General features: G+C 69.4%; 48 protein-coding genes and 4 pseudogenes (1 of these 52 running past the window's edge). 27 read left to right on the top strand and 25 right to left on the bottom strand.

All coding sequences use genetic code 11. The features are described from left to right. Positions 1-1,346: 1,346 nt before the first annotated feature. A complete protein-coding gene (locus AC07DI_RS35825) occupies positions 1,347-2,069 on the bottom strand; it encodes a VOC family protein (protein ID WP_478908980.1) in 723 nt (240 codons plus the stop codon). Between the two features lie 155 nt (positions 2,070-2,224). After that, positions 2,225-2,650, bottom strand: a complete 426-nt coding sequence (locus AC07DI_RS35830) for a hypothetical protein (RefSeq protein ID WP_384263628.1) — start codon at positions 2,648-2,650, stop codon at positions 2,225-2,227. Between the two features lie 189 nt (positions 2,651-2,839). Here AC07DI_RS35830 and AC07DI_RS35835 point away from each other — a divergent pair, with 189 nt between their 5' ends. Further along, a complete protein-coding gene (locus tag AC07DI_RS35835) occupies positions 2,840-3,883 on the top strand; it encodes a helix-turn-helix transcriptional regulator (RefSeq protein WP_478908982.1) in 1,044 nt (347 codons plus the stop codon). Between the two features lie 483 nt (positions 3,884-4,366). Then, positions 4,367-4,708, top strand: a complete 342-nt coding sequence (locus tag AC07DI_RS35840; protein ID WP_478908984.1) for an STAS domain-containing protein — start codon at positions 4,367-4,369, stop codon at positions 4,706-4,708. A gap of 87 nt (positions 4,709-4,795) precedes the next feature. Here AC07DI_RS35840 and AC07DI_RS35845 read toward each other — a convergent pair whose 3' ends face one another. Together AC07DI_RS35845 and AC07DI_RS35850 are read right to left on the bottom strand one after the other, a co-directional pair. Next, positions 4,796-5,215, bottom strand: coding sequence for a pyridoxamine 5'-phosphate oxidase family protein (locus tag AC07DI_RS35845; protein WP_478908986.1), 420 nt, complete (start codon positions 5,213-5,215; stop codon positions 4,796-4,798). 114 nt (positions 5,216-5,329) lie between these two features. Continuing rightward, positions 5,330-5,704, bottom strand: a complete 375-nt coding sequence (locus AC07DI_RS35850) for a WhiB family transcriptional regulator (protein WP_478909054.1) — start codon at positions 5,702-5,704, stop codon at positions 5,330-5,332. A 274-nt stretch (positions 5,705-5,978) separates the two neighbouring features. On the opposite strand from AC07DI_RS35850, the gene AC07DI_RS35855 reads away from it, so the two are divergent. From AC07DI_RS35855 to AC07DI_RS35895, 9 genes and pseudogenes are all read left to right on the top strand, one after another. Then, positions 5,979-7,049: a hypothetical protein gene (locus AC07DI_RS35855; protein WP_478908988.1), complete on the top strand. Its 1,071-nt coding sequence runs from the start codon at positions 5,979-5,981 to the stop codon at positions 7,047-7,049. A gap of 565 nt (positions 7,050-7,614) precedes the next feature. Further along, positions 7,615-8,427 carry an SAM-dependent methyltransferase gene (locus tag AC07DI_RS35860; protein WP_478908990.1) on the top strand — a complete coding sequence of 271 codons (813 nt, stop codon included), beginning with the start codon at positions 7,615-7,617 and terminating at the stop codon, positions 8,425-8,427. A gap of 804 nt (positions 8,428-9,231) precedes the next feature. Next, a complete protein-coding gene (locus AC07DI_RS35865; RefSeq protein WP_478908992.1) occupies positions 9,232-10,560 on the top strand; it encodes an ATP-binding protein in 1,329 nt (442 codons plus the stop codon). A gap of 2 nt (positions 10,561-10,562) precedes the next feature. After that, positions 10,563-10,979, top strand: coding sequence for a roadblock/LC7 domain-containing protein (locus AC07DI_RS35870; RefSeq protein ID WP_384263646.1), 417 nt, complete (start codon positions 10,563-10,565; stop codon positions 10,977-10,979). Continuing rightward, on the top strand, positions 10,976-11,332 hold the full coding sequence (locus AC07DI_RS35875; protein ID WP_384263649.1) for a DUF742 domain-containing protein: 357 nt from the start codon (positions 10,976-10,978) through the stop codon (positions 11,330-11,332). Before AC07DI_RS35870 ends, AC07DI_RS35875 begins: the two co-directional genes overlap by 4 nt. Next, the gene (locus tag AC07DI_RS35880) at positions 11,310-11,921 is read left to right on the top strand and encodes a GTP-binding protein (RefSeq protein WP_384263651.1); all 612 of its coding nucleotides are present in this window, start codon (positions 11,310-11,312) and stop codon (positions 11,919-11,921) included. The genes AC07DI_RS35875 and AC07DI_RS35880 overlap by 23 nt, the downstream gene beginning before the upstream one ends. Beyond that, on the top strand, positions 11,918-13,126 hold the full coding sequence (locus AC07DI_RS35885) for a cytochrome P450 (RefSeq protein WP_478908995.1): 1,209 nt from the start codon (positions 11,918-11,920) through the stop codon (positions 13,124-13,126). The genes AC07DI_RS35880 and AC07DI_RS35885 overlap by 4 nt, the downstream gene beginning before the upstream one ends. A 13-nt stretch (positions 13,127-13,139) precedes the next feature. Continuing rightward, positions 13,140-14,372 (top strand): cytochrome P450 family protein, encoded by a 1,233-nt coding sequence (locus AC07DI_RS35890; RefSeq protein ID WP_478908996.1) that lies wholly within the window; start codon positions 13,140-13,142, stop codon positions 14,370-14,372. A gap of 176 nt (positions 14,373-14,548) precedes the next feature. Beyond that, positions 14,549-15,007: pseudogene (locus AC07DI_RS35895) on the top strand (LysR substrate-binding domain-containing protein); the annotation flags it as partial. Positions 15,008-15,578: 571 nt separating this feature from the next. On the opposite strand, the gene AC07DI_RS35900 reads toward AC07DI_RS35895, so the two are convergent. Beyond that, entirely contained in the window at positions 15,579-16,721 is a 1,143-nt protein-coding gene (locus AC07DI_RS35900; RefSeq protein WP_478908998.1) for an FAD-dependent monooxygenase, read from the bottom strand. A gap of 170 nt (positions 16,722-16,891) precedes the next feature. On the opposite strand from AC07DI_RS35900, the gene AC07DI_RS35905 reads away from it, so the two are divergent. From AC07DI_RS35905 to AC07DI_RS35915, 3 genes and pseudogenes are all read left to right on the top strand, one after another. Beyond that, complete coding sequence (locus tag AC07DI_RS35905) at positions 16,892-17,227, top strand: ArsR/SmtB family transcription factor (protein ID WP_478909000.1); 336 nt, start codon at positions 16,892-16,894, stop codon at positions 17,225-17,227. A 316-nt stretch (positions 17,228-17,543) separates the two neighbouring features. Continuing rightward, positions 17,544-17,957 (top strand): annotated as a pseudogene (locus tag AC07DI_RS35910) (transposase family protein); the annotation flags it as partial. Positions 17,958-18,098: 141 nt separating this feature from the next. Next, the gene (locus AC07DI_RS35915) at positions 18,099-19,076 is read left to right on the top strand and encodes an AraC-like ligand-binding domain-containing protein (RefSeq protein ID WP_478909002.1); all 978 of its coding nucleotides are present in this window, start codon (positions 18,099-18,101) and stop codon (positions 19,074-19,076) included. Positions 19,077-19,098: 22 nt separating this feature from the next. On the opposite strand, the gene AC07DI_RS35920 is transcribed toward AC07DI_RS35915, so the two are convergent. Next, positions 19,099-20,109, bottom strand: coding sequence for an alpha/beta hydrolase (locus tag AC07DI_RS35920; RefSeq protein WP_478909004.1), 1,011 nt, complete (start codon positions 20,107-20,109; stop codon positions 19,099-19,101). 293 nt (positions 20,110-20,402) lie between these two features. Here AC07DI_RS35920 and AC07DI_RS35925 point away from each other — a divergent pair, with 293 nt between their 5' ends. Beyond that, positions 20,403-21,386 (top strand): helix-turn-helix domain-containing protein, encoded by a 984-nt coding sequence (locus AC07DI_RS35925; RefSeq protein ID WP_478909006.1) that lies wholly within the window; start codon positions 20,403-20,405, stop codon positions 21,384-21,386. Between the two features lie 38 nt (positions 21,387-21,424). Here AC07DI_RS35925 and AC07DI_RS35930 read toward each other — a convergent pair whose 3' ends face one another. Next, entirely contained in the window at positions 21,425-22,318 is an 894-nt protein-coding gene (locus tag AC07DI_RS35930; protein WP_478909055.1) for a helix-turn-helix domain-containing protein, read from the bottom strand. A 134-nt stretch (positions 22,319-22,452) separates the two neighbouring features. Between AC07DI_RS35930 and AC07DI_RS35935 the strand changes: the two genes are divergently transcribed. Continuing rightward, on the top strand, positions 22,453-25,179 hold the full coding sequence (locus AC07DI_RS35935) for an ATP-binding protein (RefSeq protein WP_478909008.1): 2,727 nt from the start codon (positions 22,453-22,455) through the stop codon (positions 25,177-25,179). An 845-nt stretch (positions 25,180-26,024) separates the two neighbouring features. Here AC07DI_RS35935 and AC07DI_RS35940 read toward each other — a convergent pair. Continuing rightward, on the bottom strand, positions 26,025-27,503 hold the full coding sequence (locus tag AC07DI_RS35940; RefSeq protein ID WP_478909010.1) for an MFS transporter: 1,479 nt from the start codon (positions 27,501-27,503) through the stop codon (positions 26,025-26,027). Between the two features lie 324 nt (positions 27,504-27,827). Here AC07DI_RS35940 and AC07DI_RS35945 point away from each other — a divergent pair, with 324 nt between their 5' ends. Next, a complete protein-coding gene (locus AC07DI_RS35945) occupies positions 27,828-28,265 on the top strand; it encodes an MFS transporter (protein ID WP_478909011.1) in 438 nt (145 codons plus the stop codon). A gap of 11 nt (positions 28,266-28,276) precedes the next feature. Then, on the top strand, positions 28,277-28,501 hold the full coding sequence (locus tag AC07DI_RS35950; protein WP_478909013.1) for a hypothetical protein: 225 nt from the start codon (positions 28,277-28,279) through the stop codon (positions 28,499-28,501). 1,190 nt (positions 28,502-29,691) lie between these two features. Here AC07DI_RS35950 and AC07DI_RS35955 read toward each other — a convergent pair. From AC07DI_RS35955 to AC07DI_RS35985, 7 genes and pseudogenes are all read right to left on the bottom strand, one after another. Beyond that, positions 29,692-30,279: pseudogene (locus AC07DI_RS35955) on the bottom strand (transposase); the annotation flags it as partial. 319 nt (positions 30,280-30,598) lie between these two features. Further along, the gene (locus AC07DI_RS35960; protein ID WP_478909015.1) at positions 30,599-30,826 is read right to left on the bottom strand and encodes a hypothetical protein; all 228 of its coding nucleotides are present in this window, start codon (positions 30,824-30,826) and stop codon (positions 30,599-30,601) included. 803 nt (positions 30,827-31,629) lie between these two features. After that, positions 31,630-31,893, bottom strand: coding sequence for a hypothetical protein (locus tag AC07DI_RS35965; protein ID WP_478909017.1), 264 nt, complete (start codon positions 31,891-31,893; stop codon positions 31,630-31,632). A gap of 325 nt (positions 31,894-32,218) precedes the next feature. Further along, complete coding sequence (locus AC07DI_RS35970) at positions 32,219-35,104, bottom strand: AAA family ATPase (protein ID WP_478909019.1); 2,886 nt, start codon at positions 35,102-35,104, stop codon at positions 32,219-32,221. Positions 35,105-35,134: 30 nt separating this feature from the next. Beyond that, the gene (locus AC07DI_RS35975) at positions 35,135-35,476 is read right to left on the bottom strand and encodes a GNAT family N-acetyltransferase (protein ID WP_478909020.1); all 342 of its coding nucleotides are present in this window, start codon (positions 35,474-35,476) and stop codon (positions 35,135-35,137) included. Between the two features lie 38 nt (positions 35,477-35,514). Then, a pseudogene (locus tag AC07DI_RS35980) lies at positions 35,515-35,688 on the bottom strand (pirin family protein); the annotation flags it as partial. 452 nt (positions 35,689-36,140) lie between these two features. Next, entirely contained in the window at positions 36,141-36,536 is a 396-nt protein-coding gene (locus tag AC07DI_RS35985; RefSeq protein WP_478909022.1) for a RidA family protein, read from the bottom strand. A 139-nt stretch (positions 36,537-36,675) separates the two neighbouring features. Here AC07DI_RS35985 and AC07DI_RS35990 point away from each other — a divergent pair, with 139 nt between their 5' ends. Together AC07DI_RS35990 and AC07DI_RS35995 are read left to right on the top strand one after the other, a co-directional pair. Beyond that, entirely contained in the window at positions 36,676-37,650 is a 975-nt protein-coding gene (locus AC07DI_RS35990; RefSeq protein ID WP_478909023.1) for a helix-turn-helix transcriptional regulator, read from the top strand. Positions 37,651-37,836: 186 nt separating this feature from the next. Next, the gene (locus AC07DI_RS35995; protein ID WP_478909025.1) at positions 37,837-38,124 is read left to right on the top strand and encodes a hypothetical protein; all 288 of its coding nucleotides are present in this window, start codon (positions 37,837-37,839) and stop codon (positions 38,122-38,124) included. 115 nt (positions 38,125-38,239) lie between these two features. On the opposite strand, the gene AC07DI_RS36000 is transcribed toward AC07DI_RS35995, so the two are convergent. Further along, positions 38,240-38,878 carry a hypothetical protein gene (locus AC07DI_RS36000; RefSeq protein WP_478909027.1) on the bottom strand — a complete coding sequence of 213 codons (639 nt, stop codon included), beginning with the start codon at positions 38,876-38,878 and terminating at the stop codon, positions 38,240-38,242. Positions 38,879-39,225: 347 nt separating this feature from the next. Between AC07DI_RS36000 and AC07DI_RS36005 the strand changes: the two genes are divergently transcribed. Next, positions 39,226-39,840, top strand: a complete 615-nt coding sequence (locus tag AC07DI_RS36005; RefSeq protein WP_478909029.1) for an Lsr2 family DNA-binding protein — start codon at positions 39,226-39,228, stop codon at positions 39,838-39,840. Between the two features lie 22 nt (positions 39,841-39,862). Here the strand turns inward: AC07DI_RS36005 and AC07DI_RS36010 are convergent, their stop codons facing one another. Further along, positions 39,863-40,072, bottom strand: coding sequence for a hypothetical protein (locus tag AC07DI_RS36010; RefSeq protein ID WP_478909031.1), 210 nt, complete (start codon positions 40,070-40,072; stop codon positions 39,863-39,865). Between the two features lie 188 nt (positions 40,073-40,260). Between AC07DI_RS36010 and AC07DI_RS36015 the strand changes: the two genes are divergently transcribed. The 3 genes from AC07DI_RS36015 to AC07DI_RS36025 all read left to right on the top strand — a co-directional run bounded on the left by AC07DI_RS36015 (position 40,261) and on the right by AC07DI_RS36025 (position 42,155). Then, on the top strand, positions 40,261-40,764 hold the full coding sequence (locus AC07DI_RS36015; protein WP_478909033.1) for a GNAT family N-acetyltransferase: 504 nt from the start codon (positions 40,261-40,263) through the stop codon (positions 40,762-40,764). Between the two features lie 387 nt (positions 40,765-41,151). Continuing rightward, the gene (locus AC07DI_RS36020) at positions 41,152-41,793 is read left to right on the top strand and encodes a nucleotidyltransferase domain-containing protein (RefSeq protein WP_478909035.1); all 642 of its coding nucleotides are present in this window, start codon (positions 41,152-41,154) and stop codon (positions 41,791-41,793) included. 191 nt (positions 41,794-41,984) lie between these two features. After that, positions 41,985-42,155, top strand: a complete 171-nt coding sequence (locus tag AC07DI_RS36025; protein ID WP_478909037.1) for a hypothetical protein — start codon at positions 41,985-41,987, stop codon at positions 42,153-42,155. 127 nt (positions 42,156-42,282) lie between these two features. Here the strand turns inward: AC07DI_RS36025 and AC07DI_RS36030 are convergent, their stop codons facing one another. Continuing rightward, positions 42,283-42,696 (bottom strand): hypothetical protein, encoded by a 414-nt coding sequence (locus AC07DI_RS36030; RefSeq protein WP_478909038.1) that lies wholly within the window; start codon positions 42,694-42,696, stop codon positions 42,283-42,285. Positions 42,697-42,967: 271 nt separating this feature from the next. Here AC07DI_RS36030 and AC07DI_RS36035 point away from each other — a divergent pair, with 271 nt between their 5' ends. After that, positions 42,968-44,947: an APC family permease gene (locus AC07DI_RS36035; RefSeq protein WP_478909057.1), complete on the top strand. Its 1,980-nt coding sequence runs from the start codon at positions 42,968-42,970 to the stop codon at positions 44,945-44,947. A gap of 18 nt (positions 44,948-44,965) precedes the next feature. Here AC07DI_RS36035 and AC07DI_RS36040 read toward each other — a convergent pair whose 3' ends face one another. The 3 genes from AC07DI_RS36040 to AC07DI_RS36050 all read right to left on the bottom strand — a co-directional run bounded on the left by AC07DI_RS36040 (position 44,966) and on the right by AC07DI_RS36050 (position 48,509). After that, the gene (locus AC07DI_RS36040; RefSeq protein ID WP_478909039.1) at positions 44,966-46,810 is read right to left on the bottom strand and encodes an APC family permease; all 1,845 of its coding nucleotides are present in this window, start codon (positions 46,808-46,810) and stop codon (positions 44,966-44,968) included. 314 nt (positions 46,811-47,124) lie between these two features. After that, positions 47,125-47,592, bottom strand: a complete 468-nt coding sequence (locus AC07DI_RS36045; RefSeq protein WP_478909041.1) for a MarR family transcriptional regulator — start codon at positions 47,590-47,592, stop codon at positions 47,125-47,127. Between the two features lie 374 nt (positions 47,593-47,966). Further along, complete coding sequence (locus tag AC07DI_RS36050; RefSeq protein ID WP_478909043.1) at positions 47,967-48,509, bottom strand: hypothetical protein; 543 nt, start codon at positions 48,507-48,509, stop codon at positions 47,967-47,969. Between the two features lie 158 nt (positions 48,510-48,667). Here AC07DI_RS36050 and AC07DI_RS36055 point away from each other — a divergent pair, with 158 nt between their 5' ends. After that, complete coding sequence (locus AC07DI_RS36055) at positions 48,668-49,132, top strand: FAD-dependent oxidoreductase (protein WP_478909044.1); 465 nt, start codon at positions 48,668-48,670, stop codon at positions 49,130-49,132. A gap of 206 nt (positions 49,133-49,338) precedes the next feature. Here the strand turns inward: AC07DI_RS36055 and AC07DI_RS36060 are convergent, their stop codons facing one another. From AC07DI_RS36060 to AC07DI_RS36075, 4 genes are all read right to left on the bottom strand, one after another. Beyond that, complete coding sequence (locus AC07DI_RS36060; protein ID WP_478909059.1) at positions 49,339-50,808, bottom strand: oxygenase MpaB family protein; 1,470 nt, start codon at positions 50,806-50,808, stop codon at positions 49,339-49,341. After that, entirely contained in the window at positions 50,808-51,515 is a 708-nt protein-coding gene (uppS, locus tag AC07DI_RS36065; protein WP_478909045.1) for a polyprenyl diphosphate synthase, read from the bottom strand. Before uppS ends, AC07DI_RS36060 begins: the two co-directional genes overlap by 1 nt. 313 nt (positions 51,516-51,828) lie before the next feature. After that, the gene (locus AC07DI_RS36070) at positions 51,829-53,739 is read right to left on the bottom strand and encodes a flavin monoamine oxidase family protein (protein WP_478909047.1); all 1,911 of its coding nucleotides are present in this window, start codon (positions 53,737-53,739) and stop codon (positions 51,829-51,831) included. A gap of 158 nt (positions 53,740-53,897) precedes the next feature. Then, the gene (locus AC07DI_RS36075; protein WP_478909048.1) at positions 53,898-55,766 is read right to left on the bottom strand and encodes a CASTOR/POLLUX-related putative ion channel; all 1,869 of its coding nucleotides are present in this window, start codon (positions 55,764-55,766) and stop codon (positions 53,898-53,900) included. Between the two features lie 404 nt (positions 55,767-56,170). Between AC07DI_RS36075 and AC07DI_RS36080 the strand changes: the two genes are divergently transcribed. Beyond that, positions 56,171-57,236, top strand: partial view of a hypothetical protein gene (locus AC07DI_RS36080; RefSeq protein ID WP_478909049.1) — the 5' portion only. The gene runs 356 nt beyond the window's last position; the window shows 1,066 of its 1,422 coding nt (coding positions 1-1,066); it begins with the start codon at positions 56,171-56,173; its stop codon lies beyond the right edge, outside the window.

Genomic DNA, 57,236 nt, shown 5'->3' on the forward strand with positions numbered 1-57,236 from the left:
CCCCAACCCCGACCGACCAGCCACAGAAGACACCGCCACACCCCCACCCCACATGACACCCACACCACCACCCGGCAAACACTCCCCCACCACCAACACCACAGGCAGCACACACGACACAGGCACCACGGGCCGCGCGGGCGATACAGGCACTGCGGGCGGCGCGGGCGATACAGACAGCACCCACACCACGCACGCGCGGACAGCACAGACGACATGAGCAGCGCAACCAGCACAGGCAGAACAACGGGCAGAACGGATACTCCAGGCAGTACCAGCACTACAGGCAGAAGGGACACCGACGGGCAGCACAGCCAGCACGGGTACCGCGGGCAGCACGGGCGCTGAAGGCAGAACAGCCAGCGCAACCAGCACAGCCAGCACGAGCAGTACGGGTACTGCAGCCAGCACGAGCAGTACAGACAGCACACAGCGGAACCGGCCACACGAACGGCCACACGGCACGCGCCCCACACCAGCACAGACAGCGCAAACAACACCGACAATCACGAACGGCACAAGCAAAACAGGCCGCACAAGCAACACAGGCCGCACAGGCCGCACAGGCCGCACAAACAACACGGACAGCGAACCCCGCGCGGACGCTACACGCACACGGGCGGCGCCCGGACCGGCAGCACACACCGACCCCAACCAGGCCACACCACACCCAAACCCGCCACCACACCCACCCCCCGCTCCCCCTACCGGAAGAGGCAAACCAGCCCCCTTACCGCCACCCGATTCAAAACGATCCCCCACCCCCTGTCAATAGAAAACCGCGTAGCTGGTTTCCACCACCACCCCACCACCCCTCCAGCGCACCACTAAGAAGCAGACCGAGGCGCCGTGCGGATGAGCGGGAGCCACGCGGGCAACCCTATGGGCCCATACGGGCAGATGAGGAGGCCATACGGGCAGAGAAGGGAGATGGAAGACAGCACATAACCCCTAAAACGGGAGCTACGGCGCGAAACAAATACCGACTGAGCCAGCAAGACAGCCAAGCGCGTAGCCAAGACAAAACCGCTGACGCGGTTTACTGACATTGTGGATAGCAAGCCAGAGTGGCCGAGCCCCGCCGCTGCTAGGTGCCGTCCCTCTGCGAGAGTTCACCGGAGCAAGTCGCTTGACCGTTGTGCAGGGCGGTCGTTGTGGCGGGCGGGGGCGTGTGCCTGAAGTAGAGCTGGCGGTGGTACAGCGGCTCTTCGCCGCCCTACACTCCCGAGCCGATGCCAAGCTCACCCAACTACGACATCAATCGCCTCAAAAGGCATCATGCCGTGGCCGCGAGATGTGACCAGCTTGCGGTCCGCTACGGCGAGGCAACCCTCCTCGGCCCGGCTTCAACGAGTGACTGTCACCGGCACGTTGGGGGAGCCGTCCCGGCCCTGCCAAGTAGTGACGCAGACTTCGTTGCCCTCCAGGTCGGCCAGAACCCAGAAGGCAGGGGCACGGCTCGCGGACACGAGCCGGCCCTCCGCTGCCAGCGCGGCTTCGACCCGGCGGCGTGCCTCGTCATGCGGAACACTGATGTCGATGTGGATGCGATTCCGCTGCGGACGCGCGCGGTCCATCTGCTGGAACCAGATGGCCGGGCCCTGCCTGACCGGGTCGACGAGCGGATCCTCCGGACCCTCGGCTCCAGCCTCATCGGCGTAGCCCAGCACCGCCTTCCAGAACGGTCGAATCCCGGCGATGTCCAGGGCATCGATTGCGATCTCCAGAATCTGGACGGACCGTGGTGCCCGCGTTCCGATTCCCGGCTCCGGCAGAAGCCCGGACTTTTCAGCGGTGGCAGAGACCCGGCGCGCGAGTTCGATGTCCCGAGCAGTAACCGCCGCGTGGTCCAAGGACTGAAGAGTGAAGACGGCCAGATCAGGGCGGACATCGACCTGGAGATGACGATCGGCATCGTCGCCACACACTCCGACAGCGTCCGCTGCCAAACTGATCGCTTGAGCCAACGACCCGACCGGAACCGACGTTCGCAAGGCGCCCAACAGGTAGCGCCACCCGCAATCCCGAACCGCGTCCGACGCTTCCTGCCGACTCAGAATCTGCTCCATGACCGCATCCTCGCAGCCCCACCGTCAACCCCGCCTGCCAGTCCTTCCGCTACACACCCGGGCTCACCCCTCGCAGTCGCCCCCCCCCTGACACTAAGGAACGGCCCTTGCTGATGGCCGGTCGCCACTAGCGACCGGCCATCAGCGGTTCGGCGCTAGAAGGTGCGCGGGGTGAACCAGGTCGCCTGGCTGCCCGGGTGGGTGAGATCGAACGTTGTGCCGGACAACCGGCGGTCAAACCCCAGGGAGCCGGTGTAGCGGCCCCTCAGCCCGTTCGACCAGCCGATGGTGAACGAGATGTTGGGCCCATCCACCGAACCGTTCTCGATGGTGCCGACGACGTTGGAGTAGGAGGCGGTTCCGAAGAGCCGTCCGTTGTCGTCCTGCGTCACATTGAGCGTCGTCGTCGTGGAGTTGCTCTGCACGAGCTGCCACGTGCCGCCGGCGTAGAACCCCGGCGCGGCGGTGAGGGACGCTTGATGCTCCGGGGCCACGGTGGTGGCACCGGCGGCCGGCGCCAGGGCCAGACCGCCGATGCCCAGGAGGAGGGCGAGGCCGGTTGCGGCGAGCTTGGTGCGCATGGGAGTTCCCTTCGATGGTGTTCGGTCACAGTCCCCGCACTGAGCGGCACTGAGCGGACCCAGTGGTTCCCACCGTTGGCGTTCATCCCGGTAGCCCGGTACCCGATGAGGACATCCCCGATAGTGAACCGGTGGTGAAGCTCTGGATATCCCAGGATTTGGGGGGTTGAAATCCGCTACCTTCGAGGCATGGCCGCGAGGTCGGATCTGATCTGCCGTACCGTCCTGGAACGCGCGGCCGAGGCCGTGAGCGTGACTGATCTGGGCAGAGAGGTCTCATACCAGCTGGCCCGGATCATTCCGCACGACGGGTACCTGCTGGTGGGCCTCGACCCCGCCAGCGGAGCCGGCTGCTTCCACACGGGCCGACGCGGCTACCGCCTCGGCACCGCACATCGACTGCGGACCGACACGACTCTCGACGCCCATCCATATCCGTTCGCCGGCCTGGCCGCCGGACCGTCCCCTGTCGACGTCCTCAACGCAGACCATCCGGACTTCCGGCACAGCGCGCGAGTGCATGACGTCATGGTCGGGGCGGGCATCATCAGCGAGATGCGCGTAGCACTGGTGGCTTCGGGTGTGCCACTGGGGATGCTGATTCTGCTGCGGGAGCAGGGCAACCGGCCGTTCTCGGCCGCCGAGTCGGTGCACGCCGCCCGTCTTGCGACGCCACTGGCAGTCGCGCTGCAGCAATTCGTGAGCAGCAAGGGTCTGCGGCCGGCCAGCCGGAAACTTCTTCCACCTGGCGTCATGGTGATCTGCGCCGACGACAGGATCAAGTCGATGACCCCGTCCGGGCAGGACTGGTTGCTCGAGTTGGGGCTCTCTCGCACGGCTCCGAAAACCGACGACGACCCTGCTTTCGTGGGGACCCAGCTGAACATGACGCATCTCGCCCGGCCGGCTGCCGGGCCGGCCGTCTCCCGCATCCCCACGCCTCAAGGGTGGATCGTGCTGCACGCCCAAGGTCTCGGTGGAGCGAGCAAGGGGGATGTGGCCATCACCATCCAGTGCGCTTCGGCCCCTCTGCTCCTGCCTGCGGTCTCTGCCTGGTACGGGATCACGCCAAGGGAGAAGGCGGTCATCGAGCAGGCACTCGAAGGCCTGCCGGTCAAGCACATCGCCCGTCGCCTCGGCCTGTCCCCCCACACCGCCAACGATCACTTCAAGGCCATTTACCGCAAGACGGGCGTCAGTAGCCGTGAAGAGCTCATCGCCGGTCTGTCTTGAGCAGCAGGCTTCTGGGCAGCAGGTTTCAGGGACCGTCCTGAGTACGCCGCGGTACGACGGTGTCTGACCGTCGTCCGATCACCCGCGCAGACGGAGCACCACACGCGTCGAAGCACCACTCGCGCTGGAGTCCCCCCCCTCGCGTCCGCAAACTCGTTCTCAGTAGCCCTCACGGGCCTCCATGCGACAAGATGAGCGAGGAAGCTTTCCGGTAACGCCACGCTGGTGTTGGCGACGACAAGGCGACGGGCGTAGACGGGGGTCGAGCCATGCTCAGTGGCGGCAAAGCGTGGGCGTCCTTGACGAACTACGCGCGGGTGCTGCCGACCATCGCAGGCGGCCCCACTGTGCAGCTGCAACAGGTGGCCGCGCCCCTCCGGCAGCCAGCTGACGCGGCCCTGCTGTGCGCGACCTTCGGGAGATCTTCGCTGACCACCGCGCGGACACCGCGCCGCCTGCGGGCTGAGACGGAAAGCTACGGACATGGATCAAGAGACCGAGGCCCGGCTAGTGATCCGCCATGTCCCGGCGGCCCGGTCCGTGGTGCTCATATGCCTGTCCGGAGAGCTGGACCTCGACACCACCGCCGTACTGCGCGAAGCGATCGTGCAGGTCGCCTCGCGCCCCCGCGGTGGCCGCCGGCTGATGCTGGACCTTTCCGCCCTCACCCACTGCGACAACGCAGGCCTGTTCACCCTGCTCGGCATCTGCCAAGCGCTCGACGCGGTCGGCATCACGGTCGCCATCGCCTGGACCGGAACCGTCGCCGACACGGCCATCGAACGAGCCGGACTACGGGGACGGTTGCCCCTGCGCGCATTCTGACCAGCACTGAGATGCAGCCTTCCGCGACTGCGTGAGCTTGGCCTGGCTTGGCTTGGTGATTTTCGGTGACGGCATGGTTTAGGGCGGTCACCGAGCCTTGACGGAGTAACTGAGATCCGTCGCGGTGAGCGAGAAAGGCCGCAAACGCAACCACATCGTGCCTCGTTCACCCGGATCATCGTGCAGGTAGCGCACGAAACGCGCGTCCCACAGAGCCTCGTCCGCTCCCAAGTAGCGGGCGAGCTTGCGCCGCCCTCTCGGTACGTCGAAGGCCACAAGCTCGGCCCGGCCGCGAGCGATCACCTGCCATACACGCCCGGTCGCGGGATCGCACTCGTCCACCACGAGGGCGACGTTCGGGTCTTCCTTCACGCGGTCGAACAGCCGGGTCCAACGGCCTGTCAGGGTCCAGAAGACTCCCTCTTCCCAGAGGAACCAGACGGGGCGCACCGTTGGTCCGCTCGTCGCGATGCGCGCGGTGAGGGGCTGCTGCAGGAAGGCGTCCACATCGAACCCAGGAGATTTCACGTCTCCAATTCTCCGGCGCCGCTGACCGCTTGACCACCCACCTGCGACCTACGACCAAAGCCGCAGGGACGCCGCAGAGACCATGACGTCGTGTCATCCTGTGGCGCCCAGAGACGTTTCTTCGTCGGCGTCCGCGATCCGCTCGTGTTCCGCTCGGGCGGCTTCCAGCAGGCGGCGCCAGGACGTGACCAGGGGGCGCCGCCGCAGGAGGGCCCGCCGTTCCCGTTCGGTCATGCCGCCCCAGATTCCGTGCTCGATGCGGTCGTCCAGGGCGTAGGCGAGGCACTCGGTGCGCACCGGGCAGCCGGTGCAGATGGCTTTGGCCCTGTTCTGGGCCGCGCCTTCGGCGAACAGGTCGTCCGGATCAGCGGTTCGGCAGACCGCTCGCGCACTCCAGGTCTTCTGATCATCCCCGACCACTCCGCAGCCGTCCTCTCCCGTTCCGGCCCGCCGCTCTCCCCTGGGCAGGCGCAGGTCGGAAACGGTACGGCAAGCGCGCGGGGCATGGGGCGTCGTCATACCGGGGCAATCCCTACGGGTGAAGGGGACTTGACGAACGCATACGGTGCCTGCTGGGCCGGAGCCGCGGCAGTGGGGTGGACCGTTGCCGCCGACGGTGTCCAGGCCTCGGAAACCGGACACCGTTCGAGTGCGTCCTGAGGCTCGATAGGCTGGTCACAGTGCTGCACCGGCATCCGCACGGGCACAGGGCGGACACGGGGCGCGGACATGGGGAACGGACATGGGGGACGGCGTGAGCCAAGTGCTCTATACGGAACGGTCGTGGAATCCGCTGGCGCGGACCGTTGAACTGACGGAGGAAGACCTGCGTCGTGGCGGCAAGATCACGCCGCTGAGTGAGCTGAACCTGCCCGCCATGGCCGAGGCGTTTCAGCGCGGGCACTGGCTCGGCGGCGGCGGTTCCGAGCGTCCGCTGGACCGGCTGGCCGTCGGCAGCGGCATCGTTCCGGTCACGCGCGTCACCGGCACCACCCTCCCCGTGAAGGTGCGCCGGGCGGCCGAATTCGCGCGGCAATTCGGAGAATTGGCGATGCGACGCTGCGGCGGGCCCGCGGAGCTGAACGCCCTGGCCGAACAGGCACGGGCGGAGGGCGTACCGCTGTGGATGGCCCGGCGGTACGCCCATGGGCCCGCCGGGCAGGTGAGCGTGGCGGTGGACCGCCGACTGGTGCGCGTGGATGTGTGGGGACCGGGTGCTCCGCCCGTACGGATACGGGCGCCGCACGGCTTCCTGAGCAGCACCGCTGACCAGGCGCACGGGCTGCGGATGACCGTCGGGGACGTACCGGCCGTTCTCGCTCTCAAGAAGAAGCTGCGCAAATCCAAGAGCTATGTACAGGCGCGGTCGCCGCAGGGCGTCTGGGAGCTGCGGCGGGCGGACCACGCGAGTTCCTGGCTGCTGCGTGACGAGCGGCGGGTCGCCCTGATACAGCGACCGCCGCGCCGCCCGGAACTCGATCCCGGCACGGTGCTGCTGCCCCTGGCGCCCGTGCGCTACGAGAGCCCGGACCCCCTGGACGCCGTCATGGTCCACGCCTTCGCTGCCGCCTTCGGCCTTGGCGACACCACGGGAACGGCCCGCTTCCGGTTCCAGCGCCCGAACGCCGACGCCGGCGAACCGGTCGCGACCGACGACACCTGGGACCGCCCTTGGTTCAGCAATTTGGGCAGCGGCAGCGACGACAACGAACCGGGCGGCTCGGACGGCTGGGGCTCCGACAGCGGAGACGGGGGCGACGGCGGAGACGGAGGAGACGGAGGAGACGGAGGTGGGGACGGTGGCGGGGACTGAAGGGCGCGGCACGGGCAGCTGTCGCGCCACACTGCTGCGGGTGGCGGGCGCCGGCGTCGCCGCATCGCACCAGCGCGGGAGGGCACGGATGGGGCGCTCGGACCAGTACTACACGCTGTTGCAGCGGGGGACTGACGCACCGGGCACGCAGGACTGGGCCGGACCGGGCCTTGTCATCGACGAGGGAAGGAGCCGGGTGCGCAGGCAAGAGGGAAGTCGTCCGGATTCGGCCGACCTGACGGTTGTCGGCTGTGGGTGGATTCTGATCGTCGCGGTGGTGACCCTCCCAGGGCTCCTCGCGAACGACCGTCCGCTCACGACGTATATGGGCGTTCTCGGCATGGTGATCGGGTCTCTCTGGGCCAGGGGCAGGCTGCGACGCGATGCTCTGTGTCGCCGGTAGGCGAACCACCCGTACCAACGCCGTTACGCCCGGCCCTCGCTCGGAACCTGCGAATGCGCGGACACCGTGATCCACGGCCGCCACAATGACCACCTGGGGCGTCGTCGCCACGCCGGCTACACGTCCGGGACGCGGCATGCGCACATGCGGAGAGGGAATGACATGAGTAAGGGCCACCACTCGTCGGACGTATCGGGCAGGCTGAATACCGGGGTCGCGCACAACGCGCGGGTGTGGAACTACTGGGTCGGCGGCAAGGACAACTACGAGGTCGACCAGCACGTCGGTGAACAGGTCGCCACGATGTTCCCGGTGATCCGAGACGTGGCCCGCGCGGACCGCGGTTTCCTCGGCCGTGCGGTCCGGTTCCTGAGCGCCGACTGCGGAGTGCGGCAATTCCTGGACATCGGGACCGGGTTGCCGACCCTGGACAACACTCACGAGATCGCCCAGCGGGTCGCGCCCGAGTCCCGGATCGTCTATGTCGACAACGACCCCATCGTGCTCGTCCACGCCCGCAGCCTGCTGGTCGGCACGGCGCAGGGGGCCACCGATTACATCGACGCCGATGTTCACGACCCGGACAGCGTCATCAAGGGTGCTTCAGCAACCCTTGATTTCGAGCGGCCTGTCGCGGTCATGATGCTGGGCATCCTCAACTTCATCCTCGACACGGAACAAGCGCTGGACATCGTGCGCCGGATCATGGCCGCGGTGCCCTCCGGCAGCTATCTCGCCGTGACGCACCCGACCACGGACACCGACCTCGGTGGTGAAGGCAACGTCGAGGCGATGAAGTTCTGGAACGAAAACGCCACGCCGCCGATCACCGCCCGAAGCCGCGCAGAGATCAGCGCGTTCTTCGAAGGACTGAACCTTCTCGCTCCCGGCCTTGTCTCGTGTTCGCAATGGCGCGCTGACGCGAACTCGGTGGCCGTACTCCCCCAGTTCGGCGCGGTGGCCGTGAAGCCGTGACTCCGGTTGGACGAGCGGACGGCCACCGCGAGCGGGCGGGCCACCTGGGCACCACGCTCCAGGCGTACACGGCGTACACGGCGCCGCGGCCGGCCGGGCACCGCCCGAAGCATTCCGCTTGAAGTTCCAAGGAGCGGCTCCCCCTCGGAGCCGGGGCGCGGACCGGTCACGTGCAGGGTGCCGGCACAGTCCTTCACATGATCCACTCGTCACCTGTAGCCACCTGGCCAAACGGTCGGTAGTTACGACAGGATATGTTTGCGAGCGACAGGCAACTGGCTTTTTCTGTTAGCCAGTTGGCCGAAAATGTGCGCTGCCGAAAGTCTGTTGTGATCGAGGGGAAACCAGGAAGTGCTGATGAGTACGGTGAGACAGGCCGGGTCCTCGACGTGGGCTCGACGCGCCCACTGGCTCGGCCCGGCCGTCGCGTCTCCCCTCCGGTCGGCCTTCCGTTTCACGTGTCAACCGGCGTCGTCTCCCGCGTAGTCGGAGGCTTCTCCGGCTCGGCGATCCCTTTCGGGTCGACCGTTTCCGCTCCGTCCCGGTGCGCCGGGTCCCGACAGCTCTAGGACACTCGTGAACGGCCCGTACTCCGAGTCGCCGCCGGGCTGTGGGCTCGCTCCGGTCGTGCACCGTGGCCGATTGTGTGCGGTGGGTTCCGTTTCGGGCAGGGTGGCCTTGCGGCCGCGGCCGGTCCTCTCGTTCCTACCGCCGTCGCTCCGTATCGACCCGTCGGCGGCGCCTGGATCCCTTGCCTCTTTTGACGCTGACGCCCCTTTGACCCCGACATCTGTAGAGGACGTGATGACAGACCTGATGCAGGCCACCACCGTGGTGCCCTCGGTTCTGGCCCTGGCCGCCGGTGGTGCGGCCTGGCGGTTCTGGGACCAGTGCCGGGGCGAGCGCCGTACGAGCGACCACCTCCGTGGACAGGTCGAGGAGGTCGCCGGGCGGCAGCGTGCCACCGAGGAGGTGCTGGCGCAGCTCGCCGACCATGTGATTCCGCGGCTGGGGGCCGAGGCGGAGCGTCTGGGCACCGGCCACGGTGTCGACATCGAGCTTCCCGAGGCGCTGGTCAACACGGCTCTTGCCCAGCGGCTGACGGGTCTTGCCGACTCTGCGGCCCATACGGTGCGCAAGGTGCAGTACGACGCGCAGACCAGCACGAGCGGTCAGATCGACGAGGTCCGCAAGAGCGCGCAGGACGAGGTGGCCCGCGCGCGGGAGAGCGCCGAGGCCGCCAGCCGGGCAGCGGTGCGGGCCGTCTCCTCCGCGATGGTGGGCATGGCGTCGAAGCTGAGTCAGCGCGTCAGCCACGGTGTGCGGCGGCACGAGGGCGATGAGGCGTACGAGACGTTGGTGGGCATCGACCACCCCACGCAACAGATGCTGCTCGTCGCCCAGAACTATGTCGTCCTGTCCGGCGGCAAGTTGTCGCGGCGCTGGCCGGCCACCCCGCTGACCGATGTGGTGCGGGCGGCGATGGGCAGCATCGAGGAGTACGAGCGGGTCGAGCACCAGGAGCTCGGCGTCACCGTGACCAGCCGGGCGGTCGGGCCCATCGTGCACGCGCTGGCAGTGCTGCTGGACAACGCGGTCCGCTACTCCCCCTCCTCCGCGCGGGTGCACGTGGCCTTCCAGGAGGGGCACCACGGCGTCTCTGTCATCGTGGACGACGCCGGCCTGCGCATGAACGAGGAGCAGCTGACGTGGGCCAGGCGGATTCTGACCGGGGTTCAGCGCGACGACATCAATCAGCTGGGTGCCCATCCGCAGACCGGCCTGCGGGCCGCGGCGGCTCTCGCCGGTGACTACGGGTTCCGTATCGACCTGGAGGCACCGAACCCGTTCGGGGGGACGCGTGTGTACATGTTCATCCCCAAGAGCCTGTTGACCGCTGCCGCCCCTCCCCCGCCCGCCGTCCCGCAGCCGCAGGCCGAACCGGTCGCCGCCAGGCGCACCACCGCCAGTGGACTGACCGTGCGGTCGCGGACGACTGCTCCCGCGAGCGGGCGGGCAGCATCCTCCGGCGGCCAGGCGGCGCCGGGCCGCCCCTCCATCGCCGCTGCCTGGGCGAAGGGGACGCGCAGCGCACGCACCGAAGATTCGACCACCACGCACGAAGGAGCCTGACCGTGACCACCGGCAACGAACTTGGCTGGCTGCTGGACCGAGCACTGGGGTCCCTCGACGGCGTCAGGCACGCGGTGCTGATGAGCTCCGACGGTCTGTTGCACTCCCGGACGTCCGGGATCGGCCAGGACGACGCGGAGAAGTTCGCCGCGATCACCGCGGCCGTCCGCGCCGCCGCGCTCGCGTACGACGAGGAGACCGGCGGCGGTGGGACCCGACAGGCGCTGATCGAGCTGACCAACCACGTGGGCCTGATCACCCAGGCCGGGGGCAACACCATGCTGTCGGTGCAGACGACCGGTCCGGACGCCGACATCGGCCTGATCACCCATCACATGCTGGAGCTGGCGCAGCGTGTCGGCCACGAGATGAAGGTCGCCGCGCGGCAGCCTTCCGGCGAAGGCCTGCCGACGACGTGAGCGGGCCGCGGCGGGACCCGGATCTGGTCAGGCCCTACGTCCGTACCGACGGACGGGTCCGCGCCGACCCGGATGTGCGCCTGGAGACCGTGTTGCTCGCCGCGAGCGGCTCAAGTGAGGGCCTGGGCGCGGACGCCCGGCGAGTCATGGGCCTGTTCACCCACGCCGGCGGCGGGGGTTTGGCGGTCGCGGACATCGCGGCCGCCCTGGAGTTCCCTCCTTCCACGGTCCGCATCCTCGTCTCCTCCCTCATCGACGAGGGCCTGTTGACCCGGCCGGTCGCCGCCGGTGACGACCAACCCCAAACCGATCTGCTCCAGGAGGTACTGCGTGGTCTCCGCGCCCTCGTCTGACGGCCTCATCTACGTGCCTCCCGGCGTGACCCGGTCCGCGAAGATCGTGATCTCGGGGAGTTTCGGCGTCGGCAAGACGACGTTCGTGGGCAGCGCCTCCCAGATCCCGCCGCTGCGGATGGAGGAGCGGATCACTCAGGCCAGCGCCGGGGTGGACGACCTGGCGCGCACCCCGCGCAAGACGACCACGACCGTCGGCCTGGACTTCGGGCGCCTGCACCTGAGCGACGCCCTCGTGCTGTACCTGTTCGGCACCCCGGGTCAGGGCCGGTTCCGCCCGATGTGGGCGGGGTTGACCGAGGGTGCGCTCGGCGCCCTGGTCCTGGTCGACACCCGCAACCTGGAAGCGTCCTTCGAGATCCTCGCGCTGCACGAGGAGCAGGGCACGCCGTACGCCGTGGCGGTCAATCTGTTCGACGAGGCGCCGCGCTACGACCTGGCCGAGATCCGCCAGGCCCTCGACCTGGACGCGCGCACGCCGCTGACGACGTGCGACGCGCGGGACGGCAGTTCCAGCGTGCTGGCCCTGATCACTCTCTGCGAGTACCTGTCCGAATTGCACGCACCCGTTTTGGAGCCCCGCCCGTGACCAGCCTGACCTCGACCGACGCGGCCCTGGAGCGCCGGATCGCCTTGCACGGCGCCGAGTTCGCAGCCGACCCGCATGCGGCGTACGCCCGGATGCGGGACGAATTCGGCCCGTTCGTCCCGGTCGACCTCATCCCGGGAGTGCCGGCGACTCTCGTCATCGGCTACGCGCAGGCCCGGCGCATCCTGAATGACCCCTTGCGGTTCCCGGCCGATCCGCGCGTGTGGGAACAGTCCGTTCCCGAGACCTGCCCGGTCCGCCCGATGATGGAGCACCGTCCCAACGCGCTGCGCTCCTCCGGTCCCGCGCACACCCGCTACCGGTCGGCGAACAGCTCCGCCATCCACGCCGTCGACCAGCACGAGCTGCGTACCGTGGTCGAGCAGGTGGCCGACGCCACCATCGCCGAGTTCCGGGACTGCGAGGGCGCCGATCTGCTGAGCCAGTACGCCTGGCCCATCGCCTTCCGCGTCCTCAGCGCCCTGCTCGGCTGCCCGGACGAGATGGGGCGCCGGATCGCCGACGGCATGGCGAAGATCTTCGAGGGGGTGGACGCCGCGAGCGGCAACCAGATTCTCTCCGAAGCCGTCGCCGACCTGGTGGCCCTGCGTCGGCGCCGACCCGGTGACGACATCACCTCCCGGCTCGTGGCACACGAAGCGGGCCTGGACGACGTGGAGATGGCCCACCAGCTCGTCACGCTCTACGGCGCCGGCATCGAACCCCTGACCAACCTCATCGCCAACACGGTCCTGCGGATCCTCATCGACGACCAGTTCTCCGGGGACCTGCACGCCGGTGGCTCCTCGGTCCGTGAGGCCCTCGACACGGTCCTGTACACCGACCCGCCGTTGGCGAACTACTGCATCAGTTACCCGCCGCACCCGGTCGACGTCGACGGCTTCCTGCTGCCGGCGCACCAGCCGGTCGTCATCTCGATGGCCGCCTGCAACAACGATCCCGCCCTCGGGGACCAGCGCATCGCCAGCAACCGCGCCCATTTGTCCTGGAGCACGGGCCCGCACGCCTGCCCCGCGCGCCCGCACGCCTATCTCATCGCCGAGACGGCCATCACGCATCTGCTCGACGCGCTGCCGGAGATCGACCTCGCCGTCCCGCCCGAGAAGCTGACCTGGCGTCCCGGCCCCTTCCACCGGGCACTGAGCGCCCTGCCCGTCCTGTTCCCCGCCGCCGCATCCGTCTGAAGGGACTCGCACCATGGCCACGCCCACGAAGCCGATCATCCTCGACCCCACCGGCGCCCACCCCCACGACGAGCACCGCCTGCTGCGGGAGCACGGCCAGGCGGTCCGCGTCGACATCCTCGGCGTGCACGCCTGGTCCGTCACCGATCCCACTCTCCTCAAGGAGCTGCTGACCAGCCCGAGCGTCTCCAAGGACGCCCGCGCGCACTGGCCGGAGTTCCAGGAGACGGTGCAGCGGTGGCCGCTCGCCCTGTGGATCGCGGTGGAGAACATGTTCACCGCCTACGGGGCGGACCACCGGCGCCTTCGACGCCTCGTCGCGCCCGCCTTCAGCCACCGCCGTGTCACCGCGCTGCGGGAGAACATAGACAACGTCGTCACCGGCATTCTCGACGACCTCGACGCTCTTGCGCCCGGCGAGATCGTCGACCTGCGCGAGCGCCTCGCCTACCCGCTGCCGATAGCGGTCATCTGCGGGCTCATGGGCGTGCCGGAGAGCCAGCAGGACGCCTTCCGGCACGTCGTCGACGGCGTCTTCGACACCACCCTGACCGCCGAGGAGTCCGAGGCCAACACCAAGGCGCTGTACGAGGCCCTACGCCTGCTCATCGCCGCCAAACGCGCCGAGCCCGGCGACGACATGACGTCTCTCCTGATCACCTCGCGCGACGAGGACGAGGAGGGCGGGCTCTCGGAGGACGAGCTGCGCGACACCCTGCTGCTGATGATCAGTGCCGGGTACGAGACGACCGTCAACGTCATCGACCAGGCAATCACGCAGCTGCTCGCCCACCCCGATCAGCTCGCGCTCCTGCGGGCGGGCAAGGTCGACTGGGGCGACGCCGTCGAGGAGACCCTGCGCCTCGAACCGGCGGTCAAGCACCTGCCGTTGCGGTACGCGGTGAGCGACATCGAACTGCCCGACGGCCAGCGGATCGCCCGGGGCGAGGCGATCCTCGCGTCCTACGCCGCGGCCAACCGCCACCCCGACTGGCACGGTGAGAGCGCCGACGACTTCGACATCACCCGCACGGTCAAGGAGCACCTGGCGTTCGGCCACGGCGTCCACTTCTGCCTCGGAGCCCCGCTCGCCCGGCTCGAAGTCATCACGGCCCTGCGCCTGCTCTTCGACCGGTTCCCGCAGCTCGAACTCGCCGTACCCGCCGCCGACCTGAAGCCGCTCGGCTCCCTAATCAGCAACGGCCACCAGACCCTGCCCGTCCGGCTCCGGCCCGCCACCGTCTGACCGGAGCGCGGAACACCGGCCGTCACCGTGCGGTGACGGCCGGCTGGCCACCGCACGGAACTGTGGTCAGTGGGCGAGGGAGACGGCGAAGGGCCTGCAGCCGTGTCGGCGCAGGATGTGGGGTACGACCAGGACCATGGCCTCGGTGGCGCGGGCCGTGGTGATGTCGCCGAGGTCCAACGCTCCCTGACATCCGCCACCGCCCCGTCGGCACGGACCGGCTGGTCGTCGCCGTCCGACCCGGCCATCCGCTCACCGAACGCCCGCTGAGCCGAGAGCTACGCAGCCGCCGAGCTTCTCACCGTTTCGCGGCGCGGCCGTCTGCGCGACCCGGTCGACGACGCCCTGGCCACACGCGGCCTCGAACGACGCGTCGCCGCCGCCGGGCCCACCGCCGCCTTCGCACTGCAACTCGCCCGCGAGACCTACCTGGTCGTCCCCCTCTCCGACCGGTCACGCGCGCGACCCGGGAACAACTCGGCCTGGCCACGCTGCCGCCCCCGCTGCCGCTGCCCGGCGTTCCCCTGTACCTGCGGCACCAGCGCTACGACGACGACCGCGCCCACACCTGGCTGCGAGACCTGACCACCGAAACCGTCCAGACGCTGTTCACGCCACCGACCGCCGCCCCGTAAGTCGCGAGCACAGCAAAGTGCGCACCACCGCCGGACGATGCACCGCACCGGATTTCGTGAGCACTGTTTCCGTCGAAAACCCACGCATCCGCGAGTCCTGAGCAATGAGCCCTTTCCAACCTCAGGTTGAGGCGTGACGGAGGGCGGGGACGGTCTTCACGATGGCAGTGACTCGGTTCGTGCTACAGCGGAGTTTCCGCGGGAGGCGCCAGCCCTCCAGGGCGGCCATGGCTTGGCCGCCGAGGCAACGGATTCCGGCCTGGCTGCTGTTGTGCCGACGTCGCCGCAGCTTGAGATGCCGACCGCGGACCAGCGCCCGGGTGTGGTGCCGTCGGCCCCTCGATACACCTTGTCCGTCCAGCACTTCACCTCTGCGTCACGGGGGGTGTAGTCACCGGCAGCACCCGTGTCGTGGCGAGCGCCCGGAGCGGTGGGTGAGGCCGCCAGCAGCCGACCTGCCGCATCGGCGATGGCCTGCCACGCCGGGCTCGTCGGGCATGGCGGTGCCGACACGGCTGAGAGCTACCGCGGAGCTGCGCAGCGACCGGTGAGCGGTTGGTGCCCGCCCGGTCTACCGGTTCGCGGCTTCGCGAGAGGCGATCCGGTTCGTGCGACCGACCGCGCGGCCCACCGCGTTGCGCACCTCAAGGCCCGGCCGGGTGCGGGGCACCATGAGCCTGGAGAGCAGGCCGACGCGTCGCTGCCGCGGGCCTACCTCACGGCGGAGCCGCGACTCGTAGGCGGTGAAGGCGCGGGCGTGATCACCGGGATGGGCGGCGAGCTCTTCTGCGAGGGCGTACGCGCCCGCCATCGCCATGCTGGACCCGTCGCCCAGCAGGGCTGTCGCCGCCGCCGCGTCCCCGAGCAGTACAATCCGTCCGCGGGACCACGAGGGCATCCGGAGGGTGGTCAGGGGGTCGAAGAACGGAGCCGGGTGGTCGAGGAACGCCGCCACGAGTTCCGGTGCCCGCCACCGCACGTCGGCGTAGGCTTCGGCCACGGTCTGCTTGTGAAGGGCGATGTTCTTGCGGTCGTGGGGCGCCGGCTGTGCGGCCCGGAAGGTGAAGATCGCAAGCGGGGTGGCCCGCGAGGGGTGGAGGACCAGCATCCGGTTCGGCACGGTCAGCATCGTCATCTCGGTCGGGTCCTCGACGGCGTCAGGTTCCAGCGGGACGGTCGCGCCGTACAGGCCCAGGTCGCTCGCGAACTGCCGCTCGGGGCCGAACACCAGGCGCCGTACGGTGGAGTGCATCCCGTCGGCACCGACTACCAAGTCGAAGCGCCGTGGCGCGGACCGCCGGAAGGTGACGTCCACCCCGCCTTCATCCTGGTCGAGAGCGGTGACCGTGTCGTCGAACAAGAACTCGGCTTCGGTCTGCGCCGACCGGTGGAGCACCTCGGACAGGTCGGCTCGGGTCACCTCGACCGTCGGCGCCTTGTCCGAGGTGAGCGGGAGTTGCAGGATTCGCCTGCCGTCGGGGTCGAGCAGGGTCAGCGACCGATTGCGAGTGGCGAGTTCGCGGAGCTGCGGGAGGATGCCCATGCGCTCGGCGACCGGGATCGCGGGCCCCTTCACGACGATCGCGCTGCCACCGGAGCGCAGCTGCCTGGCGTGTTCGACGACCGTCGGCCGGTAGCCGTTCCGGGAGAGCCAGTAGGCGAGTGCGGGCCCTGCGATTCCGGCACCGACTATCAGCACCTCGGGCTTCTTCATGACGATGACCTCTCGGAGTGTCGATGACCAGATCCCCGGCGAGTGCCGGCCCTGGGCTCAGGGGGCGGCGGCACGGGGCAGCACAACCGGACCAAGGTACGAAAATTTTCGTACCTCAGTTGAGCACGCCCTTCAGGTACGATGCAAGTCGTACTTGAAGGAGGTGTGGCGTGGCCGGGAGGAACCTGGACGGCCCGGAGGCCGATGCGCTCGATCTGGGTACGGTGTTTCGTGCCCTCGCCGACGAGCACCGTCGTTCGGTGATGACGGAGTTGGCCACCGACCGCAGTGACAGCGAGCGGGGTTGCAACTCGTTCGATCTTCCGATCTCGAAGCAGACCCAGACCCACCACTTCCGGGTCCTGCGCGAGGCAGGTCTCATTGACGAGATCGACTACGGCAACCGAAAGGGCGTCCGACTACGACGTGCGGACATCGAGAAGAGATTCCCCGGGCTGCTCACGCTCCTGGGCGCAGAGTCCCCGGGCGGTACTGCTCCTCGCTGAACGCAGCTGAGCACACCGGTAGGAGTCCGAGTCGGCCCTGAGCCGCAAGCTCGACCGGGTCCAGCTCGCGCCCGGCTCGCAGGTAGCCGAGCACGACGCGGACACGAATGGATCGGTGTCGCTTCGACCACCGTCCCGCGCTCGTGATCGGCGCCGAGCACTTCCGCGCGCTCCCTCACGCCAACACCCATCGAGATGTCCTCAACCTGCGTCTCGGAGCAGAGCCACTGGAGGTAAGGGCGGGGTCCGGGCGTAAAGAAGCTACTGGTAGACGGGTGCGTGTCGAGTACAAGCCATCCTGCCAGGAGCTTTCCGCATGCTTGTCTACCCAGCCGGGGTGGATCTGTCCACCTCCGCTCTGCGCTTCCTCGCCCGTGAGTTGACCGCACGTCGTCTTGCGCCAGGGACACGATGGCGCCGGCTGGCCGCCGGACGGCAGGCACTGCTCGTGCTGGCCCACCTGCGATGCGGCCATACCTACGCTCAGCTCGCCGCCGGGTTCGGCGTGGGCACCACCACCGCCTACCGGTACATCGCTGAGGCCGTCGACATGCTGGCCGCTCTGGCTCCAACCCTCGCCGAGGCGGTGAGGACAGCCTCCGGCAAGGCGTTCGTGATCCTGGACGGCACGCTGCTGCCAATCGACCGGATCGCCGCCGACCGACCCTTCTACTCCGGGAAACACAAGAAGCACGGCATGAACGTGCAGGTGATCGCCGACCCGGCAGGAGCTCCCTGTTGCGGGCCCTCGAAGGACGGCCGTCCAACGTGGTCCTGCCGGTGGCGGGCCATGCGCCGCGGCGTCCGGCGGAGCACCCCTTCCCCATGAGGCAGAATGTCTGCTTCATGGGGTAATCGTGTTGGGGGTTCTGTGCTGCTCGTCGATCTGTCCACGGTGGCGCCACGCGAGCGGGCGGACGCGTTCCATCACGCGTTGACCGACTCGCTGGTGCCCAATGAAGTGGTTCACGAGGAGCCGGAGTCGGGCATCCACGCGCGCATGGAGCTGTGGCAGGTGGGCGGGCTCGGGCTCTTCTCCACCCGCAACTCGGGCTTCGAGGTGCGCCGCAACGACCGGCACGTGCGCCACCACCGCAGCCGGCCCGTGATCTCGGTGTCGCTCCAGTCCGAAGGCGTCCACCGGGCCGAGATCGCGGGCCGGCAGCAGGTCCTCGGACCGGACGACATCTGCGTGTTCCACGAGCTGTCGCCCCGGGTCTACGGCTGGTCGGGCGACGGCGCCTCCCAGTCCATGATGTTCGACGTGAACCGCCTGGACATACCGGTGGACGCCGTGGTGAAGGCCTCGCTGCAACTGCGCGCCAGCCCCATGTACGACCTGGTCCTGTCCCATCTGCGCGGGGTCTGGCGCGATCCCGGGCGGCTCGAGGGCGACCCCGGCGCAGGAGCCCTCGCCACGGCCACCACCGAGCTCGTCCGCGCGCTGCTCCTCTCCGCCGCGCACGCCGAGGAGTCCCCCGCCGTCCGCTCGGCGATGGATGAGACGCTGCTCACGCGGATTCTGGCGTACGCCCGCCGCCATCTCGCCGACCGTGACCTGACGCCGGAACACATCGCGCGCGAGCACGCCGTCTCGGTGCGCAAGCTCTACGCCCTGCTCAGCGACGCGGGCATCAGCCTGGAGCAGTGGCTCATCACCGAGCGCCTCGCCAAGGCGCGCGAGATGCTGGCCGCGCCCCGCTACGACCGGCTGACCGTCGCGGCGGTGGCCGCCCGGTGCGGGTTCACCAGCCCAAGTCACTTCAGCCGCCGGTTCCAGGCGGCGTACGGCACCTCCCCCAGCGAGTGGCGCCGACACCGCGACGTCGCGGGTCCCGGCGGCGGTTGAGGAGCGCGGGCGGGGAGCATACTCAGGCCGTGTGCAGGGCGGCGTGCAGTGTGTCCGTCACCTGGATGCGGGCCGCCCGGGACACCTCGGTCCCGCGGAGCAGGTCGAAGAGCACGAAGGCGTGGATCGTGCCTTGGTAGCGTATCGAGACGACGGGCACGTCCGCTTCCCTCAGCCGGGCCGCGTACGCCTCGCCCTCGTCGCGGAGCACATCGGCCTCGGCCGTCAGGACCAGCGCCGGCGGCAGATCGCGCAGTCGGCTCACGGGTGCGCGCAGCGGCGAGACGGCACCGTGCGCCCGGCTCTCGCGGTCCGGCGCGTACTGCTGCCAGTAGCCGCACATGGCGTCGCGGCCGAGGAAGTACCCGTCCGCGAACCGCCGGTAGGACGGGGTGTCCATCGCCGCGTCCGTCACCGGGCAGACCAGCACCTGGTGCCGGAAGTCCGGGCCGCCGCGCTCACGCGCCACGAGCGTGAGCGCCGCCGCCAGTTGGGCGCCCGCGCTGGCGCCGACGACCGCCATCCTGGCCCCGTCCAGGCGGCACTCCGCGCCGTGCCGGGCGACCCAGCGGGCCACCGTGTGGGCGCGCTCCACGGCGTGCGGGTGGCGGGCGTCCTGCGGGGTGTCGTACTCGGGGACGACCACGGCGGCGTCCGCGCCGAGCACGAGGTCCGCCAGCAGCAGCCGGTGCGCGTACGCGTCGGTCAGCATCCAGCCGAGGCCGTGCAGATACAGCACGACCGGCAGCGGCTCGTCGGCACCGGCCGGGCGCAGGATCCGTACCCTGATGCGGTTTCCGTCGGACCCCGGCAGCGCGAGCCACTCCTCCTCGACGTCCGGATCGTCCGCGCCGCCGCCGTCCCACAGGGCGGCCATGCGGGACCTGGCCGAGGCGGGGTCGCCGGACGCGGACCCGTCGTCGGATCCGGTCCCGGAACGGGGCGAGGAGGGACAGGCGTACGTTTCGGCGAAGGCCCTCGTACGCCGTTCGAGCACAGGTGTCTCCCCGGCGACCGGAACATCTGCTTCCACGGGAACTCCTGCGCAGGGGGCGGATCGCGGGGCCGTTCGCGGCTCCGCCGGCTCGGAGTACTCACCCTAGGACGCCATCGGCCGGAAACGGGACCAGCAGTCCCACTGATCCATGCCGCTGCGTGCACACTTCGGGCGGTGCGCCCGACGTGGAGGCGGAAGACAGTCATATGACCTAACGCCTCCCGCGGTTGTCGGCCCAGTCTCACTGTCATGGGCCGTGGACCAGGGGTGACCGTCCCCCTCTGCCACGCACAGGGCACCGGCCCGGGGACGGTTGAAGGGAGCCCTCCGTGAGCGCTCGATCCCAAACGGCCGTGTCGCCGGGCACCGAGACCTCGACCGACGTGGAGTCCGCCTTCGCGCGCTGGCTCACTCGCCTCGTGGCACCCGAGGACGCCGACAGCCGCGCCAAGGGGTCCGTGACGCTGCGGCAGTTCGGATACGTCCGCATGCTCACCTGCGAGTCAGGGCCGCTGCGGCTGGTCCGCGGCCCCCGCCCGACCGCGCCGGGGACGGACGAAGCGGTGGCGCTGCTCCTTCCCCGCGAGGGGACGGTGCGGCTGGTCCAGGAGGGGCGCGGTGTGTCCGTGGTGCCGGGTGAGTCGGCCCTCATCGACCTGCGCCGTGCCTTCTCCGTCGAGCACGGGGGCACGGCCCGGACCCTCTTCTTGCGGCTGCCCCTGCACGCGCTGCACGTTCCCTCGGCCCCCCTGCGATCCCTCACGGCCCGCGTGATCCCCCCGCCCGCGGGCTCCGCGGCCGTACTCCCCGCCCTGCTCGGGCACTTGGAGACCTCGGCCCCGCGGGTGTCCGCCCCGGTGGGTGAACGACTCGGCGGTCTCGTCACGGATCTGGTCGCCGGGCTCGTCGAGGACCTCGCCGAGGACACGGAAGGGCCGCCCGAGGACGACAGGCACCCCTTGGTCGTCACCATCCGTCAGTACATCGACCGGCACCTCGGCGACCCGGAACTGTCCGCGGAACACATCGCCGCGGCGCACGTCATCTCGGTCCGCTATCTGCACCGCCTCTTCGAGACCGAGGGCGTCACCGTCGGCAGGCTGATCCAGCGTCAGCGCGTCGAGCGGTGCGCCGGGGAGCTCGCGCGGCGCGGCCGGAGCAGTCCGTCCATCGCCGTGGTCGCCGCCCGTTGGGGTTTTCGCAGCCCGGCGCACTTCAGCCGCGCCTTCAAGTCCGTCTACGGCAGTCCGCCGCAGCAGTGGCGGCGGACAGCGATGCCCGGGCCGGCCGATGCTCCGGGGGCGCATGTCTGACGGCGCCGACGCCCCGGGGGGACATGGCTGACGGGCCGTCAGCGACGGCCGGTCCCGGGTTCCCCGGCGGGTCCCGTCCGGCCGTCGCGCCAGTCGCTCGGCGACATGCCGTATGCCGTACGGAAACTGCGGCTGAAGTGGGTGGCGCTGGCGAAACCCCAGCGTCTGGCGACCGCCGCCACCGTGATGTCGCCGCGTGCCGGACGGGCCAGCTCGCGCCGGGCCTCCTCCAGGCGGCGGTGCTGGATCCAGCGGCCGATCGTGCTGCCCCGCCCCTCGAAGAGCTTGTGCAGGTAGCGGATCGAGATGTGCTGGGCCTCGGCGACGGTGGCCGGTGTCAGGTTCCGGTCCCGCAGGTTCGCGTCGACGTACGCGCGCACCCTGCGGACCAGGGCCTCGCGGTCCTGGCCGTCCTCCGGGGAGCCGGGGCCGGCGTCCTCGACGGCGAGCAGCGCCACGAGGTCGGCGATCGCCCCGGCCGAGCGGAGCACGGTCCGCGACGGGGGTCCGGGCTCGGTCGCGGCGATCTCGCTCAGGAGCGGGCCCAGCAGCGGCGCGACGGTTCCGTCGGCGAACGGCGCCCGCCCGGCCAGGTCACGCGCCTCCCGGTCGGTCAGGGCCAGGGCGCGGCGCGGGACCCGCACCAGGTGCAGTTCAAAATCCTCCGTCTCCTCCAGGGTGAAGGGCCGCACTCCGTCGCGGAGGAAGACGTCTCCGGGCAGGCAGACCTCGGTGCTGCCCGGCCCGGCGAGCGTGGCCCGCCCCTCGGTGTGGAGGCCCAGCAGGACGTACGGGTCGGCGACGGCGTCGGCATCGGGCACGTGCCGTACCGGGCGCGCCGTTCCCCGGAACGTGCGGATGTGGAGAAAGCCGAGCGTGCGGGGTGCGGAGCTGTCCCCCGTGGTGGCGGTGGGGGTGGGCGTGGTCGTCATCACGCGGCCAGCCTGATGCGGTCGGGCCCGGCTGACGAGAGCGTACGGCCTTCCCTGCGGGCAGGGGCACGAGCCGTGCACGCACAGGCATCGCGGCGGTGCCACGGTGGTCGCAGGGCGACCGGAGGAGAGTCATGGGCAGCGGGCAGGGTGACAGGACACTCGTCGGCCGTCGGCGCGAACAGGCGCTGCTGGAGAGGTCCCTCGAGAACGCGCGCATCGGTGCCCGCGGGTCGGCGACGGTGCTGCGCGGTGACGCGGGCATCGGGAAGACGGCGCTGCTGGAGTGGACGGCCACGCGCGCGGCGCGGGAGGGGTTCACCGTCCTGCGCGTGGTGGGCAGCGAGTCGGAGTCCGGCATCGCCTTCGGTGCGCTGCACCATGTGCTGTTGCCGCTGCGGGAGAACTCGCACGCGCTGCCCCCGCACCAGCGGCTCGCCCTGGAACGGGCCCTGGGGCTGCGCGACGGACTGCCGCCCAAGGGGTTCATGGTGGGCGCGGCCGCGCTGGCGCTGCTCGCCGAACAGGCGCGCCGCGGCCCGGTGCTGATCGTCGTCGACGACCTCCAGTGGGTGGACCCTTCCAGCGCCGCCGTCTTCGTCTTCCTCCACCAGCGGATCGTCGCTCTGCCCGTCGTCATGATGTGCGCGAGCCGGTCCGACGGTTCCGCGCTTGAGGGCTGGCCCGCCCACCCCGTGGACGTCGAGGCGCTGTCGGGCGACGACGCGCGGACGTTGCTGCGGCGCCGGCACCCGGGGCTCGCCGCCGGCGCCGTCCGGCGGATCCTTACGGAGGCCGCGGGAAACCCCCTCGCTCTGGCCGAGTTGCCCGGCCGGCTTGCGGACGAGCATCGCAGGGGCGTCGTACCGCTGCCGGACCGATCGCCGTTGGGCAGCCGTCTGGAGGAGGTGTTCGTGCGGCGGCTGCGGTCGCTGCCCCAGAGCGCGGTACGTGTCCTGCTGCTCGCCGCGCTGGATGACGCGGCGGCCGTCGGTGGCGATGTCGTGCGCCGGGGAGATCAGGGTGGCGCCGAACATCTGCTGGGCCCGATCGAGTCGAGCGGGCTCGCCCGCTGGGACGCCGCGGGGCGGCTGGTCTTCCGGCACCCCCTGGTGCGGAGCGCTGTGCTCGCCGCCACCTCGGACGCCGAACGTCGGTCCGCGCACCGCTTGTTGGCGCAGCGGCTGCGCGAGGAAGACCCACGTCGGCTCCTGCACGAGGCCTCCGCCGCCGAAGGCCCGGACGAACGGCTGGCCGCCCGCCTCCAGGAAGCGGGCACCCGCATCGCGGCGCGCGGCGGTGACGCGGAGGGGGCCATGCTGCTGGAGCGCGCAGCCGCTCTGGGGACCGGTCCCGGCGACCGCGCCCGCCGTCTGACATGGGCCGCCGTGATGTCGGCGCGGGGCGGGCGGCTCGCGTACGCGGCGGAACTCCTGAGGGAGATCCGGCGCTGCCCGGTGCCGGAGGACATCGCTCCGCTCTTCGCCTACGCGGTCGTGTACGTCGACCAGAGCCACCACGTGGACTTCGCCTCGTCCTACGAGCTGCTGCCCGGGGCACTGGAGGCGCTGACGGCGCCCGGCGCGCCGGCCTTCGGCGATCTCGTCGAGCAGATGGCGTTCAAGCTGCTGCTCGCGTCGGCCTACACGGGTGACCCGCGCGGCTGGGACGTACTCAAGCGGCATCACGAGCACCTCTCCCCCGCCGTACGCCTGTGCCACCGCGCGTGGGCGGACCCGCCGCGCACGGCGCACGGCGCGGAGAGGGAACTGCGGTCGCTGGTGGCGCGCGTCGCGGCCCGGCGGGAGACCGCGGCCGCCTGGCTGCTGCTCTGGGCGGCGTCGGCGGTGGACGCCGCCGACGAGGAGCTGCGGCGGCTCTTCGACGACGAGCACACGTACGCCACCCAGGGGGCCGTCGCGAAGGCGCGGTGCCATCAGGCGTTCCTGCGGGGCCGTTGGGACGCCGCCGAGGAGTGCCTGCGCGAGGCCGACACGGCGGAGGAGCTCGGGTATCACTGCAACGCCCTGCTCTTCCGGCACTATTACGCGCACTTCCTGGCGGGCCGGGGCGACGAGCGGGGGCTGCGCGAAGTGCGGGCGCGGATCGGGCCGGTGGCGGCGTCGGCACGGATGCGGTTCGTCACGGACCACCTGGACCGTCTCGACGCCCTGGCCGCCCTGGCGCACGGGCGGCACGAGGAGGCGTACCTCCTGCTGCGTCGCATGATGGCTCCGGGCCGCTTGCCGCGCGGCCTCGCATGGTTCCACCTCCCGTTCTTCGACTTCGTCGTGGCGAGCCTGCGCTGCGGCCGCCGGGCCGAGGCGCTTGCCCACGTCGCGGCGGGGCGGGCCGCGCGGATGGACTCCGTCTCCGCGCACCACGCCTTCCTGCTGGCGGCCGCGACCGCCCTCACGGCGGACGACGCGGACTCGGACGCGGCGTACGCGGCGGCCTGCGCGGTGCCGGGGGCTGGTGAATGGGTCTTCGACATGGCGCGTCTGCGGCTGCTGCACGGGGCGGGGCTGCGCTGTCGGGGCCGCCGTGCCGAGGCGGTCGAAACGCTGCACGCCGCCGTCCGCGCCTTCCAGGCGCTGGGCGCGGATCCGTGGGCGGAGCAGTGCCGGGCAGAGCTGCGGGCCGCGGGCCGCCCGTCGGACGGCCCATCGGCCTCGGCCGACGAGCTGACCGCGCAGGAGTTGCGCGTCGCCCGCCTCGTATCCACCGGCCTCACGAACAAGGAGGTCGGCGCCGCGCTCCAGCTGTCACCCCGCACGGTCGGCGCCCATCTCTACCGGATCTTCCCGAAGTTGGGGGTCACGTCGCGGGCGGCGCTCGGGCGGGCGCTGCCGAAGCCTTGAGAGCCTGTCTTTGAACCCCCGTCGTCCGCGCGAAGCGCGGGCGCAGCGGCGGATTGGGGCCTCCCCTGCTCGAGCGGAGCCGAGAGCTTGGGGAAGCGTGCGATCGGAGTGCGGAGTCCCAGGTCATGTGGCGGAGCCACCTGTCCTGGGACTCCGTGCGCCGAGCGTGCGTGCCGGGCGCCGGGGCGCAGGCGGGGGTTCAAAGACAGGCTCTGAGAGCCGAAGGCCTCCATACGTCTTGCTCGAAGCCTTCGAGCAACGCCGGGCCTCCGTGGCCTCCGTGGCCTCCGCCGGGCGAGTAGCGGAGCCGCCGTGCTCATCCGTCCCGGGAACGTGCACCGGTACCCGCGCGACTGGACCGAGATCAGCGCGCGAATCCAATTTGAGCGGGCAGGCGGCCGCTGCGAGCGCACAGGCCACTACGGCTTGGCGCACCCGGAGGGCCGCTGCTCGGGCCTCCACGAGCAGATCCATCCCGACACCGGTCCACCACGGTCGCCTGACCACCGCTCTTCTCAACCACCAGCCGGAGGGCGTGCGAGTGCTGGTACAGCGGGGTGTTCCAATGTGCGGATTGCCCGCTACCCGCGCCCGCGCCGAGGGCCCGCTTCCGCGCCGAGGGCTGCGACATCAAGGACGGGGACGTGGCCCGCCCTGCCCCCTTCAAGGACCAAGGACCGACGTCTACCTCCGGGGCCGCGGCCTGTGCAGCAGCGTGCCAGCGGCGCGGTCCTGGCTTGCGGTCCCTTCATCAACCCCTGTGCCGCCGAAGACTGCGAGAACGAGGAAACAAGGGGCTGGGGCCAGGCCCCGACCGACATCGTGGCCGGGGCCTGGCGGGTGACTCAATCGGCCTGGTCGTTTGCTTGCTTGGGCAGGCAGAACAGCAGGGCCCACATCAGGGAGAGGAGGCTGCCGACCCACCAGAGCACGCCGATGAACGCGTCACGGTTGAGCCCTGCGTCAAGCGAGCCGCCGGTGGTCGCGAAGAACACCAGGGCGGTCAGCGCGGTACCGAGGGCGATGCCCAGGTGCATGACGGTATTGAACAGGCCCGAGGCCGACCCGGCGTCCTCGTGCGGAACCCTGGCCAGCGCCATGTCGGCGAGCGGGCCGCCGACCATGCCGAGGCCGAAGCCGATCAAAACCACCGGAGCGGTCATCGTCAGCAGGGTCAGGTCCGCCTGGCCCGCGTCAATCTGGAGCCCGTAGGCAGACATCGAGGCCAGGGTGATGAGGGCTCCGGCCTGGGGCAACCGGCGGGCGAAGCGCCCGCCGCTCTTCGCCACAACCGTCGCACCGCCCAGCTCTCCGAGGGAGAGCAGCACAAAGGCCAGGGCCGCATGGAATGGGCTCATGCCCAGGCCGCGCTGGAGGTAGAGCGTCCAGGTCATGAAGAACAGCCCGCACAGAAGACCATGCATCAGCTGCGCCGCCATGCCGCCGGAGAACTGTCGACTCCGGAAGAGAGACAGGGCCACGAGCGGGGCGTTGCCCTGCTTGCGCTGCTGGTGGCGCAGGAAGACACCGAGCACGAGAAGCCCGGCGGCAAGCAGAGCGAAGCACCACAGCGGCCAGTGATGGAGATGCCCCTCGGTGAGCGGAAAGACGATCAGGACGATGGCCGGCGCGGACAGCAGCATGCCGGTCAGGTCGAGCCGGTCGGCCTTCTTCACGGTCGACTCGGGGATGAACCTGCGGCCCAGGCGGACCACGGCGAGGCCGACGGGGACGTTGACCAGGAAGACCGGCCGCCAGGACAGCCCGAACAGGTCCGCCTCGGTCAGCAGACCGCCCATCACCGGACCCAGGACGTTGGCGAGCGACATGATGGCCCCGTACAGACCGAACACCTTGCTGCGGTTCTGCCCCTCGAAGGTGACATGGAGGGTGGCCAGGATCTGCGGGATCATGATGGCCACTCCCACGCCCTGGAGGGTACGGGCTCCGATCAGCATGCCTGGCCCGGCAGCAAGGCCGCACAGCAGCGAGGCCGTGGTGAACACGACGGTGCCGATGAGGAGGATCTTGCGCCGGCCGTAAAGGTCGCCGAGACGTCCGCCGGTGATCAGCCCGACGGCGATGGGCAGTGAGTAGCCGGTGGTCAGCCACTGCACCGCGTCCGGTCCGGCGCCAGTGGACTCCTGTATTGCGGGCAGGGCGGTCAGGACGACCGACTGGTCGATCATGTCCATCAGTTCGGCGCCCAGGAGCACCAAGAGGGCGATCCAGGCAGCCAGGCCCATCTTCGACAGTCCAGGCGTGGACTGGGTCGGGGGCTGGGTGGTGTGCTTCGGCTCGTTGCCGAGCGCGGAGGAAGACACGACGGGAAACTCCTGATCCAAAGGAATCGGGAAGCCCTGCCGACAGCCGCACCGGGGCCGGAAAACACGAAACCCGGGGCAGACGGCAGAGCTGCACCCGGGAAAGAGAACTACGGGGAGGGTGACGCAACTCAGGCCAGCGCGACGTCCGCCCCCGGACACGTGCGACAGAACAGCACGTGGGGAACGCGGACGGCTACATGGCCTGGTTAATAGGTCGTCACCTCAAGATCGATACGTAAGGAACAGGAACTTCGGTCGCCGAGACCTCCGACGAAAAGGCCTGACCATCATATGACATCTCGGGGCCCTTCGCACATCAGAATGCGTAGGACCGCACCCCCGCCACCCAGGAGCCGACAGACCACTGCCGGAGGCCCAACCCGTCAGGCTTCCGAACAGGCTCTCGGGACGATTCTGGCGGCTGCGGCTGGAGAGGCGCCGGCCTTTGGGGCGGTGGGCAGCCGCTTTCGGCGGTGGCCAGTGTTCACGATCGCCATTCTGATCGGGGGCCTGCCGCGCTTTGTGGTCACCGCCTTCACCAACACCTTCGCGCCGCTGGCCGTGACCATGGCGGTTGAGGGTCTCGCCTTCGGTGTGCCCAACCCCACCATGGCCACAGTGACGTATGAGACGGTGCCGGAAGAACTGCGCAGCCGCGTGTTGAGCGCGTCGACGGCCGCGGTCCATCTGTCACTCCGCTGGGCGCACTGGCTGCGGGCTTCCCCGTGGATTCGATCGGCCCGCCCTGCACGCTGCTGAAGGTTGGCGGTGTGTATCTGCTCGCCACGCTGTGCCCGTTGATCTTCCCGGTCTGGAAGCAGATGGACAGTACCGTCTCTCCGCACGACAGCGCGCAGGGCTCCGCCGCCGCGAGTCTCGGGACCGAAGCAGGCGTAGAGGTGCGGGCCGATTGCGCCTGCGCTGCCTTCCGCCTGCGGACCACCGCCCGGAGCTGCCAGGCCGTCGCGACGTTTGCCAATGACCTGTCGCAGTGAAAGTTGAGTGATTCTCAGCGAAGGTCAAGTGAGCTCTTCTTGTCCTGCGACGTGAAAGTAATGGCCGGTGGTGACCGGGTTTCGTGACGAGGCGCAGCTTCTGATCGTTCCGTCGCCCCGTTCATAGCAGCGAGATCGCCTGGCACTCAGGATGAGAAGATCAGCGCCTGGAGAAAGTTGACTTGTTTTGTTCGATTAATCGGAGTTGGCGCGTGGCAAGATCGCCGCGACCGCAACACGGTTTCCCGAGGGAGAACGCCCATGCGCCTGCACCGACGTATTGCCGCCACTGCCGCGTCACTTGCCCTGGCCTCAAGCGGCTTGGTCGCTCTTGCTGTTCCTGCCGCGTCGGCCGCCCCGGCCGGCGCCCTGAGCTGTAACGGTGGGCCCGTCACGGGAAGTGCCGGACATGCCGGCTGGCGTTTCCAGTGCAACAGCGGGACAGGGACCAACTGGCGGGCCAGAATCGTGTGCCTCGGCGCTCCGCAGCCCTACACGCACTACGGCAACACCGTGAGCGGGAGCAGATCGGGCACCTCGACCGTGTGGTGCGCGGTTCCCGGCCACTGGGTGGACGTGGACAACAACTACCCGGCCATGGTCCCTGCGTAGATCTCGGGCCCTGCGGAGGGTTGTCAGGACTCCGCAGGGCGTCCCCGGTGCGGAGGGTTGTCGAAAGGGCCCGGCGTGAGGCGGCTGGACGGCTGTGCCTCGGGGAGAACCTCGGGCCGGGCGCCGCCCAGTGATGGCCCTTGCCCGCATCGATCCCCACCCATATCCGGATCCGCCGCTCTGACATCCCACGTTCCCCACGCCGAAACCAGCACGCTTCTCATCCCGGAGAACACCCCGCCGTCAGCTCCGTGAACAGCGACCACGGCTTCCAGGTCGCTTCGATCCACTGGCCCTGGCCGTGGTGGTTGCGTATCCGAATCCGGGAGATGTCGTGGGCGTCGTGGCGAACTTCCCGCAGGCCCTTCTTCTCACCTCGATGAAGGCGGCGTACTTCTCGTTCGGCGTGAAGGAGCGGTACAGGTGCAACAGGTCACACAGACCGTGCTGTTCGCAGTTTTGCCGGACGACGAGCCATTCGTCCCGCAGTTCCTACAAATCTTCGGTAACAACGCTCGACCTTCGCTGCGAGAGATCACCGGACACTGACCTGCCGCAATGATTCCTAATGCGGTCTGTCAAGCCGCGAGGACGGCCGGCGGCGTGAGTTCGTAGCACCGTCCGTCGCGCAGAAGGGCCCAGAGGACGTTCACACGGCGTCGGGTGAGAGCGAGGACGGCCTGGGTGTGACGCTTGCCCTCGGCTCGTTTGCGATCGTAGAACCGACGGGACTCCTCGCACGTTCGGATGCTGAACAAGGTGCTCGTGTAGAAGACGCGTTGGAGCCTGCGGTTGTATCGCTGGGGGCGCCGTAGATTGCCGCTGATCTTCCCGGAATCTCGCGGTGCTGGGGCGACGCCGCCGAAGCCGGCGAGCCGGTCGGGAGTGCCGAAGACGCTCATGTCACCGCCGGTGGCGGCCAGGAACTCGGCGCCGAGGATGATGTCCAGGCCGGGCATGCTGGTGTTCACTTCGAAGTCGTGGTGCTCGCGAAACGGGGCCTCGATGAGCTTGTCGATCTCAGCGACCTGCTGGTTGAGGCTCATCACCTCCGCCGCCAGTGTGTGCACCATCTGGGCGGTCAGTCTCTCGCCCGGCAGGCTGGTGTGCTGTCGCTCGGCCGCCTCGAAGGCGGCCTCGGCCAGCTGGTCGGCACGGAGGAGCCGGGAGCGGCAGTCGTCCGAAGGCCAAGAGGAACGCAGTTTCAGCGAGCCCGATGGCTCTCCCGCACCCTCCAGGCGACGCCACATCTGCAGCTGCCGCCGCGACCTCTTCTGACGGCCGGTCAAGACCTTATGGAGATCCAGCTCCGCGGGCTTCCGCCGAAAGTCCTTGGTTTTCCAGGACCTTCGGCCTGCATCCGCTCACCAGGAGAGCCGCGTGCGCCCCCGGGGAAGCCACATGATCATGAAAATCCGTCCAGGTGTCGGGGTGGGGCCGCCAGGCTACCGACCCCGCAGAGTTCGAGGGCTCAGAAACAGGCACTCAGCAGTACGTCCGGGCCTTCTTGATGGCGGGTTCGGCCCTTTGGGCGTCGGAGGTCACGTTGAGCAGCTGCTGGGCCTCCCTCAGGGCGTCGGCCAGCGGCTGGAACTTGGCGTCCGCCAGGGCGGCCGCCCTGGCCAGTTCCTCGGCGCCGACGAGGCGGGCCACCGCGACGTCGAATGCCTGCCCGCCGCCGGTATCGGGCATCCGTTCCGGCAGCCGGCTCACGGCCGCACAGGCCAACTCGGCGTCGGCGCCCTGGACCTTGCCGGACGTCGCCCCCGACTAGCAGGCCGTCAGAGCCAGCAGCAGGCCGACCGCGGGCACAGCGATTGTCGGACGCCTCATCAGTTCCCCCGCTCGAAGACTTCCGGCCATCCTCGGGGGCTTCGCCCAGGGGGCATAAGTCCGATCCCGGCCAGCTTGCACGGCTACCGACCCCGCACCCGAAGGTTCAGAGACAGGCACTAAGTCAGGACGGCAGCCGTGTCCCCTGACAGTCACCGTTGCCGAAGGCCAGTGTCAGTGCGTCATGGCATGCTCACGGCCATGAACAGGGAGCAGCTCTGGGCACTGGTCCAGGAAGCCCGCGACCAGGCGCTCGACATCAGGGACATCTCCGGCGTCATTGGCCGTGCCTCCCGAGCTGAATGCTGCAGGCTCCCTGCCATGGATTCGCCGTATCCGTACCGACAGCAGCCGGCAGTAACCGATACTCAAGTCCTCTCAGCAAGGCCCTCATGAGCTGGGACGTGATCCTCCTGCGCCTGCCCGACGACGTCACCTGGTTGCAGGAGATCCCTGCCACCCGGACCCCAGCTCCGCTCGGTCGCCGACACGACGTACTCGCGGCTGTCACGCCGGCCGTTCCCCATGTTGATCTCTCTGACCCCGAGTGGGGACCGTACCTCTTGGAGAGGTGCTGGAGGCGGTCCGCCTCCAGCCCGGCGCCGACGTCGCCGCGGTGACCACGGCGCAGCTCCGCGAGGTCGGTCGGCTCGAAGCCCCGACGCGTTGGCGGATCGACAAGCTCAGGCTGATAGGCGGAAACCACCGATCTGGTACTCAAGACCCTCACGGAACTCCAGGTGCGGGACGGCACTCCGCATTGCCGAGTGCAGCACGGGCGGAACCTCATACACCGCGGTCGCAAGAAGGTCGTCGTCGCGACCGGGGAACAGGTCCCTGATACTCAGGATCTCGACTCGGGTAAGGCCAGTGACATGAACGGCCGGCTCGTCGCCGTCCCAACCGATGAGCTCCCACCTAAGGACTTCGGTATCGATATGGTGCACGCGCCTACGGTAAGCGCGAACTGCCCATCAGGTTGAATCTCAAGCTGAGTGGCTGACGCTGTCGGGGATCACGGGGCGGAGCCTGGGCAAAGCTCTGTACCGCGGTCTCGCCGACGCACCCGAGGCGTACGGTGCGGGCGTCCACCAATCGCGGCTGCCACTCGCCTTCGGGGCATCGTTCTACGGGCCATCAAGAACGTTCCGCTGTTCCAGTCTGGCGACGAAAGCGGGGGGGCGGCACGAGGCGCGTCGGCAGACGCGCAATTGGCATGGGCGACCGCGGACAGGGCTGCTCGCCGGTGCCGACTGGCAGAGGTTCCCCGAGCTACTCAGAGGCTTCCAAAGCCCGCGCGATACCGGCTCGGGTGGTGATCCCGAGCTTGGGAAAGATCCGGTAGAGGTGCGCGCCGATCGTCCGCGGGGAAAGCGAGAGGCGCGCGCCGATCTGGCGGTTGGTGAGCCCTTGGGCCGCGAGCCGGGCAATCCGTGTCTCCTGTGCCGTGAGCAGGGGGTGGCCCCCGGCTGCCCGGTCGGCCGCCTCGATGTCCGCGTCGGCCGCGGCGAGTTCGCGGGAGGCCCGCGCGGCCCAGGGCGCGGCGTCCAGACGGGTGAACGCGGTGAGCGCGGCACGGCTGTGCGCGCTCGCCTCCTCGGGTCGGTGCTGCCGGCGCAGCCACACGGCGTGCGCCAGGCGGGCCCTGGCGAGTGGGAAGGGCCAGGTCTCCGCATTCCGCTGGGCGTACACGGCCGCGTACCGTTCGTCCGCCTCGTCGTCGGCGGCGGCGATGGCCTCGGCGACGGTCACCAGAAAGGTGTGGTGGGCCGAGATACGGGCGAGGCCGGCCGAGTGGACCACCCGCAGATGGCGCCGGGCCTCCTCGGTCCGCCCGCTGTCGACGGCGGCCTGCACCCGGTCGACGAGCGAGAGATGCTGCCACGGGCCGCGGTCCGTGAGCGCACCGGGCGGAGTGAGGGCGCAGGCGTGGCGCCACGCCTCCTCGGCGTGCCCGTGGCCGAGCGCGCACAGCGTCCGCATCCCGTGCAGCGCATCGGTGACCAGGCGCAGACGGCGTTCTCCCGCGCGGGCGCCGAGGACCGGTTCGAGCGCGGCGAGCCCTGCCTGGTCCCCGCGGGCGGCGAGGATGTGTCCTGTGGTCTGCAGGAACAGCGTCTCGGCCAGCGCGTAGCCGTGTGCCGCGGAGGTCCGCGCGCCGGCGCGGGAGGCGGCCAGGGCGGTGTCCCAGTTGCCGTGCAGCAAGTCGTCGTGGGCCCGGAGGCTGTCGGTGAAGGTCTGGGTGGCGTACGCGTGGCGGCGTGCGAACGCGCTCCAGAGCGCGCAGTGCTCGCCGAGGGAGTCGACGGCCGCGGCCGTCCAGAGCAGCAGCCATGCCTCGGTGGTCTCGCGGTCCGCGGGCAGGGCCGCGACGGTCTCACGCAGCCGCCGCGGCACCTCGTGGACGGCTGGGCGGGGGCCTGACCAGGCCTGTCGGCAGAGCTCCGCCCCGGTGGGCGCGGCGGGATGCGTCACGTGCCGGTCGATGGCGTCCCACGCCCGCTCGTCCCCGGTGAGGGCGGCCGCGAGGAGAAGGAGGAAGAGTATCGGTCCGATGAGGGCGGCGTGCTGGTCCGCGGCGTCCGGCGGGGCCGGTGCGTCCAGGACGGCGGGCAGCAGCTCGATGGCTGGACGCGGGTCGGCGTCGAGCTGAAGCCGGGTGCAGGCGACGGCGAAGGCGTACGGGGCGGCGGGTTCGGGCTTGCCCGGCCGTGCCGCGGCCTTGGCCTCGGCGATGTGTTGCGCCGCCAGGTGTGGGCGACCGGCGCGTACGGCCAGGGCCGCCGCCGCGACGAGACGGGTGGTCCTGGTCGTGCGATCGGGGCTGAGTCCGGCCGCGCGCGCCATCAGTACCGTCGCCTCGGCGTCTCCGCCCTGGGCGGACATGCTGTCGGCCTCGGCGTGCAGCCGTGCGGCCAGTTCGGCGTCGGCGCCGAGAGCGGCGGCCGCGAGGTGCAGGGTCCGCCGCGAATCCCTCTCGGGCAGGGCGTCGGCGAGCAGCCGGTGGGCGGCGCGGAGCTCGGCCGGGGACGCGAGGTGCGCCAGCCCGGCGCGCACCAGGGGGTGATGGAACTCCAGGAGTTCTCGCTCCGGGTCGATGTGCGCGAGCCCGGAGCGTTCGATGTGCTCCTCGATCCGGTGCCAGGGCGGGCCCGCGGCGTCCGCCAGGGTCCGCAGCACGCTGCGGTGCCGGGTGGAGGCGTCGCCGAGGGCCGCGACGAGAAGGAGGTTGCGGGCGGCGTCGGGCAGGGCGCGCAGTCTGTCCTCGTACAGCCGCCCGAGGCGTTCCCCGACGGGCAGTGTGTCGAACGGCTCGGGCATCTGTGGTGGGGCGGGGCTCGCGAGGGATTCGGCACGGTCGGCGGCCAGTCGCCTCACCTGCTCGGGGAGTTCGTGCAGAGCGAGCGGGTTCCCCGCGGCCGCCCGCAGAACTCTGCGGCGCACCCCCTCGGGCAGTGACGGGTGCAGGGTGCGCAGCAGCAGTTCGGCCTGCGGCGCGTCCAGCGGCGGCAGGTCGATCACCTGCCCCGCCGGGCAGGCAGTGGCGTCGTGCTCCTCACGGTCGGCGGGCCGGTCGCGGCCGGTCGCGGTCACGGTGTGCCGGGTCGCCGCGATGGCAACCACCGGCAGCGGGACCAAGTGCCGTTGTACGTACTCGAACACGGCGACGCTGGACGGGTCGGCCCACTGCAGATCGTCCAGGAGTACGACCAGTGGCTGGCGTGCGGCGGCGTGGGCAAGCAGGGTGAGGGCGGCTCCCGCGACCGTGAACCCTTGGGGCGGGACGCTCTCGCGCACGCCCAATGCGCTTTCCAGGGCGTGCCGCTGGTGTTCGGAGAGACCGTCGGAGTCGTCGAGGAGGGGCCAGAGGACCTGGTGCAGGGCGGCGAACGGCAGCTCCGACTCGGCCTCGGCGCCGGTCATCCGCAGCACCCGCAGACCGGTCCGGCGGGCCGTCACCTCGGCCGCTCCCAGCAGGGCCGTCCGTCCCGTGCCGGGGTCGCCGCGCAGGATGACGGACGCCCCGGTGGCGGCGATGCCGGCCAGGGCCGCGTCGATGACCGCGCGTTGCGTGTCGCGTCCCGTCAGCTCCGGTACGCCGAGGCCTGCTCCGGCCCCGGTCCCATTCCCGGTCCCGGTCGTGCTTCCCTCGCTCATGGCCCCACCCCTGCCGTCAGCGCTCAGTGCTCAGCGCTTCAGCACACCGTCCAGCCACTCCAGGACCTCGGGGGTCACTGGCTCGGTGAGGTCGGCGAACTCCTCGTGCTTCTTGAGGAACTTCGCCACGTAGGGGCAGACGGGTACGGCGCGCAGGCCCGCGCTCCGCACGTCCTCCAGTGCCTCCTGTACGAGGATCGAGGCCAGGCCCTGCCCGGCGTGGGCGTCGTCGATCTCGGTGTGGAAGAACACGCGCCGGTCGTCGCGGTCGCGGTAGGCGGTGAAGCCAGCGCTCTCGCCGTCGACGAGGATCTCGTAGCGGTGCCTGGCGTCCACACGCCGGACGGTCGGGGGCGTTTCGGGCTGCGTCATCGTCATACTGCCTTTCAGAAAAGCGTCGGAGAACAGCGTCAGGTACGCGCCGGGTTCTTACGCGGGGCGATGGTGGTGTTGGGAAAGGCGGGCGCGGGGAGGCGGGCGCCGGGGCAGCCCTCGACCTCGCCGAAGCGGTCGGACGTCGCTTCCCGCGTCTGTCCGGCCTCGACGATGTCCTCGTGACTGCGGCCGATGAAATTCCACCACACAGACAGTACTTGGCTCCTTTGCGCAGGTCAGAGGCGCCCCCGCTCTCGGACGATCAGCAGACCGTCTAGCAGACAGGCCCTTGCGTCGAGGTTCGAGACCGACACTGCGGCGGAGTGGGGGGAGAGCCAGCGACACCTGGAGGACTCCTCGCTGCGGCACCTGGGCTCCCTGCTGGAGCACCACATCTCCTTCGCACTGGGAAGCCGGCGGATGGACGCTTTCGACCACAAGGTGATGGACGGCTTCCTCCGGGCCTCAGAACTGCTACCGCCCCACGCAGCACGGTGGGAGCGCGTCCTGCGCGAGCGCCTCATCAAGATCCGCCGTGCCATCCACGGAGAGGAGAGGTAGCACGGGGACCGCAAAGGCCCTCGGAATCCACCACATTCACCAGATCCACCGCTGCCCGCGTCCGTGGTCCGGCGCGGGCAGCGGAGGATGTGGACTCACCTCATTCGACGGCGGTGCCCTCAAGCTCGACCATCTGGCCGGGGATCGCCAGGCGGGTCACGCCGAGCATGGTGGTGGTCGGCGCGACCTTGGCCGCGCCGAGGCGGCCCGCCAGCGCGCCGTAGTGCTGGAAGAGCAAGTCGACGTCGGTCGTGTAGACATTGAGCCGGACGAGGTTCGAGAGGGTCATGCCGGCCTCGGCGAGCACCGCCTCGATGTTGTCGATGCTCAGCGCCAGCTGCGCCCCCATGTCACCGTCGTGTTCGGGCTTGCCTTCTTTGCTCATCGCGGTCTGCCCCGAGATGTACAGGGTCCGCGAGTGCCCGGAAACGACCTCACCCTGGTTGAAGCCCATCTCGACCGACCATGTCACCGGGTTGACCGCGTTACGTTCCATTAGCGACTCGCTCCGTCCATTCGGTTCACTGAAGTGCGTACGCCCAACAGCGCGGCATCCGCCGGGCTTCGACGTCGCACAAAGGAGCCTTCCAGCAATACATGACACCCTTGGTCATGTATTTGGTTAGGGTTTTCGTATGCGCGCCGACCGGTTGGTTTCTCTGGTGCTCCTGCTGCGTCAGCGCGGTCAGATGACCGCGGAGACACTGGCCGGTGAGCTGGGGGTATCCATCCGCACGGTGCTGCGCGACATAGAGGCACTGTCCGCGGCAGGCGTCCCGGTCTATGCCGAGCGCGGTCGGCACGGCGGGTTCGCACTCTTACCCGACTTCCAGACAGCGCTCACCGGGCTGAACCACGACGAGGCGCTCGCCCTGCTCGTGGCCGGGTCGCGGCGCGGAGCGCAGCTGTTCGGCCTCGGTTCGGCCCTCGCCTCGGCCATGCTCAAGGTGGTCGACGCGTTGCCCGAGGGGCTTCGGGACACCGCAGCCGATGCGGCGCAGCGACTACTCATCGACCCGGAGAAAGACCTCCTCTCACGCCCCGCAGCGGCCGAGGAAGTGCCTGACGCCATCGTGGCCGAGGTCCGGTGTGCGGTGCTCTCCGGACACAAGTTGCGCATTCAGTATGCGGCGGTGGGACAGGCCCCGAAGTGGCGCACGGTGGACCCGATCGGCCTGGTCACCGTACGCGAACAGGGGTATCTGCTGGCCAAGAGAGATGGCGAGGATCGCACCTATCGCCTGTCCCGAGTACTGACCGCCGAGGAACTTGACGAACCCGCGCAGCGGCCGTACTCCGTTGACCTGGACCGGGCCTGGCAGGAACGCAACGCGCGGTTCCGGACTGGCAGCGACAAGGTCGCCGTGCTGGTACGGGTGGACCCGAAGCGACGGGAGCACTTGGTCGGCACCGCCTTGGCCGTCTGCGCGGAGGAAGCCGACGCGGACGGCTGGCTGCGGCTGGACGTGATCTTCCAAGATGCGCGACATGCCGAGTGGGCCCTGTGGCAGTACGCCACCGACGCGGAGGTCCTGGCCCCGCAATGGCTGCGCACCTCCCTGTGCAACCGCGCCGCCGCGGTCGCTGCCCGCTATGGGCCGCCCGATTGAGCGACCCGTGTCCCGCTCCGGATCGTGAAGCTTCCTCTTCCAGGCGCACGACCTTGACGGAAGGGTCGCCGTCGACGAACTCGCAAGGGAAAGGGGAGCTCCGGGTACGCTCTGCCGCGCCGCCCGTGAAGGCGCCAGGGCGGCGCGGCCGGGGACGATCGGCTGTTCCTGACCGATACTCACGGCGTGCGGCTCATCCTGAACAGGCTGAAGGGCGGCGACAACACCGTCGACGCACTCGTTCGTCGGGCGCTGATGTCGCGAGCGCCCCGAGCCGGAGTGGTCGTATCGGGCCGCGCCGCTGAACGCCTCGGCCTGCAAACGGAACTGACCCGCCCCCATGGCCGTATCCGGGTCGGCCGCAAAATCCGCCCGGGGCTCCTCGGCTTCCTGCCGCTGTTGGCCGTCTTCGCGGTGACACCGGCAGCCTTCGGGCTGCTGGCCCTTGCCCTGACACTCGCTGACGTTCTCTAGGCGCGCACCTACCCTGGATCCGCTACGAACACAGGGGAATGCCTGGAACAGTGCTCGACTCGGCCTGATGCCCCCGACGGGTTGGCCCGGGGGGCCGGGACTCAGGTCTGCAGGCTCAGCTGCTGGGCGCCTCTGAGTGCTGTACGGCGGCCGACTCGGCCGGGGAAGCTGTGGTGTAGAAGACCGCCGAACCCTGCTTGGTGCGCTCGGCCCGGCCCTTGGCGACCAGGTTCTCTGCCGTGGTGCGCACGACGGCGGCCTTGATGTTCCGACCGGGATTGGCCTGGGCCAGGGCGGCGGTGATCTCGGCGGCGGAGCGAGGCTCGCTCTGCTGGCCAAGGTGGTTGCTGATCAATTCGACCAGCGTCGGCCCCGATGCCGGCTGAGCGGACTTCTTCCGAGCCTTGGGTACGTTCTTGGCGTTCTTAGCCGCCTGGTCCTTGTTACCGGTGGCTGCGGCACTCGTCGCCTGGACGACACCAGACTTCCGCGCGCCGCCCCTGGGGGCCGGCACCTTCTTCTTGCGGACCGGGTCGTTCTCACCGGCGCCCGCAGACGCCTCGGAAGTACCGAGGGCCTTCTGTACGTTGAGCAGGACCGTGTGGTCGCTTTCAAGTGCCTGCAACTGCTCCTGCAGTGCAGCCAACTCAGTCTTAAGGCGTTGCTGCTCCTTCTGGTTGGCGTCCAGGTGCGCGGCGACGCGGGCGGCATATTCGGCCTGGACTCCGGTGACTACCGGCTGGGCGTTCGACATGTTCGGTGACCTTCCATCAGGTAAATTGCAACAGCTTGGCGTTGGGGCTAAGCCCTCAATCTGGGATGTCCTGCGCGCATCACGATGGCTGGCTTCCCGCACCCGCGACATCAGTAACCCACGTGGAATTGTGAAGCGTACGGCTTCGAGGCCACCTATGAACACGCAAAGGCGCAACCTCCCCCTCAAGGGCATGGTGTAGGTGCGGTCGGCTCGCGGGCGTTGGCAAGGATGCTCGGCGTGCACGTGGGGGTCGTCACGGTCTGCCCGTGCGCCATCAGAGGGCAGGAGACGCACGGCAGACCTGGGACCGGGTGACCGGGCGGCTTGAACATCATGCCCCGAATGTGTTCGCAGCTCTCGGCGGCAGGGGGAGTCAGGCGGCCATCTGCGAGGCCGAACTGCGCATGGGCCTAAGGCCGCCAGAGCAGCTGCGGCAGTGGCTTCTGACTCACGACATCGATGCAGGTCGGCAGCCTCATGCCGGAGCGGGTCTTGTGGCGCTGGGGCGCCCCGGAGTCATCCCGAGTGGCAGACTTCTTCTGGGCCTCGTAGACGTCGAACGCGTCTACCGCAACAAGATGGCCATGGAGGAAATGACACCGTCCAGAGACACTGACTACCGGTCCTGGCGCAGGGAGTGGGTGCCGATCGTCTCGGAGCGCGACGGTGTCTACGGGAAGTTCATGAACATGAGCACCGGAACGGTGGGGTCTTGGAGTGAGGGATCGTCCCCTGAAGGCAGCGCGTACACCTCGTTGTTCGCCTTCTTTCAGGATGCGGCTGACCAGCTTGCGGAGGCTTCTTCGGGTGACCGCAGCGGAGCTGACAGGAACACTGGACTCGATCCGCGTCCTGAGGATGAACGCGTACGTCTCTGGGCTCGTGCGAACGGCTACCTCGTCAATGACCGCGGTCGTATCCCCGCAGCCATACGCGAGGCATACGAAGCATCACGGTGAGCGCCGGGTCTGAAGGTGCCGGTTACAGCCAGTGGTTGATCGCGGCGATGAAGGTCGTCGCCTCGTAGCGGACTGCGCGCTTGTCGTACCTCTTGGCAACGGCCCAGTGCCTCTTGAGGCGGTTGCGGTTGATGCCGCACTCGACCGCGTGCCTGGCCTTGTAGTCCTCCCAGTCGAGCTTAGCTCCCAGCGCCGCCGACCCGGCCCACCGGACACGAGCGTGGTCGGCCATGGTCGGCCGCTGGGGGTCGCACAACTGCCAATTCTTCGGTGACCACTCAACTTGATCGTGCGGAAGTGCGTCGACGACCAGCCATCGTGGAAGAAGCCGAGGTCGGTGACGGTGGCAGCTATGCCGGAGCGGGCGGCCGCGCTGCTTATGCCGGAGCGGGCGGCCGCGCGCTGCTACGGTCGGGCGCTATGAGCTGGCTTCCCGATGACTTCGTTCACCCCGTCCTGGTACCGCTGCCGAGTGGCAACCACCACCTGCGACCGATCCGGGAGGCGGACACTCCGCTCGACTATCCGGCTGTGATGGGTTCGCGCGAGAGGCTGTGGACCATCTTCGGCCCGGCCTGGGGCTGGCCCGCGGCCACCATGACCTACGAGGCCGACCAGGCCGACCTGTTGCGGCACGAGAAGGAGATCGCCGCGCACCAGTCCTTCAACTACGCGCTGTTCGATGCGGCGGAGACAGCCCTGCTCGGCTGTGTCTACATCGACCCGCCGGAGAAGGCTGGCGCGGACGGCGAAATCTCCTGGTGGGTGGTGGACGAGCTGGTGGGCAGCAAGGTCGAGCAGGCCCTCGACGCGCTGGTACCGCAGTGGATCGCCGCCGACTGGCCGTTCGAGCAGCCACGCTTCCTCGGCCGCGAGATTTCCTGGTCGGACTGGCTCGCCCTGCCCGAGCATCCCGCCACTTAGGCAGCGTTGCCCGTACCTATCTCGAGGGCTGTCGATCGAACGGGAGTCTCGGTCGGGTGGCTGCGGTGGTTTCGGAGCGTGAAAGCAGGGCCTTCAGGTAGCTCAGGGTGCGATCCCATTCCGAGTGCTGAAGGCCCTGGTGTCTTTGTTGTACGTGCCCGAGCATGTTGACTTCAGAAGCTGCATGCCCGCTGCACTTCGTGGGCTGAAGCGCGCAGGTTCACAGAATCTCGGTTCCGCGGGAAGGGAAACTCGCTCGTTGGCCGGCGTTCTCGGTGGCAGCGCGCACGGGTTGGGGGCATGCACCGTCTGGGCCCCAGATTCCGCTGGCCTGGTTCATCGATCGTGGCCTGGGGCCCTCTTCAAGACCGCTGATAGATTCCTGCGGTGAGCGAGCAACTGCCCAGCGGCGGCATCGGACTGTCACCCGGCGAGATCGAAGCCCTCCACGCCAGGTGGTCTTCCTGCTGGACCCCGAGTGAGGTCGCGCACCAGTTGGCCGGGATCGGCACGCCCTGGTACGTGGCCGCGGGCTGGGCGCTGGACCTGTTCCGCGGGCGGCAGACGCGCGCTCATGGGGACATCGAGATCGCGATTCCGGCCGCGAGCTTTCCCGAGGTCCGCTACCGCTTCCCCGGATACGTCTTCGACGCGGCAGGCAGTGGCCGGATCTGGGAGGACGCCACAACGGAGGTGCTGGCCGCCGTACATCAGACTTGGCTCCGCGATCCGGCCACCGGCAACTACTTGCTCGACGTGTTCCGCGAACCGCACGACGGCGACACCTGGATTTGCCGACGCGATGAGAGGATCCGGCTTCCCTACAGCGACATCATCCAGCACACTCAAGACGGCATCCCGTATCTGGCGCCCGAACTGGTCCTGCTCTTCAAGGCCAAGCACGCCCGGCGAAAAGATCAATCAGACTTCGATGCGACCCTCCCCCACCTGTCCCCAGCTCAGCGCGAGACCCTGGCCGAGCTACTCGACTGCGTACACCCGGGGCATCCCTGGATTGCGGATCTGTAGCTGGCTACTGGTGCGCTCGCTCAACTGAGGTTGGCTGCCCAGCGCCGCCCGGCTCGGCGGATCAGGGGCAGCGCCTTGTCGGGGCGCGCGGTGTGAACGTAGCGGACGGCGGTGCCGTCGTCACCAGCAGGTGCGGGTTGGGAGGTACGGCCCCGCTTCCGTGTCCCCCGGCGGGCTCTCCCCCGGACATCGTGTACGACCCGGCATGGCTGGGAGCGGCTCGCTACGCGATCGGGTGCGCGACCCTCCTGCTCGGGATGTCGCTGCTCGTCGACGCGGGCGCGCACGGTCTGACACTGCTCCGGACGACGGGCTGGAGCACGACCAGCCGTTCCGTCTTCAACGGTTCGGGATTGAGCTAGTGCCGCATCGGGGAGCTTTTGCCTCCCTGTCGCTGTGGCTGAGTGCCTCATCTGGCGGGAGAGAGCCTGCGACGTTCCGGAACATGACGTCAGTCGGATCGGAGGTTCGGCCGTAGATGTCTGGTGCTCATGGCGTGTCGACGCCTTCCTCCTCGAAGATGTCGAGCAGCTCGTTGAGGTAGCGCACTTGCTCGTCCTCGTCCGGCGTCGCTCTCTGCGGTGGTTGCCAGGCCAGACCGCCCAGGTCGCCCGCACCGCGGTAGGCACAGGTTCCGTACTCGGTCATGACCACGGGCTTGCCGTGGGAGAAGAACTCGCGCAGGTGGGTGCGGAAGGTGTCGGCGTTCTGCGCAGTTCGGTAGGCGTCGACGCCCACCAGGTCGAACGGGGCCCAGTCGACAGGCTCCCAGGGACCGGAGGCGTAGGTGTCCTTCCCGCCGAAGTGGGCGCGGACGGTCGTCGTGGCCTGGGCGAGAAACGCGTTGAGGCGTTCAGGGACCGGTCCGAGGGAGGCCCGCCAGTGGATGTCGGCGGTGGCCATTGATCGCGCTCGGCGCGGTTCTTGACGTCATGTGGCTGCTCGGTATCGGCGTGTGCTTGCTCAAGGCTGCTTTCGCCATCGAAATCATCCTTCGGCCGTAGCCCGGCGCGGCAGCCCCGCCGTGGACGGCCGGCCTCTGCCGGTGTGCCGACACGTACAGCGCGGCCACCGGGGTACTACAGGCAGGCCGCATACTCGGTGATCGTCATCAGGGTGTCACTGCGGTATTGCCTACCGGTGCGCGCGGAGCGAGGAGACATTGATGGGGGACATGAAGAACGTGAACGGCCCAGCCGTGCCCGAAGTAGTGGAAAACCCCGCCCTTCGGGCACAGCCGACCGGCCGCCTGGCCCGCTGGATGCTGCGCCACCAGGTGCAGCCCGTCGGGCCGGCGGCCGGCGAGGGACACTCCGAGCCGCACGCCTGGTGGAAGGTGATGTGCCTGACCGGTGTCGACTACTTCTCCAGCCTCGCCTACGTCCCGGCCATCGCCGCGCTCGCCGCCGGTGCCAGTTCGCCGTTGGCGACGCTGCTGATCGTGGCCCTGACCTTGCTGGGCATGCTGCCCATGTACCGGCGCGTGGCGAAGGAGAGCCCGAACGGAGCCGGTTCCGTGGCGATGCTGGAGGATCTGCTGCCGTTCTGGTGGGGCAAGTTGTTCGTGCTGGTCCTGCTCGGCTTCGTGGCCACGTCGTGGATCATCACCATCACCCTGTCGACCGCGGACGCCTCGGTGCACGTGGTCGAGAACCCCTTCTTCCCCGAGGCCCTGCACGGTCACGAGGTGGCCCTTACGGTGGTACTGCTGCTGGTCCTCGGCGGGGTGTTCCTGCTCGGCTTCAACGAGGCCGTAAGCGTGGCCATTCCGCTGGTCGCGCTCTTCCTGGCGCTCAACGCGGTCGTCATCGCCGTCGGCCTGGTCCACGTCTTCACCACTGCCGGGGCGTTCTCGGCCTGGACGGATGCCCTCGCCGGGGGCGGCGCCGGCTTCGGCGACATGGTGACGCCGGCGCTCCTCGCGTTCCCGCTGCTCGTACTGGGGTTGTCCGGTTTCGAGACCGGGGTGAGCATGATGCCGCTGGTGTCCGCGGACGGCGCTGACGACGGGGAGCGGCTGCGGTCCCGGATCCGCAACGCCCGCAAGCTGCTGACCACCGCCGCCCTGATCATGAGTGTCTACCTGCTGGCCGCCAGCTTCGTCACCACCGTCCTCATTCCCGAGAAGGAGTTCCGGCCCGGCGGCGCCGCCAACGGCCGCGCCCTGGCCTGGCTGGCCCACGAGCACGTCGGAGAGGCGTTCGGCACTGTCTACGACATCAGCACGATCCTGATCCTCTGGTTCGCCGGAGCCTCCGCCATGGCGGGACTGATCAACATCGTCCCCCGCTATCTGCCCGATTACGGGATGGCCCCCGAGTGGGGCCGCGCGGTACGGCCCGTAGTGATCGTCTACACCGCCCTGTGCGTCCTCATCACCATCGCCTTCGACGCGGACGTGGACGCCCAGGCAGGCGCGTACGCCACCGGCATCCTGGCCATGATGGTCTCCGGCGCCTTCGCGGTGACCATCTCCGTTGCCCGCGGCGGCCGCCGGCCGATGGCCGTCGGCTTCGCGCTGCTCACCCTCGTCCTTCTCTACGCCCTGGTCTACAACATCGTCGACAAGCCGCACGGCATCACCATCTCCGGCTTCTTCATCGTCGGCATCATCTTCGTCTCGCTGGTCTCCCGTGTGTCCCGCACCACCGAGCTTCGCGCAGACCGCATCATCTTCGACGAAGCCGCCCGCCGTTTCATCACCGAAACTCTCGCCCACGACAACGCGATCAACATCATCGCCAATCGCCGCCAGGCCGGCGACAGTGCCGAGTACAGCGACAAGGAGCGCGAGCAGCGCGGGAACAACCCGGTCCCCGGCCGGGCCGACGTGCTGTTCCTGGAGATCGACGTGGTGGATCCCTCCGACTTCAGCGAGGCCCTCTCCGTCCATGGAGTCGAGGTCCACGGTTACCGGATCCTGCGCGCCGAGGCCCCGGCCGCCCCCAACGCCATCGCCGCGATCCTCCTGGCCCTGCGCGACGCCACGGGCGTTCAACCGCACTGCTACTTCGCCTGGGCCGAAGGCAGCCCCCTGAAGCACATGTTCCGCTACTTCCTCCTCGGTCGCGGCGACACGGCCCCGGTCACACGCGAGATCCTCCGCGAACACGAGACCGACCCCGACCGGCGCCCCCGCGTCCACGTCGGCTGACGGGCGAGTACCGGGCGGCTACCGGGCGATGCGGAACCTCAGCCGGCAGATGACCGCGTCGGTGTCGCGCCGTACGGCGTGGGCGACAACCGCGCCGCGCTGGTTCTGCAGCAGGCGCTGCCACAGCCGCTCCGGTTCCGTCTCGGCGATGAGGACGGTGACGCGGGTGCCGGGCTCGGTCTCGGCCAGGGCCCGGACGTACGCGGTGATGGGGCGGCCCAGCGTACGGCGCTCGGACGGCAGGCGGACGAGTTCCACCCCCGGGTCCCACAACGCCCAGTCGCGCTCCAGCGCCTCGGTCGCCGCCCGGTCCTCCGCGTCGGCGTGACACACCGTCACTGCCCGTACTTCGTCGCCCAGGGAGACGGCGGCGGTCAGTGCCTCGCTGGTCAGACGGGTCAGGGAAGAGACCGGAACCAGGACGAGGGAGCGCTGCTGGCGCGGGGGCTCCGGAATGCGGCCGATGCCGAGACGCTCACCGATGCGTCCGTACGTCCGGTGGACTTGCTCGAAGAGGGCGACGAGCAGCGGCAGGGCGATGACGATCAGCCATGCCCCGTCATGGAACTTGGTGGCCGTGACGACGATCGCGGATACCCCGGTCAGCAGCGCGCCCAGGCCGTTGAGCAGAGCCTTGCCCACCCAGCGGGGTCCACGCTCCCCGCGCCAGTGCAGCACCATGCCGGTCTGGGCGATCGTGAACCCGACGAAGACACCGATCGCGAAGAGCGGCACGAGCGTGTTGGTGTCACCGCCGGAGAACACCAGAAGAACCGCCGAGACCACGGCCAGCCACACCACACCGTGCCGGTGCACCTGGCGGTCCGCCTTCAGCCCGAAGACGTGCGGCAGGTAGTTGTCGCGGGCCAGCAGCTTCAGCAGGACCGGCAGACCGCCGAACGACGTGTTCGCCGAGAGCGCCAACAGCACCACCGTCGCGAACTGCACCACGTAGAAGCCCCAGGCGTGGCCGAAGGAGGCGTCGGCGAGCTGAGCGAGGACGGTGACGCCCTCGACAGGCTGGAGACCGAAGCGGGAGATCAGCACCGACAGGCCGATCAGCATCACGCCGAGGAGACCACCCAGCGCCACCTCCGCACGCATCGCCCGCCTGGCTGCCGGGGCACGGAACGAGGGCACCGCGTTCGCGATCGCCTCCACTCCCGTGAGCGCCGAACAGCCGGAGGCGAACGCCTTGAGCAGCAGGAGAGCGCCAACGGTGGTGGCGTTGTCCGCGAGCACGGAGGCATGGCCGGAGGAGGCCGCGGTGGACACGGGGGCATCCCGGAACAAGCCGACAACGACCAGTACGAGGATCGCGCCGATGAAGATCGCTGTGGGAACGATGAACACGCGAGCGGAGTCGACGATCCCTCTCAGGTTCACAGCGGTGATCAGAACCAGGACGGCGAGGCAGATCCACAGCCGGTCTCCGTACAGCCCGGGGAAGGCCGAGGTCAGGGCGGCCACACCGGCCGTCACTGCCACGGCCACGTTCAACACGTAGTCCAGGACCAGCGAACCGGCGGCGACCAGGCTCGTACGGCGGCCGAGGTGTGCCTTGGCGACAGCGTAAGAGCCTCCCCCGTCGGGGAACGCCACGATCACCTGCCGGTAGGAGGCGACCAGGACAGCCAGCAGGCCGGCTATCGCGAGCGTGACGGGCAGGGTGAAGCCAAGACCATGGGCACCCGCGGCAGCCAGGACCAGGACGATGGCCTCAGGCCCGTACGCCACGGAGGCCATCGCGTCCAGGGAGAGCGCGGCGAGGCCGGTGACGGCGGTCAGCCGGTGCCGGGCGCCCGGATCAGGAGGTTCCTCGGCGCTCGGAGCGGCAGCATTCGAGGTGGTCAGGACGGCCATCGGATTGATCCCTTTCAAGACTGGTCCGCTCAGCCTGCGGTCCGAACCGGCCGTCTCCGAACCGTCTTTCCGCCTCCTTGACGCCATGCGGCAGAGTCGTTACGTCCCCTTGATGCCACGCTGCCGATGCCGGCTGGCCGTCGATGACAGGTTCGCCGAGCTGAGGCGCAGACGCGGGGCGGAGCGGGCCAACAAGCCTCCGAAGAGGACACGGCGCTGTCCCAAGCGCCACTCACAGTGTGTCTGCGGTGCGCGATGGGGAGACCAGTGCCTTGGTCGCCAGGGGTCAGGCCGCTGCCCGGCCCCTGGGCCTGTCAGGCGGCCGTACCGCCCGCGTTGCGGATCAACTGCTGAAGCACCTTCAACGTGGTGACGTAGTCCGCGTCGTCGATGCCCTCGTGGAGGGCGGCGCGGATTGCGGGGGCGTTGCGCGCGAGGTCGACTCGGGCCTGTTCCCCCTCTTGGGTGAGCCATAGCCGGTCCTCGGTGTCCCGGGTCAGCCAGCCGCGTTCCAGGAGCACCTCGCTCTCCGCAGCCAGATCGTCCTCGGGTCGTATGTAGGAGGCCATGGCTGCCTGCAGTTCAGGCAGGGTCATTCCCTTGCCGTCGGGTGAGATGTCGTTCTCCGACAGGTTGCGCAGGAGCCAGAACTGAGGCTGGGTGTAGCCCTTTTCGGCCTGCTGGGCCCGGGTGTACGCGATAAGCGCCTCGTAGGCGACACCGGTCCAGTAGGCAGCGGGCTGTCCGGCGAGTTGGGCGTCGGGGATCTGCTGGGTCGTCATGAGGTGTTCCCTCCTGGTACTTCGATGCGGAGCCTGCATGCCGTGCAGGTCGTGAGGGGACCGTATGACCTCAACTGTGGTTGAGGGCAAGCAGGTGATCTTCCGGACGTCTTCGGAACGAACACCGCGGGCCCTGTCTCGCCCCGAAGGTATGACGTTGATCAGGTTCGTGGAACGACCGTGGGACGGCTCGTGGTCACCTGACGGGCTAACAGTGGCCGCGCAAAGGGGCTGAGTTGCCGGCGAAGCCGGTCCCGCCGGCAAACCGGAGGTCCGCGCGAGCGCCGAGTCGACGGCGGAGGTGAGTTGACGCCTCCCCTCCGGCGGCTCGCCCGGACGTATGAGCGGCTGCTTACGGCAGTCCTGCCCAACCTTCACTGACCCGGTTGAGGCCCGGACGCCGCCCCTTCATGGGTCAGTGCGTCGGGGTCGTCCTGACGTGTGCGGTAGCCGTTGTGGAAGACGATGGTGTAGACGTCGTCGCCCAGAGCCCGACGGGCCTGCTCCTCGCAGCTCCGTCGGGTGGCGATCCACTCCGAGACGCCGATCTGTGGTGCGCCGAGGGTGTCCCACATCTGCTGGGCGAGGCCGAGCAGATGGGCGGTCCGCCGGGCGTCCGCGGCCGCTGCCGAGGCGGCGGCGAGGACGTCCAGGGCGACGGCCATCCCGAGCGAGTCGTCGAGGCGACGCTTGGTGAGCCACGAGGCCCGGCCGTGTTCGAACGCGGCCTCCACCCGGCCGCGGGCCAACTCGGCTCGCGCACACATGTAGTCGGCGAAGGCGCGCGACCACTGCTCGCCGTGCCGATCACAGTCGGCCATGACGTGGTCCAGTACGGTGACGGCCTCGTCGATGCGACCCTCGCCGATGTACACCAGGCTGCGGACAAACCCGGCCGACTGCATGGGTTGAGCCATCGGGCTGCACCGGTGCCGGTCCAAGACCGCTTGGGACAGGGTGGCGGCGCGTGCGTGGTCGCCGAGCATCACCGCCTCGATCGCTGCGAGGGAGTCGGCACGGTCGGCCGCCGCGTCGCAGCCGAACCGGGTGGCGATCGCAGCAATCTCGGCGACCCGTGCCCCAGTTCGACGCCGGTGAACTGGTCGGCAGCAAGAGGGGCCGGGCACTTCTCCGGGCCCGAAACGAGGCCGAGTCCGGCTGGCACGACGAGCTACTGGAGATGATCGCCGCGACGCCGGAGGAATCCATCCTGGAGAACCAGATCATGCTCGTCCCCGAGCTGCGGCGCTGGACCACGGACCGGGTCGCCCTGATCGGGGACGCCGCACATGGCCTGTCCCCGCACATCGCGGTGGGCGGCACCCTGGGCATGGAGGACGCCGGAGTGCTGCGCGCCGAGTTGGCGAGGGGACCCGTCACGGCTCCCGCCCTCGCGCGTTACGAGAGCGTACGCCGGTCCCGGTTCGAAGAGGTGCGCCAGCACTCCGCCGCGATCGAGCACGCCGACGGAGCCGCCGAGTCCGCCGAGCGCTACGCCGCCTTCACTCACTGGATGATCAACACCGCGCCCACTGCCTGATCCCGGCTCAAGACCTGGCACTGAGGCGACGCGGACGAGTCGTTTGTAGCAGCAGATGGCGGCGGCGAGGCCCGTGATCTGGCGCCCTGCTCGACGGAACGCTTGAAAACCTGCGGGCGTCCGCCATCGCGGTCGACGGCGGCACCCGCGCAGTCCGCGACGGGGCGGAGCACTGCTGGCAACTCACGTGACTCGTCGGTCGGACCTCATGCGTCGGTGAGGACGGGGTCGTACGGACCGCCCGTGCGGCGACCCGACATGAAGGAGAGGAAATCGCCTACGAAGGCGCTCCGACCGCAGGCGCCGTCGGTGATGGTGAGGTCGCGGTGGAAGGCGGTGCGGAAGAGGGTCCGATACTCGTCGGCGTCGATGGTTCCGCTGCTGTCCTTGTCGGTTGCGTCGAAGAGCACCTCGGCGACGCGGATGAGCGCAGGTCCGGCGAGGGAGGGGATGGCGGCGGCGTACTCGTCGGCGCTGACGCGGCCGTCACCGTCGGTGTCGAGGTCGGCTTGGAGCTCGCGCCACCAGGCGGCGAAGGCGTCGTAGAGGCGGGTCTCCTCCGGCTCGTCCAGGTCGAGGCGAGTGGAGAGTTCGCGGGCCATGGCGGCCAGGTCGGGCCAGTCGATGTGACCGTCGCCGGTCTGGTCGAGCACCCTGTGGAAAAACTCTTCCGCCGAGCGTCGTACTGCACCGCCGCCCGTCGAAACCTCCGGGGCGGGATTGCTGTCGGTGTCGCCGCCCAATGGTGTGAGAAGTCGGAGCAGGGCCGACGCCCGTTTCATGCGGGCGTGCAGCGCGGCCACAGTCCGGGCGCGGGGGTCGTCGCTGTCGGGCGTGAGGGAGAGGACTTCGATGATGCTCTCGGCGTTGATCCAGCCCTGGGGCAGGAAGCGGGTGAGCCCGGCGGCGCAGTAGGCGCCTTGCATGAGGGTGTGGGCGCCGGGCATCTCGGGCAGGCCGGCCCGGCGCCGGTAGGGCTCGGGCAGCGAGGCAACGGTGATCGCGCCGAGCAGCGGGCCGACGACGGCGCGGCCGGCCGCCCACAGTGTCGGGGCGCCATCCAGCAGTGCCGGGGCGGGCAGATGGTCGAAGAGGTGGTAGAGGATGACGCGGGCGGCTTCGGTGTTCTCCAGTTCGTTTGTGACGACCCGGTCGAAGTACCGCCAGAAGTCGGTGAGTGCTTCGGGGAGTTCTGCAGCATCGCCATCGAGCGCTGCAAGAAACATGCGGTACTCGGCGTACATGCGCTCCATGGTGTCCTGGTCGAGCGGCTGGCCGCTGAGTCGATACATGGTGACGGCGCTCTCGAAGAGGGTGGCGACCACCCAGGCCCGAGTCGGGCGGTCCATCGCGTCGTAGGCACGGCCGCGGGAATCCGTACCGCTCATGCGGGCGTGCAGCCGGTTGAGCCGGGCAGCTTCCCGTTCGCGTGCCGCTGGGTCGCCGCCGAACATGCGCCGCACGCTGACGGAGGTGTTGCGCAGTCGGCGCCAAGGGTGGGCGACGAAGGTGGAATTGTCGACGAGGGCGGCGCCAATCTGTGGATGGGCGGCTTCCAGCACGGTGGCGCGGATGATGGCCAGCGCCCAGCGCGGGTCGTCGAAGAAGGAGCCGAACCGTGATTGCGGGCCGAACAGGGGCTCCTCGTCGACCATTCCCGTACTTTCGGCGGTCATCATGGGTCTCCGTTCGTCCGGGGCGGCACACCGCCGAAGCGGCGGTCGCGGTGCCGGTAGGCATGCAGGCAGGTGAGGAAGTCTGAGGCCCTGAAGTCCGGCCAGAGCGCTTCGGGGAAGATCCACTCGGCGTAGGCGACCTGCCAGAGCATGAAGTTGGAGATGCGCTGCTCGCCGGAGGTGCGGATGACCAGATCCACATCGGGGGTGTCGGGGAACGGCAGGTGGGCTGCGAAGAGCCGCTCGGTCACCTCGTCGGCAGACGTCTTGCTGCGGATCAGCGACCGTGCGGCCTCGACGATGTCCTGGCGCCCACCGTGGTCGAAAGCGACCGTCAGTGTCATCCCCTGGTTGTCGGCGGTCAGCGCCGCCAGGTCCTCGAAGTCCTGGGTCAGTTCACGGGGGATGCGTGGGTCCAAGACTCCGAGGAAGCGGCAGCGGATGCCGCGTGTGAGCAACAGCGGTGCGTGCTTGCGCACCACCCGCCGCACCAAACGCATCAGGAAGTCGACCTCAGCGCCGGGGCGACTCCAGTTCTCGGTGGAGAAGGCGTACAGGCTCAGCCACCCGACGCCCGCAGCCCGCGCCGCCTCGATGATGTCGATGACCGTGGTCTCTGCGGCCCGGTGCCCTGCGATGCGGGGAAGTGAACGCCGTTGCGCCCAACGGCCGTTACCGTCCATCACACAAGCCACGTGTCGTGGCATCGCACGTGGCGGCCCTTCGCCCCGCCGCTGCTCGCCGGGTCCGTCGCCGTAGTGCCGTTCGGCCGGCCGGTCTTCCGCTGCCGCGTGTGCGTGCGAGACGCCGTGGCTCATCGCCACTGGCTCCGAACCGTCCAGAGTGACACGACCGGCTGCACCGCCCTCGACCACGCCCACCCCGACTCCCCCGCCCCGCCTCCGCGCACGCCCCACCGGCGCGTTCCCTTCCGGGAGTCTGGCAGCGCGAAAGGGCCTGGCCGAGCGGAACAGGTAACCGTCACCCATGGTTCGTACGTCCGAGTCACGGCGTCCGCTGTCATCCGGTGTGGACTTCCAGTGCCGTGCGGATCGCGGATTCGAGGGCCCCTTCGATCCATGCGGGCTTGAGGGAGGTGTGACAGCCCGCGAAGTGCAATGGACCTTCGGAGGCAGGGATGTCGGGGAAGAGTTCGGTGTGCTGACCGGGAAGCAGGACGGATGCTTCTCCGTAGGCGTAGGGGTCGCGCATCCATGACTGGGTGCGGCCCTTGCCCGTGTAGAAGATTTCGGTGCGCTGGCCGTACACCTCCTGAACGCCGGTGAGTGCCAGGGGGTATCGCTCCTCGTCGTCGTAGGCGTCCCACTTCAGGGCGTCGTCGGACCAACTGTAGGAGGCGAGCAGAACTCCCCCGGGGCTGCCGGGAACGGGGTGGGAGGGTTCATAGATGAAGCGGTTGGGATTGTCGGTGATCGAGCCGCCGCCGATGACCCGCGCCGCCTCGGGCTGGTCCGGCTGGGGGGCACGGTGTGCTGCGTAGTGGATGCGCTGGCGCTCGGGGACCTGGCCGTCGGGGACGGAGGGGTGGGCGCCGAGCAACGAGCCGTCCGTAGGCGCTTTCCCGGCACGGTATGCCTCGTACAGACCGGGGTGTACGGCGTCGAGTTCGCGTTTCCAGTCCTGTTCGGTGAACTCCCACCAGCGGCGTGAGAACTCCAGGAGCACCTTCGTGGCCGCGTCGTAGTGGATTTCGATGATGGCACGCCGTTTCCGGTAGGAGATGGCGGGCGTGAAGGTGACGTGGCGCAGTCCGGCGAAGGGCACGGTGATGATCGCCTCGTCGCCGGTGAACTCTTCGGTCACGGGCTGGCTCGCGCGGCTTTCGGAGACGGTGTGCACGGTGACGCCATGGCCGGGCCGGTGTTCGATGCGCACGGCGCGCCGGTCCAGGTGTACGAGATCGCCCACCCGTTCGTAGAGGGCGTCGGCGAGAGTGGCGGTGCCTCCGGGCAGCTCGTAGAAGGCGGTGCTCGGGCTGATCAGGGCCGCGGAGAGGAAGCTGTGGAGGAAGGAGAGATGCAGGCGTGAGGTGAGGTTCTGGACGGTACCGATCAGGTCGATGGTGTTCTCGTCGAGTCCGGCTCGTTCCTTGAGGTAGCGGTACATCGACCAGTGCCCGTACGTGTGGAGCACGCTGGCCCAGCCCTCGACGAGGGCGCGGCCTCTCTTGCCGTCGACCAGTGCCCGTGCCGGTGCCAGTGCCGCGCGCAGCAGGTCGGCAGCCGGGGTGTTCTCGTGCCGCGCGGGGACCCCGAAGGAGCGGTTGATCCGCCGGGGTCTGGCCTGGTAGTCGGCGCGGCGGGCCCGGATGCCGTTGACGTGGATCCATGTGCGGTTCGCGGGTCTTCCCGAGGCGTCGACGTCGATGAGGTGGAAACGGCGACGCTCGAGGCCGAGTGCTTCCATCAGCCCGGTGACCAGGGGATGGCTGTCGGGGATTCGCATCGCTCCGGCCTCCGCGTACTGAGCGGGGTCGGCGAACGGCTGCTCGGCGTTCTCATGGCCGCCGGTGCGGAAGGTCTTGATGCGCCCGCCCACCCGGTTGGCGTTGGCTTCGAGCACGGTGACGTCGTGCCCGGCCTCGCGCAGCAGGTGGGCGGCCACCATGCCGGCCGGACCGGCCCCGATGACCAGGACCTTCTTGCTCTCGCGCCCGCGGGGCAGGCCCTCGCCGAGCAGGATGTCGGTGTACGCGGGAGTGAGGGGCCGGTTGTTCTCGTCGAGGACGAGGATGGCCCGGGCGACTGCCAGGCAGGTCTGCCAGTCGGCGCCCCTGTCCGATGCGTTGGGCGCCGTCGGCGCGAGAGCGGACGCAGCGGCCGCCTGGGGGGCGGAGGCTACGAGGCCGGCGGTCAGGGTGGTGCTGCCGGCCGCGGCCATGAGGGAGCGTCTGGAAGGCTGTGCGTTCATGGTCACAGCCTCGCGCGGCGACCGTGTTGTCCTGGCCGGGACACCACACCAAAGAGCGCGGGTCACCCGGTCGGCCATACGCCCTTCTCCTCGGGCCCCGGCTCCGGCTCCAACTCCGGTTCCGCCTCTGGGTCTGGGCAACTTGCTGCCCGCCGCGCTCAGGGTTCGTCGCGTGTTCCTGCCGACAGGACGATGATCTGATCGTCCTTGGTGTAGCTGACGCGTGCCGCCTTGTCGGGGTTGATCAGTACCCCGTAGTCGGGCGGGAGTTGGGCACGGCCGTGGATCCGGTGGCCGATGGCGATCTCACCGCACCGGGAGGCCGCGGTGGTCACCGTGTAGAAGTCGGTGTCCACCCCGGTCCGTACATAGCCGGCCATGGGGCGCAGGCTGATCTGGACGCCCTGCGGTCCGAACAGCTCGTCGAAGATCTGGCCCAGATGAGGGTTCTCGGAGAGCTGTGCAAGGCACAGGCTCACCAGCTCGCTGCTCACGATGAAATCGTCCGCCTTCGCCGCCCGGGCCAGGGCGCGGTTGCGGTCGTCGGCGATCTCCGTGACGAGGGAGAAATCGTGGGAGTGCCGAGCTGCCAGATCGCGTAGCTTCAGCAAGGTGGTGAGAGTGCGGGCATCCGAGTCGCGCGGGTCCCGTTCATTCGGGCAGATGACCATGACGTGGTCGTAGGCACCCAGGTCGACGGACTCCAGCACCTCACGACGGGTGGTGTCGGCTTGGCGGAAGGACACCTCCGGGACACCCTCGCCAGCGCCTGTGAGCACTCTCTCGGCGCCGGTGAGGTCTGTGTCGGCGATCACGTCCACCCGGGACCCGGCAGGAAGTTGCGCCTGGAGCTGGCGGACGATGTGAGGCGCGTGTCGACTCCAGCCGATCATCAGAACCGGGCGGCCCGGCCGCGCGAGAACACCGGGTGGTGAGATCGCCGTCTCGTCGACGACCGGCACCGTTTCGGACAGCAGCACTGTGCCGTCGTCCTCGCTGATGGCGACGATCTGGTCCTGTGCGCGGAGCACCGTGTCGTGGGGAGGGTTGAGCCGTACGCGGCCGGACGCGTCCATCAACCCGATCACGCACGAGGCCCCGTAGGCCATCAGTGCCTCACCGAAGGTCCGTCCGACCAGCTCGGGCTGCGGCTGCATGTAGATCTCATCGCCTTCGAAGTCCAACAGGTCGGTATAGACCGCGGACAGCCCGCATTGAAGGCCCATCTGCACCATCAACCGGGAGATGAACCCCTGAGCGCTGATGACATGACAGGTGGCACCGCCGGCCAGTCGCGCCACGGACAGGTTCTGCGCGTCCTGGACGCTGGCCACGATCACCGGAGCGCTCTGCCCATTCCGCCCCCGGCCCCGCGGAGTCCGGCTGCTCCCCACGGCCAGCAGTGACTTGACGACCGCGATGTCAGGATCGTCGCCTTCCGGCGGGATCACGATGATCGAGCGTGCGCTCGACGGATTGACGATCGCGATGTCGACCGGGTCGGTGGGGTCACCGCTGCGGCACACAACCCTGGTGGTGGCGGTATTTCCCACCCGTTCCCGGATCGCGGCTTCCATCTCCGGACGGTCCTTCTCCGCGAGGATGGTCACGCACGCACGGCGCTGGTTGCGATTGGCCTCCACCAGCTCGGAGAGCACGGTATAGACGTGCGGAGACCAGCCCAGCACGACCGTGTGCCCGCTCTCGACCACGACCGAACGGCCTCGGCGCAAGCGGGCCAGCTGGTTCTGGAGCCCCGCGCTGATCACCGGAATCAGCGTGCTCATCAGGAAGATGCCGCCGAAAGCCATCAGCACCGCAGCGGCCAGGAACGGAGTCGACCCCCTGTCCCTGGCGACCACCGCTGGGCTGATGACCCGCAGGAAACCGGACCACAGCCACGACTTGCCACCCTCCGAAGGCGCCTCCGCGGGAGCGAGCAACAGCAACAGCGCCCCGTTGAACAACACGAGTACACAGCAGGCAACAGCCAGTACGCCGATGAGTGCCGGCGTCCCGCGCGCCATGACATTGTCGAACCTGTACCGCAACCGCTGAAGCAACATCGCCCCCTGACCTCGGCCCCGGCCCGCGTCCCTTCCGCCACCCGAGCTCAGTCCAGCTTGCTCCCCACTCCGAGGGTTGATCATTCGGCGTGGGCACGATCGCCCGGTCAGACCACTTCGTTCATCCATCCGCCCCACGCCGACCACCGAGAGGCCGAGCGCGTGGCGCCCTGTGGGAGTGGCAGTGGCGGAAGGGCGCGCCGGGCGGCAGGCGTCAGGGCGCTGCTCGCGGGGCTCGCGGTGGGGTCCGCCGCGCCGATCAGGTAAGACCCGCACGAGACCATGAGGGTGATTATCACACCGCAACGGACACGGAAGGCGCGTTCCGTTCCATGTGAAATGTGGTCCTCGTCGAGCATGGCGGCATGCGTATCCGCTGGAAGAAGGGGTTCATGTGGCTTTTCCACGTAGCCGCACTGCTGATTCTGGCCTGCGCTGTCATGGTGCCCGGTGGAGGGCACGCAAAGGCCGACGGTGCGGGCAACGGTGGCCTGGCACTGCAAGTGACCGTCAACTCCCGGACCGGCGCCGGGGCACTCAATCCCGGCATCCGGGTCGGTGACCCCGTGCACAAGGTCTACCGCCTGATCAACCGCACGGGAGCCGACCTGTTGAACGTGCGGGTGACCGACCCCGCCCTCCCCCGGGGCGTGGCCGTCAACTGCGGAGGACGCGGCACCGTGGCGATGCTGCGTGGTCTCAGCTCGGCCACGTGCGCGGCCGAGACACCGGCCAGGCCGGGCGTCCAGGCTGCGGACGTCACCGCCGTCGGCGATGTCCGCGCCTCGAACACGGAGTCCCGGGCCCGCGCACGGGCGGGGTACCGGGGGGTCGGAGGAGCCCTGGCCCTCGTCCAGACGGTCGAGGTGGCCCCGCAACAGGGCGTCCTCCACTACACCGTCACGAACCGGGGGGACCTGACCGTTCACCAGGTCCGCGTAAGCGACGCGCTGCCGGAGGCGAAGGTCATCGACTGCGGGGCCGGCCACCCGGTGGTGCCGCAGATCGCTCCCGGGCGCTCCGCGTCATGCCGGTCCATCGCTCATGCGGCACCGGGCACCTATGAGAGCAGGGGCTTCGCCGAAGGCAACGACCTCACCCGAACGCTAGGACGTACCGGCGCGTTGGTCCCTCCCCCGCGCCTCACGGCGCACTCCTCGGTGCGGTTCACCCTGCAGGCCGCACCTGTTCGGCCTCCGCCTCCCCCTCCCCCTGCGCGCGGAGCCCGGGTCGGGCAGCGGACCGCTCCTCCTCCCCCTGGCGCGCGGCCTGCCCCCGTGGCGCCCGCGCCCGGCCCGCTCCCCATTCGCCCGGAGGCCCGGCTCGCGCCGCCGCGTCTCCTCATCGCGCCCCCGGGGATCCCGCTCACCCCGCCAGGCCTCTTCCTCGCCCCACCAGGGACCCCGCCTGCGCCACGAGATCCCTTCCCCG

The organism is Streptomyces sp. NPDC044106 (assembly GCF_056433985.1).

What these genes read in the sequence shown, in the direction of transcription:
- AC07DI_RS36040 (WP_478909039.1), bottom strand. Translation starts at nt 46,810, where the DNA reads ATGGCCGTCCTGACCACCTCGAATGCTGCCGCTCCGAGCGCCGAGGAA.
- AC07DI_RS35930 (WP_478909055.1), bottom strand. Translation starts at nt 22,318, where the DNA reads ATGACGACCACGCCCACCCCCACCGCCACCACGGGGGACAGCTCCGCA.
- AC07DI_RS35970 (WP_478909019.1), bottom strand. Translation starts at nt 35,104, where the DNA reads ATGAGCGAGGGAAGCACGACCGGGACCGGGAATGGGACCGGGGCCGGA.
- uppS (WP_478909045.1), bottom strand. Translation starts at nt 51,515, where the DNA reads ATGCCACGACACGTGGCTTGTGTGATGGACGGTAACGGCCGTTGGGCG.
- AC07DI_RS35935 (WP_478909008.1), top strand. Translation starts at nt 22,453, where the DNA reads ATGGGCAGCGGGCAGGGTGACAGGACACTCGTCGGCCGTCGGCGCGAA.
- AC07DI_RS35945 (WP_478909011.1), top strand. Translation starts at nt 27,828, where the DNA reads ATGCGTAGGACCGCACCCCCGCCACCCAGGAGCCGACAGACCACTGCC.
- AC07DI_RS36045 (WP_478909041.1), bottom strand. Translation starts at nt 47,592, where the DNA reads ATGACGACCCAGCAGATCCCCGACGCCCAACTCGCCGGACAGCCCGCT.
- AC07DI_RS36060 (WP_478909059.1), bottom strand. Translation starts at nt 50,808, where the DNA reads ATGACCGCCGAAAGTACGGGAATGGTCGACGAGGAGCCCCTGTTCGGC.
- AC07DI_RS35830 (WP_384263628.1), bottom strand. Translation starts at nt 2,650, where the DNA reads ATGCGCACCAAGCTCGCCGCAACCGGCCTCGCCCTCCTCCTGGGCATC.
- AC07DI_RS35825 (WP_478908980.1), bottom strand. Translation starts at nt 2,069, where the DNA reads ATGGAGCAGATTCTGAGTCGGCAGGAAGCGTCGGACGCGGTTCGGGAT.
- AC07DI_RS36035 (WP_478909057.1), top strand. Translation starts at nt 42,968, where the DNA reads ATGAAGAACGTGAACGGCCCAGCCGTGCCCGAAGTAGTGGAAAACCCC.
- AC07DI_RS35835 (WP_478908982.1), top strand. Translation starts at nt 2,840, where the DNA reads ATGGCCGCGAGGTCGGATCTGATCTGCCGTACCGTCCTGGAACGCGCG.
- AC07DI_RS36000 (WP_478909027.1), bottom strand. Translation starts at nt 38,878, where the DNA reads ATGTCGAACGCCCAGCCGGTAGTCACCGGAGTCCAGGCCGAATATGCC.
- AC07DI_RS36070 (WP_478909047.1), bottom strand. Translation starts at nt 53,739, where the DNA reads ATGAACGCACAGCCTTCCAGACGCTCCCTCATGGCCGCGGCCGGCAGC.
- AC07DI_RS35860 (WP_478908990.1), top strand. Translation starts at nt 7,615, where the DNA reads ATGAGTAAGGGCCACCACTCGTCGGACGTATCGGGCAGGCTGAATACC.
- AC07DI_RS35975 (WP_478909020.1), bottom strand. Translation starts at nt 35,476, where the DNA reads ATGACGCAGCCCGAAACGCCCCCGACCGTCCGGCGTGTGGACGCCAGG.
- AC07DI_RS36030 (WP_478909038.1), bottom strand. Translation starts at nt 42,696, where the DNA reads ATGGCCACCGCCGACATCCACTGGCGGGCCTCCCTCGGACCGGTCCCT.
- AC07DI_RS36075 (WP_478909048.1), bottom strand. Translation starts at nt 55,766, where the DNA reads ATGGCGCGCGGGACGCCGGCACTCATCGGCGTACTGGCTGTTGCCTGC.
- AC07DI_RS35890 (WP_478908996.1), top strand. Translation starts at nt 13,140, where the DNA reads ATGGCCACGCCCACGAAGCCGATCATCCTCGACCCCACCGGCGCCCAC.
- AC07DI_RS35900 (WP_478908998.1), bottom strand. Translation starts at nt 16,721, where the DNA reads ATGAAGAAGCCCGAGGTGCTGATAGTCGGTGCCGGAATCGCAGGGCCC.
- AC07DI_RS35990 (WP_478909023.1), top strand. Translation starts at nt 36,676, where the DNA reads ATGCGCGCCGACCGGTTGGTTTCTCTGGTGCTCCTGCTGCGTCAGCGC.
- AC07DI_RS36050 (WP_478909043.1), bottom strand. Translation starts at nt 48,509, where the DNA reads ATGGCTCAACCCATGCAGTCGGCCGGGTTTGTCCGCAGCCTGGTGTAC.
- AC07DI_RS35855 (WP_478908988.1), top strand. Translation starts at nt 5,979, where the DNA reads ATGGGGGACGGCGTGAGCCAAGTGCTCTATACGGAACGGTCGTGGAAT.
- AC07DI_RS35865 (WP_478908992.1), top strand. Translation starts at nt 9,232, where the DNA reads ATGACAGACCTGATGCAGGCCACCACCGTGGTGCCCTCGGTTCTGGCC.
- AC07DI_RS36015 (WP_478909033.1), top strand. Translation starts at nt 40,261, where the DNA reads ATGAGCTGGCTTCCCGATGACTTCGTTCACCCCGTCCTGGTACCGCTG.
- AC07DI_RS35840 (WP_478908984.1), top strand. Translation starts at nt 4,367, where the DNA reads ATGGATCAAGAGACCGAGGCCCGGCTAGTGATCCGCCATGTCCCGGCG.
- AC07DI_RS35985 (WP_478909022.1), bottom strand. Translation starts at nt 36,536, where the DNA reads ATGGAACGTAACGCGGTCAACCCGGTGACATGGTCGGTCGAGATGGGC.
- AC07DI_RS36010 (WP_478909031.1), bottom strand. Translation starts at nt 40,072, where the DNA reads ATGGCCGACCACGCTCGTGTCCGGTGGGCCGGGTCGGCGGCGCTGGGA.